This window comes from Acidisoma sp. 7E03 (assembly GCF_054665075.1).
On the sequence record NZ_BAAFHE010000006.1, the window covers coordinates 1 to 54,670 of the forward strand.

56 protein-coding genes and 1 pseudogene (1 of these 57 cut by a window edge) are annotated in these 54,670 nt (G+C 66.5%); 34 read left to right on the top strand and 23 right to left on the bottom strand.

Translation table 11 applies throughout. The features are described 5' to 3' along the window. Positions 1-83 precede the first annotated feature (83 nt). Together ACYQ6W_RS10475 and ACYQ6W_RS10480 are read left to right on the top strand one after the other, a co-directional pair. Positions 84-422 carry a cupin domain-containing protein gene (locus ACYQ6W_RS10475; RefSeq protein WP_459675190.1) on the top strand — a complete coding sequence of 113 codons (339 nt, stop codon included), beginning with the start codon at positions 84-86 and terminating at the stop codon, positions 420-422. A 148-nt stretch (positions 423-570) separates the two neighbouring features. After that, positions 571-1,527, top strand: coding sequence for an NAD-dependent epimerase/dehydratase family protein (locus ACYQ6W_RS10480; RefSeq protein ID WP_459675191.1), 957 nt, complete (start codon positions 571-573; stop codon positions 1,525-1,527). Between the two features lie 325 nt (positions 1,528-1,852). On the opposite strand, the gene ACYQ6W_RS10485 is transcribed toward ACYQ6W_RS10480, so the two are convergent. Together ACYQ6W_RS10485 and ACYQ6W_RS10490 are read right to left on the bottom strand one after the other, a co-directional pair. Beyond that, complete coding sequence (locus ACYQ6W_RS10485) at positions 1,853-2,161, bottom strand: hypothetical protein (RefSeq protein WP_459675192.1); 309 nt, start codon at positions 2,159-2,161, stop codon at positions 1,853-1,855. 40 nt (positions 2,162-2,201) lie between these two features. Beyond that, the gene (locus ACYQ6W_RS10490) at positions 2,202-2,978 is read right to left on the bottom strand and encodes an SDR family NAD(P)-dependent oxidoreductase (RefSeq protein ID WP_459675194.1); all 777 of its coding nucleotides are present in this window, start codon (positions 2,976-2,978) and stop codon (positions 2,202-2,204) included. Between the two features lie 142 nt (positions 2,979-3,120). Here ACYQ6W_RS10490 and ACYQ6W_RS10495 point away from each other — a divergent pair, with 142 nt between their 5' ends. After that, a complete protein-coding gene (locus tag ACYQ6W_RS10495) occupies positions 3,121-4,071 on the top strand; it encodes a carbohydrate kinase family protein (RefSeq protein WP_459675197.1) in 951 nt (316 codons plus the stop codon). A gap of 13 nt (positions 4,072-4,084) precedes the next feature. On the opposite strand, the gene ACYQ6W_RS10500 is transcribed toward ACYQ6W_RS10495, so the two are convergent. Next, positions 4,085-4,489 (bottom strand): winged helix-turn-helix transcriptional regulator, encoded by a 405-nt coding sequence (locus tag ACYQ6W_RS10500; protein WP_459675199.1) that lies wholly within the window; start codon positions 4,487-4,489, stop codon positions 4,085-4,087. A gap of 93 nt (positions 4,490-4,582) precedes the next feature. Between ACYQ6W_RS10500 and ACYQ6W_RS10505 the strand changes: the two genes are divergently transcribed. The 11 genes from ACYQ6W_RS10505 (at position 4,583) to nanR (ending at position 17,744) form a co-directional block, all read left to right on the top strand. After that, positions 4,583-5,644, top strand: a complete 1,062-nt coding sequence (locus ACYQ6W_RS10505) for an SDR family oxidoreductase (RefSeq protein WP_459675200.1) — start codon at positions 4,583-4,585, stop codon at positions 5,642-5,644. Positions 5,645-5,939: 295 nt separating this feature from the next. After that, positions 5,940-6,248, top strand: a complete 309-nt coding sequence (locus ACYQ6W_RS10510) for a putative quinol monooxygenase (RefSeq protein ID WP_459675201.1) — start codon at positions 5,940-5,942, stop codon at positions 6,246-6,248. An 88-nt stretch (positions 6,249-6,336) separates the two neighbouring features. Further along, positions 6,337-7,602: an NRAMP family divalent metal transporter gene (locus ACYQ6W_RS10515; protein ID WP_459675202.1), complete on the top strand. Its 1,266-nt coding sequence runs from the start codon at positions 6,337-6,339 to the stop codon at positions 7,600-7,602. A 136-nt stretch (positions 7,603-7,738) separates the two neighbouring features. Continuing rightward, positions 7,739-8,770 (top strand): substrate-binding domain-containing protein, encoded by a 1,032-nt coding sequence (locus tag ACYQ6W_RS10520; protein WP_459675203.1) that lies wholly within the window; start codon positions 7,739-7,741, stop codon positions 8,768-8,770. Between the two features lie 28 nt (positions 8,771-8,798). Then, positions 8,799-11,285, top strand: a complete 2,487-nt coding sequence (locus ACYQ6W_RS10525; RefSeq protein WP_459675204.1) for an ATP-binding cassette domain-containing protein — start codon at positions 8,799-8,801, stop codon at positions 11,283-11,285. Next, a complete protein-coding gene (locus ACYQ6W_RS10530; protein WP_459675205.1) occupies positions 11,282-12,286 on the top strand; it encodes an ABC transporter permease in 1,005 nt (334 codons plus the stop codon). The genes ACYQ6W_RS10525 and ACYQ6W_RS10530 overlap by 4 nt, the downstream gene beginning before the upstream one ends. Further along, complete coding sequence (gene oiaX, locus ACYQ6W_RS10535) at positions 12,286-13,557, top strand: 3-oxo-isoapionate-4-phosphate decarboxylase OiaX (protein ID WP_459675206.1); 1,272 nt, start codon at positions 12,286-12,288, stop codon at positions 13,555-13,557. Before ACYQ6W_RS10530 ends, oiaX begins: the two co-directional genes overlap by 1 nt. Further along, positions 13,554-14,939 (top strand): four-carbon acid sugar kinase family protein, encoded by a 1,386-nt coding sequence (locus tag ACYQ6W_RS10540; RefSeq protein ID WP_459675208.1) that lies wholly within the window; start codon positions 13,554-13,556, stop codon positions 14,937-14,939. Before oiaX ends, ACYQ6W_RS10540 begins: the two co-directional genes overlap by 4 nt. A 15-nt stretch (positions 14,940-14,954) precedes the next feature. Then, positions 14,955-15,794: a phosphogluconate dehydrogenase C-terminal domain-containing protein gene (locus tag ACYQ6W_RS10545; protein WP_459675209.1), complete on the top strand. Its 840-nt coding sequence runs from the start codon at positions 14,955-14,957 to the stop codon at positions 15,792-15,794. A gap of 7 nt (positions 15,795-15,801) precedes the next feature. Next, positions 15,802-16,836, top strand: a complete 1,035-nt coding sequence (locus ACYQ6W_RS10550; protein WP_459675211.1) for a Gfo/Idh/MocA family protein — start codon at positions 15,802-15,804, stop codon at positions 16,834-16,836. 89 nt (positions 16,837-16,925) lie between these two features. Next, positions 16,926-17,744, top strand: a complete 819-nt coding sequence (gene nanR / locus ACYQ6W_RS10555) for a transcriptional regulator NanR (protein ID WP_459675213.1) — start codon at positions 16,926-16,928, stop codon at positions 17,742-17,744. Positions 17,745-17,747: 3 nt separating this feature from the next. Here the strand turns inward: nanR and ACYQ6W_RS10560 are convergent, their stop codons facing one another. Then, positions 17,748-18,941, bottom strand: a complete 1,194-nt coding sequence (locus tag ACYQ6W_RS10560) for a phytanoyl-CoA dioxygenase family protein (RefSeq protein WP_459675214.1) — start codon at positions 18,939-18,941, stop codon at positions 17,748-17,750. A gap of 132 nt (positions 18,942-19,073) precedes the next feature. On the opposite strand from ACYQ6W_RS10560, the gene ACYQ6W_RS10565 reads away from it, so the two are divergent. After that, entirely contained in the window at positions 19,074-20,102 is a 1,029-nt protein-coding gene (locus tag ACYQ6W_RS10565) for a LacI family DNA-binding transcriptional regulator (RefSeq protein ID WP_459675216.1), read from the top strand. A 9-nt stretch (positions 20,103-20,111) separates the two neighbouring features. Here ACYQ6W_RS10565 and ACYQ6W_RS10570 read toward each other — a convergent pair whose 3' ends face one another. The 3 genes and pseudogenes from ACYQ6W_RS10570 to ACYQ6W_RS10580 all read right to left on the bottom strand — a co-directional run bounded on the left by ACYQ6W_RS10570 (position 20,112) and on the right by ACYQ6W_RS10580 (position 23,022). Further along, positions 20,112-21,002 carry a CDP-alcohol phosphatidyltransferase family protein gene (locus ACYQ6W_RS10570; protein ID WP_459675218.1) on the bottom strand — a complete coding sequence of 297 codons (891 nt, stop codon included), beginning with the start codon at positions 21,000-21,002 and terminating at the stop codon, positions 20,112-20,114. A 167-nt stretch (positions 21,003-21,169) separates the two neighbouring features. Beyond that, positions 21,170-21,832, bottom strand: a pseudogene (locus ACYQ6W_RS10575) (phosphatidylserine decarboxylase); the annotation flags it as partial. 17 nt (positions 21,833-21,849) lie between these two features. Beyond that, a complete protein-coding gene (locus ACYQ6W_RS10580) occupies positions 21,850-23,022 on the bottom strand; it encodes a LysM peptidoglycan-binding domain-containing protein (protein ID WP_459675219.1) in 1,173 nt (390 codons plus the stop codon). 177 nt (positions 23,023-23,199) lie between these two features. On the opposite strand from ACYQ6W_RS10580, the gene ACYQ6W_RS10585 reads away from it, so the two are divergent. The 3 genes from ACYQ6W_RS10585 (at position 23,200) to ACYQ6W_RS10595 (ending at position 25,662) form a co-directional block, all read left to right on the top strand. Beyond that, the gene (locus ACYQ6W_RS10585) at positions 23,200-23,784 is read left to right on the top strand and encodes an LOG family protein (protein ID WP_459675221.1); all 585 of its coding nucleotides are present in this window, start codon (positions 23,200-23,202) and stop codon (positions 23,782-23,784) included. 13 nt (positions 23,785-23,797) lie between these two features. Beyond that, positions 23,798-24,619, top strand: a complete 822-nt coding sequence (locus ACYQ6W_RS10590) for a 23S rRNA (adenine(2030)-N(6))-methyltransferase RlmJ (protein ID WP_459675222.1) — start codon at positions 23,798-23,800, stop codon at positions 24,617-24,619. 134 nt (positions 24,620-24,753) lie between these two features. Further along, positions 24,754-25,662: a GGDEF domain-containing protein gene (locus ACYQ6W_RS10595; RefSeq protein ID WP_459675223.1), complete on the top strand. Its 909-nt coding sequence runs from the start codon at positions 24,754-24,756 to the stop codon at positions 25,660-25,662. A 6-nt stretch (positions 25,663-25,668) separates the two neighbouring features. On the opposite strand, the gene ACYQ6W_RS10600 is transcribed toward ACYQ6W_RS10595, so the two are convergent. From ACYQ6W_RS10600 to ACYQ6W_RS10610, 3 genes are all read right to left on the bottom strand, one after another. Further along, complete coding sequence (locus ACYQ6W_RS10600) at positions 25,669-26,217, bottom strand: lipocalin family protein (protein WP_459675225.1); 549 nt, start codon at positions 26,215-26,217, stop codon at positions 25,669-25,671. Between the two features lie 20 nt (positions 26,218-26,237). Further along, positions 26,238-26,873 (bottom strand): 2OG-Fe(II) oxygenase family protein, encoded by a 636-nt coding sequence (locus tag ACYQ6W_RS10605; RefSeq protein WP_459675226.1) that lies wholly within the window; start codon positions 26,871-26,873, stop codon positions 26,238-26,240. 69 nt (positions 26,874-26,942) lie between these two features. Beyond that, entirely contained in the window at positions 26,943-27,602 is a 660-nt protein-coding gene (locus ACYQ6W_RS10610; protein WP_459675548.1) for a ribonuclease D, read from the bottom strand. Positions 27,603-27,729: 127 nt separating this feature from the next. Between ACYQ6W_RS10610 and ACYQ6W_RS10615 the strand changes: the two genes are divergently transcribed. The 11 genes from ACYQ6W_RS10615 (at position 27,730) to ACYQ6W_RS10665 (ending at position 36,833) form a co-directional block, all read left to right on the top strand. Beyond that, a complete protein-coding gene (locus ACYQ6W_RS10615; RefSeq protein ID WP_459675228.1) occupies positions 27,730-28,644 on the top strand; it encodes an ROK family protein in 915 nt (304 codons plus the stop codon). Between the two features lie 20 nt (positions 28,645-28,664). After that, positions 28,665-29,471, top strand: a complete 807-nt coding sequence (locus tag ACYQ6W_RS10620) for an inositol monophosphatase family protein (protein ID WP_459675230.1) — start codon at positions 28,665-28,667, stop codon at positions 29,469-29,471. Between the two features lie 53 nt (positions 29,472-29,524). Beyond that, positions 29,525-29,806 carry a type II toxin-antitoxin system RelE/ParE family toxin gene (locus ACYQ6W_RS10625; protein ID WP_459675231.1) on the top strand — a complete coding sequence of 94 codons (282 nt, stop codon included), beginning with the start codon at positions 29,525-29,527 and terminating at the stop codon, positions 29,804-29,806. Positions 29,807-29,816: 10 nt separating this feature from the next. Beyond that, entirely contained in the window at positions 29,817-30,122 is a 306-nt protein-coding gene (locus ACYQ6W_RS10630; RefSeq protein WP_459675232.1) for a HigA family addiction module antitoxin, read from the top strand. Positions 30,123-30,206: 84 nt separating this feature from the next. Continuing rightward, entirely contained in the window at positions 30,207-31,382 is a 1,176-nt protein-coding gene (locus ACYQ6W_RS10635) for a permease (protein ID WP_459675233.1), read from the top strand. 122 nt (positions 31,383-31,504) lie between these two features. Continuing rightward, the gene (gene panS / locus ACYQ6W_RS10640; protein WP_459675234.1) at positions 31,505-32,443 is read left to right on the top strand and encodes a ketopantoate/pantoate/pantothenate transporter PanS; all 939 of its coding nucleotides are present in this window, start codon (positions 31,505-31,507) and stop codon (positions 32,441-32,443) included. Between the two features lie 64 nt (positions 32,444-32,507). Then, positions 32,508-32,747 (top strand): biotin/lipoyl-containing protein, encoded by a 240-nt coding sequence (locus ACYQ6W_RS10645; RefSeq protein WP_459675235.1) that lies wholly within the window; start codon positions 32,508-32,510, stop codon positions 32,745-32,747. A 63-nt stretch (positions 32,748-32,810) separates the two neighbouring features. Then, a complete protein-coding gene (locus ACYQ6W_RS10650; RefSeq protein WP_459675236.1) occupies positions 32,811-34,289 on the top strand; it encodes an AlkA N-terminal domain-containing protein in 1,479 nt (492 codons plus the stop codon). After that, positions 34,273-34,821, top strand: a complete 549-nt coding sequence (locus ACYQ6W_RS10655; protein ID WP_459675237.1) for a methylated-DNA--[protein]-cysteine S-methyltransferase — start codon at positions 34,273-34,275, stop codon at positions 34,819-34,821. Before ACYQ6W_RS10650 ends, ACYQ6W_RS10655 begins: the two co-directional genes overlap by 17 nt. Before the next feature lie 37 nt (positions 34,822-34,858). Further along, positions 34,859-35,350: a YbhB/YbcL family Raf kinase inhibitor-like protein gene (locus ACYQ6W_RS10660; RefSeq protein WP_459675238.1), complete on the top strand. Its 492-nt coding sequence runs from the start codon at positions 34,859-34,861 to the stop codon at positions 35,348-35,350. 19 nt (positions 35,351-35,369) lie between these two features. Beyond that, positions 35,370-36,833, top strand: coding sequence for a M81 family metallopeptidase (locus tag ACYQ6W_RS10665; RefSeq protein ID WP_459675239.1), 1,464 nt, complete (start codon positions 35,370-35,372; stop codon positions 36,831-36,833). A gap of 21 nt (positions 36,834-36,854) precedes the next feature. On the opposite strand, the gene ACYQ6W_RS10670 is transcribed toward ACYQ6W_RS10665, so the two are convergent. Beyond that, entirely contained in the window at positions 36,855-37,577 is a 723-nt protein-coding gene (locus tag ACYQ6W_RS10670; RefSeq protein ID WP_459675240.1) for an SDR family oxidoreductase, read from the bottom strand. Positions 37,578-37,680: 103 nt separating this feature from the next. Here ACYQ6W_RS10670 and ACYQ6W_RS10675 point away from each other — a divergent pair, with 103 nt between their 5' ends. After that, positions 37,681-38,619 (top strand): LysR family transcriptional regulator, encoded by a 939-nt coding sequence (locus tag ACYQ6W_RS10675; RefSeq protein ID WP_459675241.1) that lies wholly within the window; start codon positions 37,681-37,683, stop codon positions 38,617-38,619. 16 nt (positions 38,620-38,635) lie between these two features. Here the strand turns inward: ACYQ6W_RS10675 and ACYQ6W_RS10680 are convergent, their stop codons facing one another. Continuing rightward, positions 38,636-39,325 (bottom strand): GntR family transcriptional regulator, encoded by a 690-nt coding sequence (locus tag ACYQ6W_RS10680; protein WP_459675242.1) that lies wholly within the window; start codon positions 39,323-39,325, stop codon positions 38,636-38,638. A gap of 54 nt (positions 39,326-39,379) precedes the next feature. Between ACYQ6W_RS10680 and uxaC the strand changes: the two genes are divergently transcribed. Then, positions 39,380-40,780 carry a glucuronate isomerase gene (gene uxaC, locus ACYQ6W_RS10685; protein ID WP_459675243.1) on the top strand — a complete coding sequence of 467 codons (1,401 nt, stop codon included), beginning with the start codon at positions 39,380-39,382 and terminating at the stop codon, positions 40,778-40,780. A 16-nt stretch (positions 40,781-40,796) separates the two neighbouring features. Here uxaC and ACYQ6W_RS10690 read toward each other — a convergent pair whose 3' ends face one another. Both ACYQ6W_RS10690 and ACYQ6W_RS10695 read right to left on the bottom strand, forming a co-directional pair. Continuing rightward, entirely contained in the window at positions 40,797-42,200 is a 1,404-nt protein-coding gene (locus tag ACYQ6W_RS10690; RefSeq protein ID WP_459675244.1) for a bifunctional enoyl-CoA hydratase/phosphate acetyltransferase, read from the bottom strand. Between the two features lie 3 nt (positions 42,201-42,203). Then, positions 42,204-43,919, bottom strand: a complete 1,716-nt coding sequence (locus ACYQ6W_RS10695) for a PHA/PHB synthase family protein (protein WP_459675245.1) — start codon at positions 43,917-43,919, stop codon at positions 42,204-42,206. 322 nt (positions 43,920-44,241) lie between these two features. Here ACYQ6W_RS10695 and ACYQ6W_RS10700 point away from each other — a divergent pair, with 322 nt between their 5' ends. Beyond that, positions 44,242-44,631 (top strand): hypothetical protein, encoded by a 390-nt coding sequence (locus ACYQ6W_RS10700; RefSeq protein ID WP_459675246.1) that lies wholly within the window; start codon positions 44,242-44,244, stop codon positions 44,629-44,631. 72 nt (positions 44,632-44,703) lie between these two features. On the opposite strand, the gene fumC is transcribed toward ACYQ6W_RS10700, so the two are convergent. Then, positions 44,704-46,128 carry a class II fumarate hydratase gene (fumC, locus tag ACYQ6W_RS10705; RefSeq protein ID WP_459675247.1) on the bottom strand — a complete coding sequence of 475 codons (1,425 nt, stop codon included), beginning with the start codon at positions 46,126-46,128 and terminating at the stop codon, positions 44,704-44,706. Positions 46,129-46,165: 37 nt separating this feature from the next. Then, on the bottom strand, positions 46,166-47,086 hold the full coding sequence (locus ACYQ6W_RS10710; RefSeq protein ID WP_459675248.1) for an N-acetylmuramic acid 6-phosphate etherase: 921 nt from the start codon (positions 47,084-47,086) through the stop codon (positions 46,166-46,168). Between the two features lie 147 nt (positions 47,087-47,233). Between ACYQ6W_RS10710 and zwf the strand changes: the two genes are divergently transcribed. Then, positions 47,234-48,706, top strand: coding sequence for a glucose-6-phosphate dehydrogenase (gene zwf, locus ACYQ6W_RS10715; RefSeq protein ID WP_459675249.1), 1,473 nt, complete (start codon positions 47,234-47,236; stop codon positions 48,704-48,706). 50 nt (positions 48,707-48,756) lie between these two features. Here zwf and ACYQ6W_RS10720 read toward each other — a convergent pair whose 3' ends face one another. After that, a complete protein-coding gene (locus tag ACYQ6W_RS10720; protein ID WP_459675250.1) occupies positions 48,757-49,041 on the bottom strand; it encodes a hypothetical protein in 285 nt (94 codons plus the stop codon). 67 nt (positions 49,042-49,108) lie between these two features. After that, entirely contained in the window at positions 49,109-50,329 is a 1,221-nt protein-coding gene (locus tag ACYQ6W_RS10725; RefSeq protein WP_459675251.1) for an NADP-dependent isocitrate dehydrogenase, read from the bottom strand. A 224-nt stretch (positions 50,330-50,553) separates the two neighbouring features. On the opposite strand from ACYQ6W_RS10725, the gene fdhA reads away from it, so the two are divergent. Then, positions 50,554-51,744 carry a formaldehyde dehydrogenase, glutathione-independent gene (fdhA, locus tag ACYQ6W_RS10730; RefSeq protein ID WP_459675252.1) on the top strand — a complete coding sequence of 397 codons (1,191 nt, stop codon included), beginning with the start codon at positions 50,554-50,556 and terminating at the stop codon, positions 51,742-51,744. Positions 51,745-51,785: 41 nt separating this feature from the next. Here fdhA and ACYQ6W_RS10735 read toward each other — a convergent pair whose 3' ends face one another. The 5 genes in view from ACYQ6W_RS10735 to ACYQ6W_RS10755 are tightly spaced (at most 59 nt apart) and all read right to left on the bottom strand, a layout consistent with a single transcriptional unit that may run on beyond the window. After that, positions 51,786-52,040, bottom strand: a complete 255-nt coding sequence (locus tag ACYQ6W_RS10735; protein WP_459675253.1) for an Lrp/AsnC ligand binding domain-containing protein — start codon at positions 52,038-52,040, stop codon at positions 51,786-51,788. Between the two features lie 56 nt (positions 52,041-52,096). Continuing rightward, complete coding sequence (locus ACYQ6W_RS10740; RefSeq protein WP_459675254.1) at positions 52,097-53,011, bottom strand: sulfotransferase family protein; 915 nt, start codon at positions 53,009-53,011, stop codon at positions 52,097-52,099. 51 nt (positions 53,012-53,062) lie between these two features. Then, positions 53,063-53,635, bottom strand: a complete 573-nt coding sequence (locus tag ACYQ6W_RS10745) for a phage tail protein (protein WP_459675255.1) — start codon at positions 53,633-53,635, stop codon at positions 53,063-53,065. Between the two features lie 59 nt (positions 53,636-53,694). Continuing rightward, the gene (locus ACYQ6W_RS10750; RefSeq protein ID WP_459675256.1) at positions 53,695-54,237 is read right to left on the bottom strand and encodes a phage tail protein; all 543 of its coding nucleotides are present in this window, start codon (positions 54,235-54,237) and stop codon (positions 53,695-53,697) included. Between the two features lie 37 nt (positions 54,238-54,274). After that, positions 54,275-54,670 carry the 3' portion of a phage tail protein gene (locus ACYQ6W_RS10755; RefSeq protein WP_459675257.1) on the bottom strand. It continues 123 nt past the right edge of the window, so 396 of the gene's 519 nt are visible here — the last part of the coding sequence; the start codon falls outside the window, past its right edge; its stop codon occupies positions 54,275-54,277.

The window sequence follows — 54,670 nt, forward strand, 5'->3', positions numbered from 1 at the left end:
GAGGCCGAAGCACGCTACTATGCCAGCCTTGAGGCCATGTCCTTAGCCGCGTAACTTAAACCAAATGGCCTCCGGGAAACCCGGTGCGGTTCAAAGAGTTTCTTGCGCATGGTGCCGGCCGCATGGGCGAAGCCTTTGCGGAGATCGGCGATCGCCATGCTTCGACTGTGACGAAAACCTCGCCACATCCGCTGATGCACCGGACGGAGTCCGTCGATTACGGTATCGTCATAGACGGGGAGATGACGCTAGTCCTTGATGACGGCGAGGTCCATCTCAAGCCGGGCTCGGTCGTCGTGCAGCGTGGGACCAATCACGCTTGGGCAAACCGATCCGGCAGACCGTGCCGCATGCTCTTCGTCTTGATTGCAGGCGTCTATGCGCCGGAGATCGCGGCAGCTCTCGCGGCCCGACAAGACTGAAACGGAGGGTGCGAGACATGAGACGCGCCGGCTGTGACGCTGGGAGTGCGGATGGTCAGTCGTGGGGCGTTGCGCGCGATATCGAAGCGCGGCTGCCGGATCAGTCTGTCCCCTTGGGCGTGATCGACCGGCGCGTGACGACAGCCTGATGCGAGTGCTCGTCACCGGCGCCGCCGGATTCCTCGGTCGCGGCCTCATCGACCGGCTCGCGCAAGAGATGCCAAGCCTCAGCAGGCTCGTCGCCACCGACCGTGCCTTCACTGGATCCTTACCGGGCGGCGTGGAAGCTCTTGTCGGAGATCTCGCTGACCCGCGCTTTGTTGCCGGATTGATCGAGCCGGGCTTCGATCTCATTTTTCATCTGGCCAGCCTTCCGGGTTCACTCGCCGAGCGAGAAGCCGAGGCCGGTTTCACCGCTAATGTCATGGCGCCGCTCGCGCTCGCGCGATTGGTTGCAGAACGACGGACCCGTGCGCGCTTCATCTTCGCTTCGTCGATCGCCGTGTATGGTAACCTGACTGATGACATGGTCCGCCCGCAGACGCCCTGCCGCCCGGCGCTCAGTTACGGCGCACATAAGTGGATGATGGAGATATTTCTCGCCGATCTCGCTCGTCGGGGTAATCTCGCGGCCGTCAGTCTCCGGCTGCCGGGCATCGTCGCGCGCCCGCCCGCCGAGACCGGACACGGGTCGGCATTTATGAGCCAGATCTTTCACAAGATCGCTGCCGGTGCGTCTTTCGCCTGCCCGGTTCCGGCCTCCGCACGCTGCTGGTGGATGTCGCGCGAGGCGGCGATCACGGCGCTCATTCATGCGGCCACGGTGGCCGAGACGACCTCGGCCGTCATCCAGTTGCCGGTGCTGCACGCACGGATCGATGAGATTGCTGTCGCGATCGGGCGTGTAACGGGTCGGACGCCCGATGTCGCCTGGGGGGATGACGCCAACATCACTCGACTGTTTGGGTCGCTGCCCGCGCTTGACGCATCACCGGCGCTTCGTCTCGGATTTGCCGCTGATGCAGATGCCGAAGCGCTCACCCGCGCCGCTCTGTCCGAGAAATATCACGAAAGTCATCGATCTGTCTGGTCCCATCGAGAATGACGTGACGGTCGATCCGCAGGGTGTCGGTCCGAACACCACCCTCGCTGAACATGCTGCGTTGGTGGAAGAGATGCGGCAGTTCTTTCCCCCCCGTGCCGCCATGAACGGCACATCCCGGGCGGCTTCTCCAAGGCCCCGATCGGGATCTCGAGATAGCGCCGGCTATTGCTGATAATCCCACGATCTGGGTCTTTACTTTCCAGATCGCACCATCGGCACCCGGGTGATGAGCTTCGGGCGCTACCGGGCTTCAGTAGGAAGCCACTTTAGCTATCGACGATCGGCAGGTGCCTTCTGCGTGCAAGAGGTCGAGACCGCGCCACCCCTAGGGGCTGCCATTGGCCGATTGCGTGTGCAGCCCCTGCACTTCCACCCGCACGCCGTTGCCCAGGCCCCAGCCGGCGCTGCCGCTTTGCGCAGTGCCGAAACCCTCGTTGATCTGGGCATTGGCCGAGGCGGCGGTATTCGCGCCGTCGGGCGCGTCGGACCCGGCCACGCCGCGCCCGACGCTGATGTCACTCGAGCCAGGCAGCGTGGTGCCGGCTGCGCCGGAGACGTAGAAGCCCTGAACCGGCTGGGCATGAGCGGCGGCTGCGCTGCAACCCAGCATCACGAGTGCGATCCCCACTTTCATCACCACCTCTCCGTCGCTCGGCTCAATGCCAGGGGCACCGTCACCAGCAGCAATAGCCGCCATCCACCAGAAGGATCGAGCCCGTCATATAGCTCGCCGCATCGGAAGCGAGGAACAGCATGACGTTCGCCACTTCCTCTGGCGTGCCCAAGCGCCCAATCGGTGTCGAGTCTACCCAGATCGGCAGCCATTCGGGATTGGACATGCCGCGCTTCGTCAACTCCGTCATGACGTAGCCCGGCGCCACTGCGTTCACGCGAATCTTCTTTGGCGCGAGTTCGACGGCGAGCGATTTGATCATCTGATGAACTGCCGCCTTGGAGGTGTTGTAATGCGCTTGGGGCTGCGGCCGGTCGACGATGCAGCCGGAATTGGAGCCGATGGCGACGATGGCGCCGCCGCCGCGCTCCGCCATGTGACGGGCCACCGCCTGGGCGATGAAGAACTGCCCATTGACGTTGACGTCGATCACCCGGCGCCATTCCTCGGGCGGGATGTCCAACACGTCAGTATTCGGATTGATGCCGATACAGTTGAACAGCACGTCAATCCGTCCGAAGGCGGCAACGGCCTCCGCCGTCACCCGCGCCGCAGTCTCGGGCTCGGTCAGATCGCCGGGGAAAGCCTGCACCCGCCGTCCGGTGCGGGCGGCGATCGCTTGAGCCGTCTCCTGCGCCAGGGGTTCCAGCATGTCGACGATCGCGATGTCCGCCCCGGTCGCGGCCGCGAGTTCTGCCACCGCCTGCCCGATCCCCCGGGCGCCCCCGGTCACCATGGCCACACGGCCCGCAAGGCCGAAACGGTTCAATGCTTCCACGGAAGCCCCCTCATTTGATTGTTGACCCAGGCTACCATGAGCCGCGCGTGCTGCGCCATCGGCCCTGCCAGCCTCTTGAAGCATCGGCTCGGCCATAAGATGCTCGGTCTCGTCCGTCTCCGCCTGCTCGAAAGCGAAGCCAATGCCCCAGTATGATGTGAGCGTCTCCGGCCTCTATATCCTCGACGTTCTCGGCGTCCCGGTGCAGGAGATTCCGCCGGGCGGGCAGGTCACTTTCATCGAGGAGATCCGCCTCACCGTCGCCGGCACTGCCGGTGGTACGGCCGTGCCCTGCGCGCGCATGGGGCTGAAGACGCTCGCGGTCGGCGCCGTCGGCGCGGACGAGAAGGCGGACTGGCTGCTGGATGCCCTGGCCAAAGCCCAGATCGACACCAGCGTCATGCAGCGGGTCGAGAATTGCCTCACGGCGTCGACCATCCTCGCCATCCGTCCCGACGGGTCGCGCCCCGCCTTGCACGTGCGCGGCGCGTCGGACCACTTCGTGATCTCGCCGGAGATGCAGGCGCGGGCGCTTGATGCGCGCATCGTCCATTTTGGCGGCACCGGGCTGCTCGCGCAGATGGATGGCACGCCGACCGCGGCCTTCCTCAAGGCCGCCAAGGCGGCAGGCCGGCGCACAACCTTCGACCTCATCGCGGCCCAGCCGGAAACCCTCTCTCTGGTCGAACCCCTGATGCCGCATGTCGACGTCTTCATGCCGAGCATTGATGAGGCGAGCGTCATGGCCGGCACCGAGGATCCGGCGGCCTGCGCCCGCTTCTTCATCGACAAGGGCGCCGAGGTCTGCGCGATTTCGCTCGGCGCCCAGGGCTCCTGGGTCGCGGCGCGTGACGGCCGGGCCTTCCACATGCCGGCGTTCGAGGTCGCGGTGCGCGATACGACCGGCTGCGGGGATGCCTATTCGGCCGGTTTCATTATGGGTCTCGTCAAAGGGTGGGAGCTCGAGGCCTGCGCCCGCTTCGCGACCGCGACGGCAGCGCTGGTCGCGACCGGCCTCGGCTCCGGCGCCAATGTTCACTCCTTCGCGCAGACAGTGCAGGCCATGAACAGCCTCACGCCGCGCAGCGGGTGAAGCCGCCGCTTCCTCATGCGTCGTCCTTCGTCCCGCCAGAGGGGCGAGTTCGCCGCCTGCCTCCGAGCTGGTCGAGCGCATCGGCATTCTCGCGCCCCCAGCCATAGAGAAGTTCCACCGGCTCGACGAAGCGCTGCCCGAGCGCGGTCAGCCGATACTCCACGGCAGGCGGGATGGTCCCCCGCACATCGCGGCTGACGAGACCTCTCGTTTCCATCTCGCGCAGAGTCTGCGTCATCATCTTCTTGGAAATCCCCGGCAGGCTGCGCTGCAGCACCCCGGTACGCGCCGCGCCGCCGTGGCGCGCGTGCAGCGTGTGCAGGACCATGCTGGTCCATTTCGTCGCGAAGAGTGCGAGAACGCGGCGGGGCGCGCAGTCCTCCCGCCACTCCTCTTCCATCGGGTCTGGCTCGGTCACTGGGTACCTTATGGTGTCTATGTCCCCTTTGGGTGCCGTCTGGACGCTGCCATGGCAAGCCCTTAGCTACATGCCACCAACAAGGAGGCGACAATGGCAGGCACGGCTTTGGTGGTGGGCGCAAGCGGAATCATCGGGAGCGCGACGGCATCTCTTCTCGCCCGGCAAGGCTGGGCGGTCCACGGCCTCGCGCGGCGGCCGGAGGCGCAGCCCGGAGTATTGCCCCTCGCCGCCGATCTGCAGGACGCGGCAGCAACCGCCGCCGCCTTGCGTGACATCCGGCCGCAGGCGGTCTTCATCACGACTTGGCTGAGGCAGGACAGCGAGGCCGAGAACATTCGCGTCAACAGCGCCATGGTGCGGAACCTGCTCGCAGGGCTGCGCCCGGCCGAAGGTCCTCGGCACGTCGCGCTGGTCACGGGCTTGAAGCACTATCTCGGGCCCTTCGAAAGCTATGGCAAAGGCCGCCTGCCGCAGACCCCCTTCCGCGAGGAACAAGGCCGGCTCGAGATCGAGAATTTCTACTATGCGCAGGAGGACGAGGTGTTCGCGGCCGCCGCGCGAGATGGCTTCACCTGGAGCGTCCATCGGCCACACACCGTCATCGGCAAGGCCGTGGGCAATGCCATGAACATGGGCACCACGCTCGCGGTCTACGCCACGCTCTGCCGTGAAATCGGCCGGCCCTTCTATTTCCCAGGGTCACCGGCGCAATGGGCGGGGCTGACGGATATGACCGACGCCCGACTGCTCGCTCAGCATCTGCTCTGGGCGGCAGAAACACCGGCGGCCGCCAACCAAGCCTTCAACGTCGTCAATGGCGACATTTTCCGCTGGAACTGGATGTGGGGCCGGATCGCCAGCTGGTTCGCCCTCGAGCCGGCGGCCTTCACCGGTGAGGTCCGCCCGCTGGAACAGCAGATGGCGGAGGACGCGCCCCTCTGGCGGCGCATTGCGGAGCGGGAGGGCCTTGCCGAGCCGGACCTCGGGCGCCTGGCGTCCCCCTGGCACACGGATGCCGATCTCGGCCGGCCGCTCGAAGTCGTCACCGACATGTCGAAGAGCCGGCGGCTCGGCTTCACCGGCTATCAGCCGACGGACGACGCCTTCTTCGATCTCTTCGCTCAGCTGCGGGCGGATCGGCTGATTCCCTGATCGACGTCGGGATCAGATATGTTCGTTATAGCGAGCATAAATCGCAATAACGCTTGATCAAGGCGCATCTTGTGCTATGTTGCGCCGCAGCAAAGGGGCGGGAGTTCCCGCCACCGCAGCGAGGAGAAGCATGATGCATAAGAGAAACCCCCACCTTCATCGTCTGCTCGGCCAGACGGGTTCCGCCATCCAGAAATACATGGTCGCCCCGATCGTCGAGTTCCTGCGTCTGCGTGAGGGCCGGAGCTGAGCCCCCGGCCTTTGCCGCGACGTCAAGCTATGGTTGTGTGCAGGCATGATCGCCCACACCGCCATCCTCCGCGCTCGGCCGGGCTATGACCGCGCCATTCGTGAAGCCTTGCTCGATCTCGCCGAAAGCGTGCGGGACGGGGAAGCGGGCACGGTCGAATTTCGCATCGTGCAAGATCGCGACGAGCCGACCGTCTTCAGCCTGATCAGCCGCTGCATCGATCAGGCTGCCCTCGATGCGCATGTCGAATCCGGCCCGATGACGCACTTCCTCTGGGCCGCGCGGTCCATGATGGACGGGCCCATCACCCTCTCGATCGGCGAAGAGATCTTCGTCAAGCCTGCCGCGGCTTAGGGCGGTCGCGGCGCGGATTTTACAGCCTGCGCGCCGCTCTCTAAAGGTGCGTCTCACTCGCAACTGCCGATAAGAGGCGCGGCCGCCGATGTCGATCCCTTCGAGCCAGCCTGACGCCAAGCCTCAGGGCAGGTGGCACAGCCGCATTCCGCTGCTCGCGGTTTTCGGGCCAGGGCTGGTCGTAATGCTGGCGGATACCGATGTCGGGTCCATCATCACGGCGGGGCAGAGCGGGGTGCAGTGGGGCTACAAGCTGCTGCTGCCGCAGATCATCCTGATCCCCGTGCTCTATATCGTGCAGGAGCTGACCGTCCGGCTCGGCATCTTTACGGGCAAAGGCCATGGCGAACTGATCCGCGAGGCCTTCGGGCCTGCTTGGGCCTGGGTGTCCGCGGCCGGCCTCGGCATTGCCACGATCGGTGCCCTGCTCACGGAATTTTCTGGCGTCGCCGGGGTCGGGGATCTCTTCGGCGTCCCGCATTGGTGTTCGCTGTCTCTCGCGGCCGCTGCCCTGCTCGCGATCGTCGTCACCGGTTCCTACAAGCGCGTGGAACGCCTCGCCCTCATCATCGGGCTGTTCGAGCTGGCCTTCTTCTTCGTCGCCTGGGCGGCGAAGCCTGACCCTGCGCTCATGCTGCGCGAATCGCTCCGCATGCCGCTCTTCGATCCTCAATACGAGTATTTGGTCGCCGCCAATATCGGCGCCGTGATCATGCCGTGGATGGTCTTCTATCAGCAGTCGGCAGTGGCCGATAAACGGCTCAAGCCGGGCCACTTCCGCGCGGCGCGGCTGGATACGGCGGTGGGCGCGGTGATTACCCAGCTGGTGATGGCGGCGGTGCTGGTGGCGGCCGCCGCGTCCATCCGCCCGCACGCCCCGACGGCCTCTCTCGCGACGGTCGGCGACATGAGCCAGGCGATGACGCCCTATCTCGGTGCCGAGATGGGGCGGATCATCTTCGCCCTCGGCGTTCTGGGCGCGGCGCTCATCGCCGCTATCGTCGCCTCCCTCGCGCTCGCCTGGGGCCTCGGTGAAGTGTCCGGCTATCGCCGCTCGCTCGAATACCACCCGTTGAAGGCGCGCTGGTTCTACGGGGTCTATGCCCTCTGCGTTGTCGGCGGGGCCCTTGGCGTCGGTCTCGCCCCCAATCTCGTCAGCCTGAACGTGGGCGTCCAGGTGATGAACGCCTTGCTGCTGCCGATCGTGCTGGGCTTCCTCGTGCGGCTGGCAATGGTCACCTTGCCCGAAGCTCAGCGCCTGAAGGGTGGCTACCTGTGGCTCGTCGCCATCGTCTGCACCATTACCTGCGCCTTCGGCGTGCTGGGCGGAATCGGCGGGCTGTTCCTCGGCTGAACAAAAAGGCGAGCTTCAAGGGGCTTTTCGTTCTCCTCGAACTGGTATAATGAGCTGCTGACCTGATCGCCTTGGGCGATGGGCACAAGATCAGACCCGGACGGAAAACCGGGCATCATCCAGGAGGATCTGCTTCATGAGGCTGAAGACCTTGATCGCGTCCGGTGTGGCGCTGCTGGCTGGCCTCGCGGCCGCGGCTGCACCGGCCATGGCCTCCCCCGACAAGCCGGTCATCGCGCTGGCCAACGCCTTCTACGGCAATATCTGGCGCCACCAGATGGTCGACGCCTTTGAAGCGGCCGCCAAGCAAGCCAAGGCGGATGGCCAGATCGCCGATTACGTCATCCTCAATGGCGATGGCAGCGTCAGCCAGCAGAACAGCCAGATTGCGGAACTGATCCTCAAGGGCGTGGATGCCATCGCCATCGACGCGGCGTCCGAAACCGCCGAGAACGGCGTCATCCAGAAGGCCTGCCGCGCCGGCATCAAGGTGGTGTCCTTCGATTCCATCGCCTCCGCCCCCTGCAACACGCAGCTGAACTTCGACTTCACCGGCTACAAGACAACGCAGGCCGAGAAGGTGATGGATATGATCCATCACAAGGGCAACATCATCCTCGTCCGCGGCGTGAAAGGCTCGGCGCCGGACGTGGCGATGTACAACGCCCAACTCGCGGTGCTGAAGCAGAACCCCGACGTGAAGGTCGTTGCCACCGTCTTCGGCCAGTGCAGCGCATCGGTCGCGCAATCCGCCATTGCCAATGTCCTGCCCAGCCTGCCGAAGGTGGATGCCGTGCTCGGCCAGGGGGGTGACGACTATGGCGATGCCCAGGCTTTCGTGCAGGCCGGCGGTCAGTACACCGGCCATATGCCCGTGATCGAGGGCGGCGGCAGCTCCAACTTCATCCGCTGGTGGGCGGCCGAAAACAAGGCCAATGGCTATCAGACGATTTCGATGAACACGACGCCGGGAATCGGCGGTGCAGCCTTCTGGCTGACGCTCGACATCGTCAAGGGTGCCCATGTGCCCAAGACGCTCATCATGCCCGTGGCGACCGTTGATGCCGCCAATCTCGCGCAATATGCCGACCTGCCGCCGAACATCATCGTCAGCCCGAGCTATTCGCAGGATTGGGTGAAGACGCATCTGCTCAGCCAGAAGAACTGATCCGCAGCGGCGGGAGCGGAAGGGACGCATGAGAGCCAATCCCGCGGAGACGGTGGCACCCGCTGCCACCGTACCGACGACCGAGGTGCGCGGCGGCGCACCCATCGTCGCCCTCTACGACGTCAGCAAGGGCTTCGGGTCGACCCTCGCCAATGACCGCGTGTCCCTCGTCGTCGTCGCCGGAGACGTGGTCGGGCTGGTTGGTGGCAATGGCGCCGGCAAGAGCACCTTGATGCGTCAGCTCTGCGGCGTCATGCAGCCCGATTCCGGCCGGCTCGAATTGGACGGGGTGCCTGCGCGCTTCGACGGCTGGGACCCATCCGCCGCCCAGGCGCACGGCATCCGCATCGTCCATCAGGAGCTGTCGCTCTGCGGCAATCTGACGGTTGCGGAGAATTTCTTCCTGGAGGCGCCGGATCTCGCGAGGCCGGTGCCGGGATGGCGGCGCGGCTACCGCGCCCGGGCGCGGCGCGCGCTCGATCTCGTCTTCCCCGGCAATGGCATCGACGTCGACCGCAGGATTGAAGATTTGTCCATCGGTCATCGGCAGATGGTAGAAATCGCCCGCGCCGCAACCGCGCCCGAGGTGCGGGTGCTGATCCTCGACGAGCCGACCTCCTCGCTTGACCTCGAACGCAGCCGGCAACTGCGCGCCTTCATCCACAGCCGAGCAGAGGAAGGGCTCGCCACCATCTTCATCAGCCACAAGCTGCACGAGGTCGTGGACGTTGCAACGCAGGTGATGGTGCTGCGCAACGGTCGTGTGGCACGCACGGGGACGCGCGCGGAGATCACGATCGAGGCGATGGTCGAGGCCATGGGCGGCAGCGCCCATGCCGCCCTGCGCCGCGCCCATGGTGAGGTGGCAGCCGCCGGGCCGGCACGCCTGCGCATCACCGGTCCCGCGGTCGCGGCGCTGGGCGAGGCGCTGGTGCTGCATGCCGGTGAGATCGTCGGCCTTGCCGGTCTCGAAGGCGCGGGCCAGAAGGAATTTCTGCACGCGCTCTTTTCGGGCCGCACCACCGATGGCAGCCGCATCGAGCGCATGGGCGAGGTCAGCTTCGTCTCCGGAGACCGGCAGCGCGAGGGCGTCTTCTCCTTCTGGAACGTCTTCGCCAATATCGATATCGGCCGGGTAGGGCAGCGCTTCGCCCTCGCGCCCTTCGCCCGCGCGGAGGACGAGAGCGCCATTCGCGATGCCGCCGAGCAGCTGCGACTGGACCGCGGACGCTTCACCTCCAACATCCTCGATCTCTCGGGTGGCAATCAGCAGAAGGCGCTGGTCGGGCGCGCCCTCGTCAGCGATTCCCCCACCATCCTCCTCGACGATCCGACGCGCGGCGTCGATGTCGCCGCGAAGGCGGATTTCTATCGGCTCTTCGCCCAGGCGGCCGGGCATGGCCGCCTCGTCGTCTGGCTATCCACCGAAGATCTCGAATTTCTTGAATGCGACCGCGTGCTCGTCTTCAGTCAGGGCCGCATCCTGCGTGAATTGCGCCGCGAGGAAATCACCGAGGATGCGATCATCGGTGCCTCCTTCGCGGATCAGATGGGCCAGGGCACGCAACGGGACCGGTCAACCGAACGCCGGCGAGATTGGGGTCGCACTCTCGTGCGCGCCGCTCCTTTCGCGAGCCTCATCGTCATGCTCGCCGTCATGATGCTCGTGAACCACCGCACCGCGAGCGTCTTCGGCCTGGATCTGCTGCTCAGCTCATCCATCGCCCTCGTGCTGGTCGCGCTCGGCCAGATGTTCGTGGTAGGCGGCAGCGAGATCGATCTCGGCATCGGCGCCTTTGCCGGCCTCGTCAACGTGCTGAGTGCCACGCTTCTCGTGGACCAGCCGCTGCTCGGCATCGGCGCCATCCTGCTCGCTTTCATCGTCTACAGCCTGCTCGGTGCACTGATCCGCCTGCGCCACATCCCCGCAATCGTGGTGACGCTCGGGGCCTCCTTCGTCTGGATGGGAACCGGCTATTCGCTGCAGCCATCACCGGGGGGCAGCAGCCCGGATTGGCTGACGGCGCTTTTCGCCTGGACGGTGCCCGGCATCCCGACCTCGCTCATCATCATCCTGGTCTTCGCGTTGCTCGCCGTCGCGGTCGATCGAGCGCCGCTCGGCGTGGTTCTGCGCGGTTTCGGCAACAACGCACCGGCACTCGTGCGCAGCGGCTGGTCGACGCTCCGCTACGGCATGATCCGCTACGCGCTCGCCTCCCTCTTCGCGACCGTCGCCGGCCTCGTGTTGACTGCCGTCAATACCGCGAGCGACATCAACGTGGGCGGCCCCTTTACCCTCTCGAGCGTCGCGGCTGTCGTGATCGGCGGCTGCACCCTGCTGGGCGGTGTACTGGCACCCTGGGGCGTGGTGGCGGGCGCGGTGCTGCTCTCCCTCATCGGTGCGCTGCTCGGCGCGCTCAACGTGAGTACCGACTACAACGGCGCGGTGCAGGGGCTGCTGCTGCTCGGCGTGCTTGCGCTGCGCACGCTTCTGGCGCGACGGGAGGAAGCATGATGGAGCCGGGTCACGGACGCACCCTCGACTGGATACAGCGCAACCGCTGGATCTGGTCGCTGCTGGGCGTGGTGCTGCTCTGGCTCGTGCTCTCGGTCATTACCAGCCGCTTTTCGTTGCAAAGCCTCTCGGGCGTGGCCATCTCGGCCTCCTTCCTGGCGCTCGCAGGCCTGGGCCAGATGTTCGTCATCACCGCGGGGCGCGGCAACATCGATCTGTCCATACCGAACGTGCTGACGCTCAGCGCCTATCTCAGCGCCATTCTCATCAAAGGGAATGACGGGAACCTCTGGATGGGCGTGCTGGTTGCGATCGCTATCGGGCTCTCCGTCGGGGTCGTCAACGCCGTGCTGGTGCTGGCCTTCCGCATTCCGGCCATCATCGCGACCCTCGCCACCGGCTATATTCTCGCCACCGCCAATCTCTTCGCCAACCGTGCACTGGTGAGCTACGGCGTGAGCCCGACCCTGAAGTGGCTGACGACCGCGAAGCTCGGCGCTCTGCCGGTGGTCGCGATCGTTGCGGTCATCGCCGTCCTCGGGGCCAGCCTGGTGCTGGGCAAGCTCGTTTACGGCCGCACGCTGTCGGCGGTCGGCCAGAACAGCCGCGCCGCCTATCTCGCCGGCCTCAGGGTCACGCGCATCGTCGCCGCCACCTTCGTGATCAGCGCGATGCTCGCCGCGATCGATGGGCTGCTGCTGCAGGCCTATGTCGGCGGTGCCTTCCTCGGCATGGGCTCGCCCTATCTCCTACAGTCCCTGGGCGCCGTCGTCCTGGGAGGATCGCTCATCATGGGCGGCGCCTCCACCGCCCTCGGCACGCTCTTCGGCTGCCTGCTGCTGGTGCTGATCGTCGCCACCATGCAGGTGGCGGGATTGCCCTCCGGCATGCAGGATATCGTGCAGGGTGTCGTCGTCATCCTGGTGCTGTCCCTCGCCGGTGGTGTGAAGGGGCGAAGGGTCAGGAAGGCGGCGCCCAAGCCCGCGCAGGAGAGTGCCTGATGGCGTTCATTCGTCTCACCTACCGCATCGAAACGCCGGGCGATCTCCACCGCATGGCGGAGAAGATCGCGAGCGACCAGACCACGGGCACCTTCGTGCCGGTGCCGGGTGAAACACCCGACCTCAAGGCACGCTGTGCGGCGCGGGTGGTGGCGCTGCGTGTGCTCGACTCTTATGAGCGGCCGAGCTTCCCGCAGGATCGCGTCACGTCGGACGATCCGCGCCCCTACAAGCGCGCCGATGTCGACATCGATTTCCCGCTCGATGTTATTGGCACCGACATCGCAGCGCTCACGACGATCGCCTTCGGCGGCGTTTTCTCCGTGCGCGGCCTCTCGGGCGTGCGCATCGTGGGCATGACGCTGCCGCCGGACTTCATCCGCGCGCATCCTGGTCCGCAATTCGGCATCGAGGGCTCGCGCCGGCTCTCCAACGTCTATGGCCGCCCGTTGATCGGCAGCATCATCAAGCCGGCGCTGGGGCTCTCACCCGAGGATACCGCCGCAGTCACCAAGGAGCTGGTGGAGGCGGGTGTCGACTTCATCAAGGACGATGAGAAAATGATGAACCCAGGCTATGCGCCGTTGGAGGCGCGGGTCCGGGCGGTGATGCCGGTGCTGAAAGACCATGAGCAGAAGACCGGCAAGCGAGTGCTCTATGCCTTCGGCATCTCCTCGGCCGATCCCGACACCATGATGCGGCATCACGACATTGTGGCGGAAGCCGGCGGCACTGCGGCCGTCATCAACATCAACGCGCTCGGCTATGGCGCCATGATGTATCTGCGGAAGCGTTCACGCCTGATCCTGCATGCCCATCGCAGCCAGTGGGACATGCTGACGCGTCATCCCGATCTTGGTCTCTCCTTCGGCGTCTATCAGCAGCTGTGGCGTCTGCTCGGCGTCGATCAGTTTCAGATCAACGGCATCGGTGCCAAATACTGGGAGCCGGATGAGAGCTTCCTGCAATCCTTCCAGGACTGCATGACACCACTGGTCGACCCCTCCGACCGGCCTTTGCCCGTCGTCGGCTCCGGCCAATGGGGTGGCCAAGCGCCCGAGACTTATGCGCGCAACGGCGGTTCGGTCGATCTCCTATATCTTGGCGGCGGCGGCATCATGGGCCATCCGGGCGGCCCGGGCGCCGGCGTGCGTGCGATCACCCAGGCCTGGGAGGCCGCGGTGCAAGGTGTTCCGCTTGAAATCTATGCCCGCGCGCATCGGGAACTCGCTCAGTCCATCGAGGCCTTCGGCAAGACGGGGGTGTCGTGAGCACGACAGCACTGCCCGAAGGTCCGCTCGTCGCCTTCTATGGCGACGATTTCACGGGTGCTGCGGCAACGATGGAAGCGATGACCTTCGCGGGCTTGCCGGCCGTGCTGTTCTTCGCCCCGCCGACGGCCGCACAGCTGGCCCGCTTCCCCGGTATTCGTGGCATCGGGATCGCCGGCATCGCGCGCTCCCAGTCACCTGCCTGGATGCAGGATCATCTGCCTGCACTCTATCACGCCTTGCGCGAGACCGGGGCGCCCATCCTGCATTACAAGATCTGCTCGACCTTTGATTCCGCGCCGCATGTGGGCTCGATTGGCAGGGCGATCGACATTGGCCAGGAGATCTTCGGCTGTGCCTGGGTGCCGCTCGTGACCGCGGCGCCCGCCATCCACCGCTATCAGGCCTTCGGCAATCTCTTCGCGACCGTCGCGGGTCGTGGCTTCCGGCTCGACCGGCATCCGACGATGAGCCGGCATCCGGTGACGCCGATGCACGAGGCGGATCTCGGCCTGCATCTGGCAGAACAGACGGCGCGCCGCATCGCGGTGGTCGATTTCGTCGCCATGAAGCAGGGCAGGACGGATCAGGTGCTTGCGGATGGGCGCGCCGCCGGTGCCGAGATCCTATCTCTCGACATCGTTGATGATGAAACTCTTGCCGAAACCGGACGTCTCGTCTGGCAGCATCGCGCACCACTGCAATTTGCGGTCGGCAGCCAGGGGCTGGAATATGCCCTGATCGCCCATTTCCAGGCCTGCGGCCTTCTCGCGCCCGTCGAGAAGCCGCCCGTCACCACGCCGGTCGATCAGGTTGTGGGGGTTTCAGGCTCGTGTTCCCCGGTGACGGCAGAGCAGCTCGATTGGGCAGAGGCGCATGGCTTCCGCACCCTTCCGCTGGACGCGACACGCGCGGTGGACGACGCCGCCTGGAATGGGGAGGTGGCGCGCGGCATCGCTGCCGCACTCGCCGTGCTGGGGGAGGGGCAAAGCCCCATCCTCTACACCGCCCGCGGGCCGGACGACCCCGCCGTGCAGGGTCTGCGTCCCGCGGCGGAGGCGGCCGGTGTTGACCTAGAAACAGTGAACGACCGTATTGGGGCGGGCCTCGGGCGCATCCTGAAGGCGACGCTCGCCGAGGCTGCTCTGCGTCGCGGCATTATCGCGGGTGGCGATACGTCGAGCCATGCGGCGCTCGCCATGGGCGTCTACGCGCTGACGGCTCTGGCCGCCACCGTGCCCGGCGCTGCCCTCAACAAAGCGCATTCCGACGACCCTGCCCAAAACGAACTGGAACTGGCCCTCAAGGGCGGCCAGATGGGGCAGCCGGACTACTTCGGACGCATCCGGGCCGGCGGCCAGGATAGCACTCTCCCTGTCTGATTGAAGGATCAAGCCATGACCAAGATTGCACTCCTCGGTGCCGGCGGAAAGATGGGGGTTCGCCTCTCCACCAACCTGCAGGGCTCCCGCTTCCAGGTCGATCACGTCGAGGTGTCGGAAGCCGGGCGCGAGCGGCTGAAGGCGGCGATCGGGGTGGACTGCGTCGACATGGATACCGCCCTCGGCCAGGCGGATGTCGTGCTGATGGCGGTGCCGGATCGGATGATCGGCAAGATCGCCCATACGATCATCGACAAGGTGCGTCCCGGAACGGCCTTCATCGTGCTCGATGCCGCGGCTCCCTATGCCGGTGAGATGCCGGAGCGCGCAGACGTGACCTATTTCGTGACCCATCCCTGCCATCCCCCGATCTTCAACGACGAGGTCGAGGAAAAGGCGAAGAACGACTTTTTCGGTGGTGTCCATGCCAAGCAGCACATCGTCTGCGCATTGATGCAGGGGCCGGAGGAGCACTACGCTCTCTGCGAGGAAGTGGCCCGCACCATCTACAAGCCGGTGATGCGTGCCCATCGCTGCACGGTCGAGAATATCGCCTTCCTCGAGCCCGCGCTGTCCGAGACGGTCGGCATCACCCTGTGCCTTGCGATGAAGGAAGCGGTGGACGCGGTGGTGAAGCGGGGTGTTCCCCGGGAAGCGGCGACCGATTTCATGCTCGGCCATATCAACATCGGCCTCTCCATCGCCTTCGGCGTCTTCCCCGAGGGCAAGTTCTCCGACGGCGCGATCCATGCGATCAACCAGGCCAAGCCGGAAATCTTCCGGGAGGGCTGGATCGAGCGGGTCTTCAACAAGGAGGCTGTTCTGAAATCCGTCCGCGACATCTGCAACGCCTGAGAACGTCATGACGACGGAACCCAAGCGGCGCATGGCGCTGATCGGCTGCGGCTTCTTCGCGCAAAACCATCTCCACGCTTGGTCTTCGATCCCGGAGGTCGAGATCGTGGCCGTCTGCGACCGGGATGTGGAGAAGGCCGAGGCCGCGCGCCAACGCTTCAGCGCCGGTCGTGCCTATACCGATGCGGCCGAAATGTTCGCGGCCGAGCGGCTCGACTTCGTCGATATCGCGACGACGATGCAGACGCATCGTGCGCTCGTGGATCTCGCGGCTGCGCATGGGGTGCATGTCATCGTACAGAAGCCCTTGGCGCCCAGTCTCGAAGACTGCCGCGCGATCGTGGAGACCTGCGACGGGGCGGGCCTGCGCCTCATGGTGCACGAGAATTTTCGTTTCCAGTCGCCCATCCTGGCGGCGCGCCAGGTGCTGGCCGAAGGACGCATCGGCCGGCCGCATTTTCTGCAGGCGTCCTTCCGCAGCGGCTATGACGTCTTTTCCGGCCAGCCTTATCTCGCGACCGAGAAGCGTTTCATCCTCATCGACCTCGGCATCCATATTTTCGACGTCTGCCGCTCCATCATGGGCGAGGCGGAGACGCTCTATTGCCAGACCCAGCATATCAATCCGCAGATCGCCGGCGAGGACGTCGCAACCACCCTGATCCGTCACAAGAGCGGTGGCGTCAGCATCGTCGACTGTTCCTATGCCAGCCGGCGTCTGCCGGAACCCTTCCCGCAGACGGTGCTCCGCATCGAGGGCGAGCACGGCACCATCGAATTGCTGGAAGGGTATCGGCTGCGCGTCACCTCGCACGGCTCAGTGTCGGAGTGGGACGTCGAGCCGGTAACACCCGCCTGGACGCAGAAGCCATGGCACGTCCTGCAGGAGAGCGTGCTCAACCTGCAGCGGCATTGGGTCGATGCCTGGCGCGCTGGCCGGGCGCCCGAAACCTCGGGCGCTGACAACCTTCGCACCTATGCCTTGGTGATGGCGGCCTATGCCTCGGCCGAGACTGGCAGCATCGTGCGGCCCACCGTCTGAGCCCGCTGCGTGCCATGGTTGCAGCGCATCCGCCCAGCCGCTAGGCAAGGATGCGAAAGCGAGACGGGAATGAGGCGGGCGCGCGCGGCATGGCGAAAAGCGTGACAGGAGAGGGTCAGGCGGCGACCGAGGGTTCCCCGGCGTCCCGGCGGGAGCCGCTGCCCGTGCGCAAGATCGTCCGCCGCAAGCTGTCCGACGAAGTCTTCGACCGTCTGCTCAAGGATATCGAGGCCCGCGTCTATGCACCCGGCGCCCATATCCCCTCCGAGCGGGAGTTGATGGCGGCCTATGGCGTCGGCCGACCTGCTATCCGCGAGGCGATGCAGCGGCTGGAGAAGCTCGGCCTCATCGTCATCACCCATGGCGAGCGGGCGCGGGTCTCGGAACCTACCGTCGCCGATGTCATCGGCCAGATCGAACATGCTGCCCGGCATATTCTGGCGACGCAGCCGCAAAGCCTGTCCCAGTTGCAGGATGCCCGCATCTTCTTCGAGATTGGCATGGTGCGGGAAGCGGCGCGGCTCGCCACGGCCGAGGACATCCAGCGCCTGGAAGCCGCCCTCGCGCGGCAGGCCGCCTACCTCGACAAGGACTCCGCCCGCTTCGTCGCGGCCGACATGGAGTTCCACACCGTCATCGCCAGCATCTCCGGCAATGGCGTGCTGGAGGCGGTGAGCCGCGCCATGTTGCATTGGCTGAGCATGTTCCATGCGAGCCTGCTGCTCTGGAAAGGGCATGAGACGGTCACGCTCGAGGAGCATCGGATGATCCTCGACGCCATCACCGCGCATGATCAGGATGCGGCGGCCGCCGCAATGCGCACCCATCTCATGCGCAGCCGCGGCCTCTTCCTCTCCGGAAACGGCACCGTTCAGGCGCCCTCTCCCTTGGCCGAACCCCTCGGCTGAGTCTCAGCTCAGCCGCTTCTCGGCCTGGGCCTTGAGCGCTGCGATGAAGGCATCCGCCGGCTGGCCGGCGAGGAAGGCTTCCCGCATCAGGGCTTGCTGGCTTTGCGGTGCGAGGCCGCCGAGCGGCGGGTCACGGTCGAGATTGGTCGGGAAGGGATAGCCTTCCGCACAGGCGGCGATTGCGTCCAAGGCACGCGCGTCCGACATCCGGCCCGCGGCCCGCAGGCTCAACAGCGCGGGATAGAGCGTCGCGCTCATGCGCGTGCGGTCCATGCTCTCCATGGCGCGCCCGAAGGCCGAAGACACCTGCAGCAGATTGGCCATGCGCCGGATCTCGGCCGAGCGGTTATGGCCCGCCGCATGGAACAGGGCCGGGTTGAAGAAGGCGGCATCCCCCTTCGCCAGCGGCAACTGCACGTGATGCGCCTCGAAATGGTCGCGGAAGGCGGGGGTGGTAATGGCGAGATAGCCGGCGTCGTATTTCTGCGAATACGGCAGGTAGAGCGTCGGCCCGCTCTCCAGCGGCATGTCGCAATGGGCGACCGCGCCCTGCAGCGTCAGCACGGGCGACAGGCGGTGCACATGGGCGGGATACCGCGCCATATGCTCCGGCGTCATGAAGCCGAGGTGATAGTCCCGATGGGGCGATTGTGCCGCGCCCCCGGGATTGACCACGTTGATCTGAGAGGTGAACTGGTAGGCGGGGCCGAGCCAGGATTCGGCTATCAGCGCCAGAATCTCGTTGCCGTAGTATGTGGCGAAGACGTCGGGCGCGCGCAGGCAGAGCTTTTCCAACGCATTCCAGATGCGGTCATTGGCGCCGGGCTTGGCGAAATGGTCGCCACCCCCTGTGTTGGTCGCGTGCTGCTCCGCGATGATCTGCTGGAAGATTGCCGTCGCATCGTCGAGCGGTGCATGGTCGAGAAAGGCGCGGCGCAGCACGATGATGCCGGGGCCGTCCATCAGCGCTTCCGCCCATTCGGCGAGGACCGCGCGCCGCCCTTGCGGTGTTGCCGCTTCGGTGCGAATGCGGTCGCAGTCATAGATCAGCACTTGCCGTGCGACCTCGGTGGCCAGCGGATAGTCCGCAAGGCGCGTCTCCGTCGCAGTGAGGGCGGTGAGGTCATCGAGCCAGACGCGCTCGGGCGAGAGATAGACGCGGTCGGCGCGCAGCTGGGCCAGGTTGTCGCTCTTCATGGCGGGTCTCCGTGGGGACTGTTTCCGCCGCTGAGATTAGGTCTTCCTGCGGTGTCATGGCACTCACAGACCCCTCAGAAAAACCTCAGAAATCCCTTGGCCACCACGGCCGCTCTGGGGCAGCATGGCCGCATGTCTCGCACCTTTCTCGTCAAGGAAATCGCGGCCCAGGCAGGCCTCAGCCTCGCAACCGTCGACCGCGTGCTGAACGAGCGGCCCGGGGTGCGGGCGCTGACCCGGGCGCGCGTCACCGAAGCCATCCGCGATCTCGAAGCGCAGAGCCGCCAGCGCGCGTTGACCGGCCGGAAATTCACGATCGACCTTGTGATGGAGACGCCCCTACGCTTCTCCACGGCCGTCCGCCGCGCGCTGGAAGCGGAATTGCCGACGCTGCAGCCCGCCGTCTTCCGGGCGCGCTTCCATCTCTGGGAGATGATCGCGGCCGAAGCCCTGGTGCAGGCGCTGGAGGGCATCCGCGCCCGCGGCAGCCATGGCGTCGTCCTCAAGGCGCCGGACGTGCCGGAAGTGGCGGCGGCGGTCGACCGGCTGGCTGCTGCCGGCATTCCCGTCGTCACGATTGTGACCGACCTGCCGCATAGCCGCCGCCATGCCTATGTCGGCATCGACAACCGGGCAGCCGGTGAGACGGCGGCCTTCCTCATCGGCGCCTGGCTCAAACCGCATCCGGCGCGTGTGCTCGTGACGCTCAGCAGCAACCGGTTTCGCGGCGAGGAGGAACGGGAGCAGGGGTTCCGCCAGGCCCTGCGTCGCTTCCACCCCGATATCGGGATCGTCGAAGTCAGCGAGGGCTACGGCATGGACCGCGAGACGGTGGCGCTCGCCCGGCGCGCGTTGGTGGGAGACCGGATGATCGCCGGGGCCTATTCCATTGGCGGCGGCAACAAGGCGGTGCTCGCCGCCTTCGCGGAAGCGCAGCGACAGTGCACGGTCTTCGTCGCGCATGATCTGGATGACGAGAACACCCAGTTGCTGCGCGAGCGACGGATTAGCGCCGTGCTGCATCACGATCTGAACCAGGACATGCGCATCGCCTGCCGGCACATCATGCAGGCGCATGGCGCGCTGCGCGAGGTGCCGCGGGCGGCATTGTCTCCAGTTCAGGTGATCACGCCCTTCAACCTGCCGGCGCAGAGCCGCTAGAGCGGTGGGTCAGGCGACCTCGCCGTCGTCCTCCTCTTCCACCCGCATGGCCTCGGCTTCTTCGCGCAGACGGCGGAAGCTGCGGATGCTGAAGGGCAGCATGGCGATGTAGATGACACCGGCCGCGGCCAATGCGGCCCAAGGCTCGGCCAGCAGGATGGCAGCATAGACCCCGGTGCCGAGCAGCAGCGGCAGTACGGCCGGGGCCGGCACCTTGAAGTTCTTGAAGCTCCAGACTGGCAGGGTCGAAATCAGCAGGAGGGCAGTGCCGATCAGCACCAGGGCCACGACCAGAGGTGATTGGGCGAGGGCGACCAGCCAGGGCAGGCCCGTAGAGCTGCCTTCGAGTCCGACGAAGATCGGGAAAAGGGCGAGGAGAGCCCCGGCCGGCGCCGGCACGCCGGTGAAGAAGCCGGCGGTGTGCTTGGGCGCGGGTGCGGCGTCCAGCGAGGCGTTGAAGCGCGCGAGACGCAGCGCCATGCACACCGCGAACATGAGCGAGGGAATGAAGCCGACCCCACCGAGATGGTGCAGGGACCAGACGTAGAGCAGGAAGGAGGGCGCCACGCCGAAGCAGAGGAAATCGGCCAGGCTGTCGAACTCCGCGCCGAAGCGCGAGGTGCCCTTGAGCAGCCGGGCGATCCGCCCGTCCAGCCCATCGATCACCGCAGCCACCGCGATCGCGATCACGGCCGCGTCGAAATGCCCGTCGAGGCCGAAGCGCATCCCGGTAAGCCCGGCGCAGAGGCCGAGCATGGTCAGTAGGTTGGGCAGCACCCGGTTGAAGGAGGGGCCCTTGAAGCGGGGGCGGTGGGCCGGGCGCCGTAGGCGCAGACGCTTGCGGCGTACCGGCCAGATGCGCGGTTCGGAGCCCGGGCCGAGGCCGGGGGCGCCGCTCATGGCACCTCCGGCGCCGGCCTGTCGGCAGGCGGGGAAGGCAAGATGTCCTCCACCGGCGCTTCCGGATCGGTGAGGATGGCGTCGGTCTCGCTTGCCACGGCTTCCGCCTGTGCGGCGGCCTCCATGGCGGGTCCCACCGGAACCTCGACCGGTTCCACGAGTTCGCCGATTTCGGCGATCACCGTCTCGCCGCCGATCATCGTCTGCCCCTCGGCCACCAGCGGCAGCACGCCTACCGGCAGATAGAGGTCGGTCCGGCTACCGAAGCGGATGATGCCGAAGCGGCTGCCGGCCTGGACGTAATCCCCTTCCTTGACGTCGCAGAGAATGCGGCGGGCGATGAGACCCGCGATCTGCACCACGGCGATCTCACGCCCGTCGGGCAGGCGAATGGCGAGCGCGTTGCGCTCGTTCTCGTCGGAGGCCTTGTCCATGTTCGCGCTGAGGAACTTGCCGTGGTGATAGGCGATGCGCGTCACCGTGCCGTCGGCCGGCATGCGGTTTACATGGACGTCGAGCACGGAGAGGAAGGTCGCGACGCGCCAGCGGGGCATGGTGCCGAGGCCGAGTTCGGGCGGGGGCGGCACCAGCGCCACGCTCACCACATGGCCGTCGGCCGGCGCCAGCATCGCGCCGGGGCGGGTCGGCGGATAGCGTTCCGGATCGCGGAAGAAATAGAGGCAGAAGAGCGTGAAGGCGACGCCGATCCAGGCGATCCAGCTCGCGAAGATGAGCCCGAGCAACACCAGCGCGGCGCCGATCGCCAGAAAGGGCCGCGCCGCCGGATGCGGGGGAGAGAATACGTATTTGAAAGCGCTGGGATGGGCCATGGGGCCTCTTTACAGCGCTACCCCCCGCTTGTCTCGCCCCGCGGCGATTTGCGGATCACCGAGACCGGCGGCGCATGGGCCGCTTCGTCGGTGGTCGGCATATGGAAGACCTGGCCCGGATAAATCAGATCCGGGTTGCGGATCTGGTCCCGGTTCTTCACCACGATCGCCGTGTATTTCACGCCGTGGCCATAGGTGTCGTGCGCGATGGTCCACAGGCAATCGCCCGGCTGCACCACGGCCTGACCGTCCTTCAGCGCGTGGGACAGGTCGGCCCGCGCGAAGGGCACTTCGGCGCGCGCCACCACCTTGCTGCCGTCAGTGCCGAGTTCGTCGGTGCGCAGGGAATAGAGGCCGGGCGGCAGATCTTGCGCGGGGATGAGGGACCAGCGGCCGCTCGCATCGGCCGTCGCGTCGCCCACGGGCTTGTTGTTCACGTAGAGCCGCACGCTGTGGCCTGGTTCGGCATGGCCGGTGAAGCGGATGCGGCCCTGATCGTCATACTGCACGATGTCGAGACCGACGGGACCGGTGCCCTTGGCGCTGGGTCCGGCCAGCAGGCGCGGCGCGGCATTGCCCTCGGACAGCACCACGAGGGGACCAGATTTCAGGGTCTGTCCGGGCGCCTGCGCAGTCGCCGGGCCGTTGGCGGGCAGGCCGAGCAGAACCTGGGCCTGATGCGCGGTATCCGTGGCGCCCACGCCGGGGCCCGAAACCGTCAGCTGATGTGCGCCCGGCTGCAGTGGCGCATCGGGCAGGAAGACCCATTGCCCATCATCACCCGCCGTGGCCGTACCGATGTCTGCGCCCCCGTTGCGGATGGTCAGGGTCTCGCCCGGGGCCGCCCGCCCGGCCATGACCAGATTTCCCCCCTTGTCGACGCGGACGACGTCCACGCTTGGTGCAGCGGTGGCGGGCCCTGGGGCGGCGGGCGCAGCCGTCGGCGCAGTGGCGACGGAAACCGGCTTGGCGGGGACTGCGGCAGGGGGTGTCGCGGATGACGCGGCGGCGGTTGTCGTGCCCGCGGTCGGCGCCACGGCGGAGGGTGCGACCGAGGGGGAGCGGCCATGCATCTCGTAGAAATAGAGGCCGGCTGCACCGACCAGACAGAGGGCGGCAAGGGTCGCGATGCCGAAGGGGCTGCCCCGTCGCGTCGGCCGTGTGATCCCCTGCTGCGTTACCTCGGTCATGAAGACAATCCTGCCGCCCTATCGGGCTTGTTTGCGAATCGTCATCTTTCTAGCACGGCTTTGTGAACGGTGCGCGCGGTTTCACGCGGACGGGGGGCTTCCTCGCTCGCTCGAGGGTTGCATCGGGCGGGTCTGCCTGCCACCAAGGGGACAGGTTTCTTGCAAAGGACGGACGGGATGCCGGCAATCAAGGCAGTGACGGTTTTCGGTGGTGCGGCATCGGGCAGCGATCCGATCTTCCGGGAAACGGCGACTGCTTTGGGCCGTGGACTGGCGCAGGCCGGCATCACCGTCATCTTCGGCGGCGGGTCGATCGGCATGATGGGCGCGGTCGCCGACGGCGCGCTCGGTGTGGGCGGGACCGTGATCGGCATCATCCCGGATTTCCTCGCCCGCCGCGAAGTCGCCCATACGAAGGTGACCGAGATGATCGTCACCGACAGCATGCACAGCCGCAAGCGCCGCATGTTCGAGATGTCGGATGGCTTCGTCACCCTTCCGGGCGGCCTCGGCACCTTGGATGAAACCTTCGAGATGGTCACCTGGCGGCAGCTCGATCTGCATGCGAAGCCGATCCTGATCTGCGACGTGATGGGCTGGGGCACGCATTTCCGCCGCCTGGTGGATGGCTATGTCGCCATGGGGTTCGTGCCGGCCCGCGCCCATGAGTGGTTCGAGATTCTGGAAACCCCCGAGGCGATCGTGGAGCGCCTCGCCGAACTGCCGGCGATCGAGACGGCCACACCGGTCTCTCGCCTCTGAGCGCTCGCGTGCCGTGAACTACCGCCACGCCTTCCACGCCGGCAATTTCGCCGACTGCATGAAGCATGCGCTGCTGTTGTGGCTGGTCCGGGCGATGCAGCGCAAGGCGGCGGGATTCCTGAGTCTCGACACCCATGCGGGACTCGGCCGCTACGATCTCTCGGGTGAGGAGGCGCGGCGGACGGGCGAGTGGCAGGGGGGCATCGGGCGGCTGCTTGCCGCTCCACCGGATCCAGCGCTCGCCGATTACCTGGGGCTCGTCGGCCAGCTCGGCCTCTATCCCGGTTCCCCCGCCTTCATCGCCGCCTGTCTCCGGCCCCAGGACCGGCTGGTCTGTTGCGAACTGCATCCCGAGGATCATGCCGTGCTTCGGGCCACCTTCCGCGGCAACCGGCAGGTCGCGGTCCATCTGCGGGACGGCTACGAAGCCATCGGGGCCTTTCTGCCGCCGCCGGAGAAGCGGGCTTTCGTTCTCATCGACCCGCCCTTCGAGCAGGGGAACGAGTTCGGCCGCCTCGTATCGGTGCTGCAGCAAGCCTGCGCCAAATTCCCTTCGGCCGTGATCGCCGTCTGGTATCCAATCAAGCATCGGGCGCCGGTGCGGGCCTTCCACCAGGCGGTGGCGGACGGTGACATTCGGGACGTCGTGGCGGCGGAACTGCTGCTGCGCGAGCCCGTGGCGCCCGATCGCCTCAACGGCAGCGGTCTGCTGGTCGTCAACCCACCCTGGCGTTTCGAAGAGGAGGCGCCGGCCCTGCTGGCCGCGCTGGTGGCGCAACTGGCACAGGGCGCACCGGGCAGCGGCTTCCATCTCCACCGGCTCGCGGCCGAGTAGCCGCCATTCCACCCCGGGTTGATGTCGACTTGGTTTGAGGTGCGGCTGGCTTCATGGCATCGTGAATCGGCGCTTACTCATTCTGTACTGAATGTGTAACGGAGGCGGAGGCGTCTTCGGATCATGATTCTCTGATGGACCGTCACATTCAGGCCAAGCTTGCCGCGCTTCAGGGCGAGAGCCCGGTGTTGATCGCGCTCTATGACCGGACGGACCGATTGCGCTATGCCAACCCCGCCTTTCGTGCGGCATTCGCGCTGGCGGCGACGGATGGGCCGCTGTGGGAAGAGATCATGCGCCGCAACCTGGGCAGCGCGGGCGGAACCGTCGTCCAGTCCCCCGATTTCGAGGCTTGGCTGGCCTCCACCAAGTCGCGCCGCGGAAAGCAGCCCTATCGCGCCTTCGAGATGGACCAGGCCGACGGCCGCTGGTTCTGGATGACGGAAACGGTCGATGCCGATGGCTGGATGCTGTGTCTTGCCACCGACATCACGCATCTGCGGGTGGGTGACCGGGAGTTGCGGCAAGCGCGGGACGTCGCCGTGCGGGCCTCTCAGACGGATGATCTGACCGGGGTCGCGAGCCGAAGTGCCATGATGCGCGCGCTCGAAGATATCAGCGAGGCTATGACCCGGGGCGCTGTCGGGCGCGCCTGCGTCTGCCTCTTCGATCTCGACCTCTTCAAACGCGTCAACGACAGTTTCGGCCATCAGGTAGGGGATCGCATTCTCGTCGCCTTTGCACGCTTGGTGCAGCAGGCGATACGGCGGCATGACCGCTTTGGGCGGGTCGGGGGCGAGGAGTTCATGTTGATCCTACCGGAGACGGAACTGGCGGCCGCACTTCGGGTGGTGAACAGCATTCTGGCCGATGTCCGGCAGGCGCGGCTCATCGCGGAATTGCCCGGCCTCGTTTGCACGTCGTCCGCCGGTGTCGCGGCTATCTTGCCGGGGCAGACCGCTAAGGAAATCTATGCCCGCGCCGATCGTGCGCTGTATCACGCCAAGGACGCGGGGCGTGACCGGCTGGAAAGCGCTGCCTGACCCGGGTCAGGGCTGCTGGGTTCGCCGCAGCATCGAGACGTCGTAGCCGAGCGCTGCCGCGCGCGCGATGAGCGCGTCCGTCTCCGCCGCACTCGGCACCGGCTTGCGGTCGAGCAGCCAGAGGTAACGGCCAGTGGGATCTCCAACGATCGCCCAGGCGTAATCGTCCGCGTGATCGAGGATCCAATAGTTCCCGATGTAGAAAGGGCCGAAGAAGCTGACCTTGAGCTTGGTATTCGCGGTATCGGGCAGAACATAGGCCAGGGCGCGGGCCTGCCGCGTCTTGCCGTCCGGATCGCGGCAGGTGTTGACGATGGCGAGCTTGCCGCTGGGCTTTAGGCTGTAGTCGGCGGTCACCCCGTCGCAGCCGGCCTGGAAGCTCTGGTCATACCGGGCGATCTCGTACCAACGGCCGAGATAGGCGGAGATCGACACTGGCTTCACCGGCTGTGGCACGTGCGGATTGCCGACGGCGTGTTGCTGGATGAAGACCCCGCAGCCGACGAGCATCAGCAGAGGGCAGGCGAGCAGCGCCGCCCGAATCCATCCTCTCATCGCGTGCACCGCCCCCGGTCTCAGGCGGCCGAGGAGGTGAGGCGCTTGATGAAAGCGGATACCTTGTGGCGGCGCATTTCCGACCGTGCCGTCGAATCCGTCGTCATGTAATTGAGCTGGATGACGTAGCGGGTGCCGACGAACTGCTTATGGCCGTGCCAGGTGGTGGGGCCATTCGGGAAGATCAGCAGGGTGCCGTTCACGGGTGGCACCTCCACCACGTAATCCTCGATGTCATCGGGCCCGCGCAGGAGGCGCAGGCAGCCCTCGCGCCGCGCCCAGGCTTCGGTCTCAGGATTGAGGTAGAGCAGGATCGTCACGCGCTTGGTCGTGCTGTCACAATGGATGCGACCATCTTTCTCCCGCGAGGCGCCGCGCAGCGTCACCATGGTGGGCGCGCCATCGAGATCGAGGCCGAACTTGCGGGCGACGGCCTCGCGGAAGCGCGGACCTTCCAGCTCCTTCATCAGCGCTTTGGCGTGCGGCCCCAGGCGCAGGGAATCGATCGGGAAGGAACCGCCCTTCGACAGCTTTGGCAGTTCCGCCACCACGGCGGCCAAGCTTTCGGGCTTTACGAAGTTTTCGACGACGATGTGGGTGTAGGGGTCGCTCGCCACAGGGGTCGCATCGAGGGCCGGGTAGTCGAGGTCGATCATGGCCGTTTTCCGGTTCTGACAATCTGCAATGTCTAGCACAGCGGCGGCGTGTTGCGAGCCGCTCTCAGCTCAGCCCCGATGGGCGAAGATGTCGGGCTCGTCGTAGCCGAGAAGATCGAGCCTGCACCGCGCGGGCAGGAAGTCGAAGCAGGCCTGCGCCAGATCCCGCCGGCCTTCCCGCAGCAGCAGGGCTTCCAGTCGGGCCCAAAGGGCATGCAGATGCAGCACGTCCGACGCCGCATAGGCGAGCTGTTCAGGAGACAACTCGGGCGCGCCCCAATCGCTCGTCTGCTGCTGCTTGGAAATGTCGATGCCCAGCAACTCGCGGCAGAGATCCCGCAGGCCGTGCCGCTCGGTGAAGGTGCGCACCAGCTTCGCCGCGATCTTGGTGCAGACCACGGGCGCCGCCTCGACGCCGAGCGCGTGGTAGAGGATGGCGACGTCGAAGCGGGCGAAGTGCATGAGCTTGAGGCGCGCGCGGTCGGCGAGCAACGCCTTCAGGTTGGGGCAGTCGGTGCCGCGGCCGCCCAGGTTCTCGGGAATGAGCTGGACGAGATGCGCCTGGCCGTCTCCGGCCGACAGCTGGATCAGGCAGAGCCGGTCCCGCCGGGGGTCGAGCCCCATGGTCTCTGTATCCACCGCGACCACGGGCCCGAGGTCGAGATCGGGTGGCAGGTCGTGCTGGTGCAGATGCAGGGTGGCGTGCGGCAGGAACTGGGTGATGGCCATGACGGCTCCATAGGCCGCGATGGCCGTGGCCTCAAGCATCCAAGCCTCCGTGACAAATTTATATGCTCATCGCATAAGTTCACGGAGAGGCGCGCGGCAGACGCGCCGCGGTCAGGTAGGAGAGGCCATGCTCATCGGCATCGACTGGGGCGGCACCAAGATCGAAGGAATTGCCATGACGGCGGAGGGCGAGCAGCGCGCCCGCCTGCGGGTCGACACGCCGCGCGGCGACTATGATGCTTGCCTGAGCCTGGTCGCCGATCTCGTCGGGCGACTGGAAGCAGAGGCAGGCGAGAGCGGCAGTATTGGCATCGGCATTCCCGGCTCGCTCGAGCCGCGCAGCCGGCGCGGCAAGGGGGCAAGCTCCACCTGGCTGCTGGGGCGCCCGGTGGAGGCCGATCTCCGCCGCGTGCTGGGCCGCGAGATCCGGGTGGAGAACGATGCCGATTGCCTTGCGGCCTCCGAGGCGGTGGATGGCGCCGGCGCCGGCTACAATGTCGTCTTCGCGGTCATCCTGGGATCGGGAGCGGGAGCGGGAATTGCCGTGGGTGGCCGGGCGCATCACGGGCCGAATAACAGCGCCGGCGAATGGGGCCACAACCCTCTGCCCATGCCCGATCTCACGGAGATTCCCGGCACCCCCTGCTACTGCGGCAAGCATGGCTGCCTCGAAACCTGGGTCTCCGGCCGCGCCTTCCGCGCCGACTACCTGCGCCATGCGCCGCCCGACATGGACCCGGGCGCCATCACTTCGCCCGGCATCATCCAGAAGATGCGCGAGGGGGACCGTCTCGCCGGGCTCATCTGGCACCGCTATGTCGACCGCGTGGCCCGCGGCCTCTCCCTCGTCGTCAATGCCCTCGATCCCGATGTCTTCGTCATGGGTGGGGGCATGTCGAACGTCGAGGAACTGTATCGTGACCTGCCGCCGGTTCTCGCGCGCTATACCTTTTCGACCGTCTTCGAGACCCCCATCCTTCCAGCGCGCCATGGCGACAGCAGCGGCGTGCGCGGCGCCGCCTGGCTGTGGCGCGACGCCTGACCTTCGACGAAAGAGAGACAATGGCTGATTTCGACCTCGACTCCCGCTTCGCCTTCGGCAGCCGCCTGGTGGAGGAGGCCGGCGCTCTGGCCATGGGCTATTTCCAGAGCCTCGGCAGCCTCACCATCAAGTCCAAGGGCCCACAAGACATGGCGAGCGAGGCCGATCTCAATACCGAGATTCTGATCCGTGACCGTCTGGCCGAGGCCTTCCCCGAGGATGCTTTCCTCGGTGAGGAGACGGGACGGAGCGATGCGGTGTCCGGCGCCCGCGGCATCTGGGTGGTGGACCCCATCGACGGCACGCAGCCCTTCGTCAGCAACATGCCGAACTGGTGCGTCTCCATCGCCTTCGTGCTCGACGGGCGCGTGGAACTGGGCTTCGTTGCCGCACCCGCGCGGGGGGAACTCTTCATCGGTCGGCGCGGGCAGGGGGCGACGCTGAACGGCGCGCCGATCCGCGTGCGGCCGGAAGCCCGCCTCACCAACGGCCTGACGGGCCTGGGCTATTCCTCCCGCGTGGGCGCCGCGACGCTGCTGCCGCTGCTGGAAAAGCTGCTCGAAGCCGGTGGCATGTTCTTCCGCAACGGCTCTGGCGCGCTGATGCTGTGCGACGTCGCTTGCGGCCGCCTGCTCGGCTATGTCGAGCCCCACATCAATTCCTGGGATTGCCTGGCCGGCCTCTGCCTCATCGAGGCTGCAGGCGGCACGGTGAGTGATTTCCTCGCCGAGGACGGCATGTGGACCGGCCATCCCCTCGCGGCTGGCGCGCCCGAGGTGTTTCCGTTCTTGGGCAGTCTCGTGGGGGTGGAGGCGCTTTCTGGCTAGTGCCGAGGCGCGTATCTGGCTATTATGCGAGACGTAAAGCGTAACGGCGCTTGATGATTAGGCACTTCCGCTCGAAGCAGACGCAGCGGCTCTTCGCAGGGGAGGCGGGCGATCCAGCCTGGCGTTCCTTCATGCGGGTCGCGCGGCGCAAGCTCTTGATGATCGATGCGGCGCGGTCGCTGGACGATTTGCGGTCGCCCCCGGGCAATCGGCTCGAGGCATTGAAGGGTGATCGCGCTGGGCATCATGCGATCCGGATTAATGATCAGTACCGGGTATGTTTCCGGTGGACCGGTTCGGATGCGGAAGACGTCGAAATCGTCGATTATCATTGAGGGGCGACGCATGGACCCGAACCTGCTCATCCATCCCGGAGAGATCCTCAAGGAGGAGTTTCTGAAGCCGCATGGCATCAGCGCGAATCGCCTGGCGCAATCGCTCGGCGTCCCGACCAACCGGATCACCGCCATCATCAACGGCACGCGTCGCATTACCGGAGAGACGGCGATCCTGCTGGGCCATGCCTTCTCAACCAGCCCGGAGTTCTGGCTGACTCTGCAACTGCGCTTTGATCTCGATTACGCGCGCCAGAATTTGTCCGCAGAAGCGGTGGGCCGAGCCGACGACTTCGCGCGCGGCATGGCTGCCTGACGCAGAGAGGGCGTCCGCACCCTGGACCTTCCCATAATGGGAAGCACTATCTCTTAGCCTGAACCGCAGTGCGGAGGGCGAGGGATGGATGTTTTCGCGAGAGAGCTGCAACAGGCGGCGTTGATGATCCTCGGCATGGCTTGGCAGGTGGGGTGGAGCCTCGTGCTCGGCTTCGCCATCTCGGCCCTGCTGCAGACCATCGTTTCCAAGGCGCATATGCAGAAGGCGCTGGGCCGCAACGGCCTGCGGGAGATCGCGTTGGCGACGGTGGCAGGCGCTGCGAGTTCCAGCTGCTCCTATGCCTCAGCCTCGGTCAGCCGCACCCTCTTCAAGCGCGGGGCCGCGCTGGTCCCGAGCCTCGCCTTCCTCTTCGCCTCGACCAACCTGGTACTGGAACTCGGCATCGTGCTGCTGCTGCTCATGGGCTGGCCCTTCATGGCCGGCGAATGGATCGGCGGCGTGGTGCTGATCATCGTCCTCGCCCTGCTGGTGAAGCTCACCTATCCGAAGCGGCTGGTGGAAGAGGCACGGCATCACGATGAAGGGCAGGGCGGCCACGCCCATCACCACGGCGATGCCGCCGAACAGCCCGGCACGGTCTGGCACAAGCTCGGGCAGCGAGAAACCTGGGTCAAAGCCTCCCACGCCTTCGTCATGGATTGGCAGATGCTGTGGAAGGACATCGTGCTCGGCTTCGTCATCGCCGGGGGGCTGGCCGCCTTCGTGCCGCAGGGGTGGTGGCAGACGCTCTTCGTCCATGGCGCGAGCCCCTGGGTCCAGGTGCCGCTCAACGCCCTGCTCGGGCCGCTGGTCGCCATGCTCTCCTTCGTCTGCTCCATCGGCAACGTGCCGATGGCAGCCGTCCTCTGGGGCTCTGGCGTCAGCTTCGGCGGTGTCCTCGCCTTCCTCTTCGCCGATCTGATCGTCCTGCCGCTGCTCGACGTCTACCGCCGCTACTACGGCTGGAAGATGGCCGCCTACATCTTTGGCCTCTTCTACGCGACCATGGTGATCGCAGCTCTGATCATGGAACTCGCCTTCGGCGGCCTTGGGCTGATCCCCGCCCATTCCGGCCAGATGCAGGCGGAGAAGACGCATTTCTCGGTCAACTACACCTTCTGGCTCAACATCCTCTTGGGCCTCGTCGCGCTGGGGGCGGTGATGCTGAAGCGCCGCAATCCGGTGACGATGGCGCCGCGGCATTGCTGTGGGCATCACGGCGCGACCAAGGGCGCGATGCACGAGCATCATCACGAATGAGACGGCGCGCAGGCGCTATGTTCCTGCGGGCGAAAACACGCTAGGCGACGGCCTCTTGCTGATCCCCTAGCCGTGCGTCGCTTCGGTCGTGACTGAGGGCCCGCGACCGAGGAGACTTGTCCATGCGCTTCGTCACGCGACTCTTCCCGCTCTGGGCACTGCTGTTCGCGGTTGGGGCGTTTTTCGCACCGGCGACCTTCAAGCCCATCCTGCCGCATGTGACGCTGCTGCTCGGTATCATCATGTTCGCCATGGGGGTCACGCTGACGCCTGCGGATTTCCGCCGCGTCGCGCGTGAGCCCGGGCCGGTCGCGGCCGGCATCCTGCTTCACTACGTCATCATGCCGCTCGCCGCCTTCGTCATCGCCAGGCTTCTCGGCCTGTCGCCGCAGCTCGCCGTCGGCATGGTGCTGGTGGGGTCGGTCGCGAGCGGCACCTCCTCCACCGTCATGGTCTATCTCGCCGGGGGAGACGTGGCACTGTCGGTGACGATCAGCGCCGTCTCCACGCTGGTTGGCGTGGTCGCCACCCCGCTGCTGGTTCGTCTCTACGTCGCCCACGGCATCGAGGTGAACACGCTGGGCCTGCTGCTCAGCATTCTCCGCATCGTGCTGCTGCCGGTGGCGCTCGGCGTCACCGTCAACGTCGTCGCGCACAAGGCGATGCGGCGGGTGGAGCCGCTTCTGCCGCTCGTCTCCATGATCTGCATCCTGCTCATCATAGCCGCCGTGGTGGCGGCGACGGCGGGTGCCATCGCGCGCGTCGGGCCCATCGTTCTGCTCGCGGTCGTTCTGCACAATGGCACGGGCTATCTCGGCGGCTATTGGGGCGGGCGCCTATTGGGATTTCCGGAGAGCATCTGCCGCACACTCGCTTTCGAGATCGGCATGCAGAATTCCGGCCTCGCCGCGGCCCTGGGCAAGCTCTACTTCTCGCCCCTCGCGGCCCTGCCGGCGGCCATTTTTTCGGTCTGGCACAACATTTCCGGCTCTCTGCTTGCCGGCTACTGGAATGGCCGTTCCGCCAAGCCGCGCAAGGCCGTGAAATCTGCACGGGCTTGATGTCGGTCAAGGCGTCCGATGCCGCAATGACGCAAGCCTTTCCTCGACGAAAGGGGAGGCTTCCATGACCGAGATCAGACTGGGTGAAGAACTCTGGCAGAACGGCATGCTGCCGGAGGGCATTCTGGAACGCTGGTTCGTGGCGGATGGCGAACGGGTGGCGGCCGGTGCCAAGATCGCGGAAATCCGCATCGAGAGTGCGCGGCACGAGATCATGGCGCCAGCGGCGGGAGCTTTGACGATCCTCGCGGCCGCGAATGCGGTGGTCGAACCCGGCACGGTGGTGGGTCGCCTCGTTTCCTGAGCGTCTCACGGTCTTGTCCGAAAACGGCGAGCGAAGGCGTAGCCGGCATGCCATGATCGGGTCATGTCGCAAGCTCTACCCCTCGTTCCTGCCGCGCTCGACCCTGCGCTTTGTTATCAGGCGCTGCTGACGCGCGACGCCCGCTTCGACGGACGGTTCTTCACGGCGGTGCGGACGACCGGAATCTATTGCCGGCCCGTGTGCCCGGCGCAGACGCCGAAGCCCGAAAACTGCACCTTCTATCCTTCGGCGGCGGCGGCGGAGGTCGCGGGGTATCGCTCCTGTCTGCGCTGCCGGCCGGAACGCGCCCCGAGCCTGGCGCCAGCGCACCGCCACGTCGCCCGTGCGATGGCACTGATCGCCACAGGGCTCGGCCCGGATCAGCTGCCCGCGCGCCTCGGCATCGGCGAGCGGCAGTTGCGGCGGCTCTTCGCCGCCCATCTCGGGGCGAGCCCGGCGCAGGTTGCACAGACGCGCCGCAACCTGCTGGCACGTCAATTGGTGGAGGAGACGGACCTGCCGCTGACCGAAGTGGCGCTCGCCTCCGGCTTCGAAAGCCTCCGTCGCTTCAACCACGTCTTCCGCACGCTCTATGGCCGGCCGCCCAGCGCCATGCGGCGGGCCGGCGCGGGGCGCGCCGACGGTCAAGCCGGGCTCACGCTGAGCCTGCCGTTTCGTCCACCCTATGATTGGCCGAGCATGCTGCGGCTCTTTGCCGCCCATGCGATCCCCGGCGTGGAGATGGTGGTCGAGGGCCGGTATCACCGCCTCATTCGTCTGGGCGAGCACTACGGCCACGTCGCGGTGAAACCCGGCGGGGCGGACCATCTCCGTCTGCTGGTGGTCTTTCCCGCCCTCCGCGCCTTGCCGGAAATCGTCGCCCGTCTGCGCGGCCTGCTCGATCTCGGTGCCGATCCGGGACCGATCGACGCGCTGCTGGCGCGCGACCCGCGTCTCGCCCCGAGCATCGCGGCCTGGCCAGGCCTGCGCCTGCCCGGCAGTTGGGAGCCGCTCGAGACCGCTGTCCGCATCATCCTGGCCCAGCAGGTGAGCCTCGCGGCAGCGCGTGGGCTCGCCGGCCGGCTCGTCGCCCTGTTGGGCCAGCCGGTCGAGAGTGGCGTGCCCGGCCTGACGGCGCTCTTTCCCACGCCGGCACGCCTGGTCGCGGCGCGCGAGACCCTCAGCCTCGATCTCAACATGCCCCGCGCCCGCGCCTCCGCCATCGTCAATCTGGCGGAAGCGCTGCTGGCCGCGCCCGATCTGCTCGATCGCGGTCAGGGGCTGGAGGCCGCCACGGCGCGGCTGACCGCCATTCCCGGCATCGGACCGTGGACGGCGCAATGCATCGCCCTGATGGCGCTGGGCGAACCCGATGCCTTTCCTGCCCAGGATGTCGGGCTGCAGCGCGCGGCGGGGCTGGACGGCCGCGCCCTCGCGGCCGCTGCCGAGGCCTGGCGCCCGTGGCGGGCCTATGCCGCCATTCACCTCTGGCTTCATGCCATCGCGACCAAGGGAGAAAACGCCCATGCACTTGTCGCTTGACCGGATCGCCTCGCCCATTGGCGAGATCCTGCTCGTCTTCGAGGGCACGGTGCTGCGCGCCCTCGACTTTCACGACTACGAGCCGCGCATGCAGCGGCTGCTGCGCTTGCACTACGGCAGAGTGTCACTGGCACCGGCTGCGGCGCCGCCTGCGCTGCGCGCGCCGCTCGACCGGTATTTCGCCGGCGATTTCGCGGCCCTCGACGGGATCGAGACTGCGACGGGCGGCACCGCCTTCCAGCGCAGCGTCTGGGCGGCGCTCCGCCGTATTCCGCCCGGGAGGACCAGTGGCTATGGGCAGCTCGCGGCGATGATCGGGCGGCCTGCCGCCAGCCGGGCCGTGGGGGCGGCCAATGGCGCCAATCCCATCGCCGTCGTGGTGCCCTGCCACCGGGTGATCGGCGCCGACGCGACCCTCACCGGCTATGGCGGCGGGCTGTCCCGCAAGGCATGGCTGCTCGCCCATGAAAAGCCCGCGAGCCCTTTGCAGACGCTTTTGCCGGGCCTTGACGCTGGCCCGGCAGCCGCATGACATCGGGCGCTGACCAATCCGAAGGAGACGCCCCGCCATGACCTTGAGCTTGACGAGCCCCAACTTCACCGACGGCGGATCCATCGCGATGCGCCATGTCTTCGGCGGCTTCGGCTGCACGGGTGCCAATATCTCTCCCGGCTTCTCCTGGTCTGGCGCGCCGGCGGGTACGAAGAGCTTCGCGCTCACCTGCTACGACCCGGATGCGCCGACTGGCAGTGGCTGGTGGCATTGGACCGTCTTCAACATTCCGGCCGACGCGACCGAGATTGCCGAAGGGGCGAGCCATCCCGGCAAATCCGGCCTTCCGGCGGGCGCGGTAGAAGGGCGGACGGATTTCGGGGTAGCCGGCTACGGCGGACCCTGCCCGCCCGAGGGCGACAAGCCGCACCGCTACATCTTCACGCTGCATGCGCTGAAGGAGGAGAGCCTGCCGCTGAACGCCGACAGCCCGGGCGCTCAGGTCGGCTACTACCTGCATTTTGCCACGATCGAGAAGGTGAGCCTCACCGCCCATTACGGCCGCTGATCCGGCGCGGCGCGAAGGAATGAAGCTCTTCATCGCGGCGCTCGACACCGAGACCAACACCTTCGCGCCTCTGCCGACCGGAGCCCAGGCTTTCGCCGAGGGCTTCGTCGCCCATGGCGATGCGACGCGGCGGCCGGAGAACTATTGCTCGGCCCAGCTCTACGTATGGCGCCGCAGGGCCGAGGCGCTGGGCTGGCAGGTGGCGGAGAGCCTATGCGCCTATGCCGAGCCCGGCGGTGTCACGGCGCGTGCGGTCTACGAAGGTTTCCGCAACGAAATTCTCGCCGATCTGCAAGCAGCACGGCCGGACGTCGTGCTGCTCGCGCTGCACGGCGCGATGGTCGCGGAGGGCTACGAGGATTGCGAGGGCGACCTGCTGACCGCAGTGCGTGCGGCCGTCGGTCCAGCGGTGACGATTGGCGTGGAACTCGATCTCCACTGCCACCTGACGGACGCAATGCTGCGCGCCGCGACCATCCTCCTCACCTACAAGGACTATCCGCATACCGACATCCCAGAGCGGGCGGAGGAGCTGTTCACCCTCGCCGCCGACGCGGCGTCCGGCCGCACGCGGCCGGTGATGGCCGTCTATGACTGCCGGATGATCGGCCTGTTCCGGCCGACCGCCCAGCCCCTGCGCGATTTCGTGGATCACTTGCGCCGGCACGAGGGGCGGGAGGGCATTCTGTCCCTCTCTCTGGTCCATGGCTTTCCCTGGGGCGACGTGCCCGATGTCGGCGCCAAGCTCCTGGCGGTCGTCGATGGAGACGTGGACTGTGCGACGGCCACCGCACGCCATTACGGCGAGGCCTTTTTCGCGATGCGCAAGGAGCTGTCTCCGCCCTCCCTGACCATCGCGGCAGCACTCGCAGTGGCCGACGAGCTGCGCGCCGAGAAGCCCGGACGCCCGGTCGTCATCGCCGATGTGGCGGACAATCCCGGCGGCGGCGCCCCGGGGGACTCGACCTTCTTCCTGCAGGCGGTCCGCGCCAAGGGGCTCACCGGGGTGATGCTCGGTTATCTATGGGACCCGATCGCCGTGCGCTTCTGCCGCGAGGCAGGCTTGGGCGCCGAGCTCGATCTCCGCATCGGCGGCAAATGCGGCCCGGCTTCGGGCATGCCCGTCGACATGCGGGTGACGGTGATGGGTCTGGCAGAGGAGGTGACGCAGCGCTTCGGGGCGGCGCCAGTCTCCCTCGGCCCCTCCGCCTGGGTGCGGGGCGAGGGGATCGACCTCGTCCTCTGCACGCTCCGCACCCAGACCTTTCATCCCGAGGCGATGGCGGCGCTCGGCCTCGACCCCGCCTCGCTCGGCATCATCATCGTCAAGTCCATGCAGCATTTCCACGCGGGCTTCGCACCCATCGCGAGCGACGTGCTGTATGCGACCTCGCCCGGCGCGCTCAGCCAGGATTTCGCCGCCATCCCCTATGCGCGGAAGACTGGCCCCTTCTGGCCGAAGGACGAGGATCCTTTCGCCTGACGAGCGCCTTTTAGCGCCCGATCAGACGAGGCGGCCGCCACCGTCGAGCACCAGCGTCTCGCCGGTCGTGAAGCCGGACTGCATCAGGAAGAGGTAGGCTTGCGCAATCTCTTCCGGCACGCCGATGCGGCCCACGGGCAGCTTGGCTCCGGCGGTGGCGAAGAGCGCTTCCCGCGCCTCGCTCTCGATCTCGCGCCACAGCGGCGTGCGCACGAAGCCGGGCGAGACGAGGTTGACGCGCATGGGCGCGAGTTCCAGGGCCAGCGCCCGGGTCAGGCCGTCCATGGCGGCGCAGATGCTGGCGCCGAGCGCCCATCCGGCACCGGGCGGCCGCACCCCGGCGATGCCGGAGGTGAAGGTGATGGACCCGCCCGGGCGCAAAGTCCCCGCCGCGTGTTTCGCCGCGGTGAGTGCGCCCCAAAACCGTGTTTCCAGAAAGCGGTGGGCTGCCGCCAGATCCAACTCGGCGAGCGGCTGCAACAGCAAGGGCTCGCCGGCGGTGAAGGCCAGGTGATCGAAGGCGCCGATGCGGTTGAAGAGGTCCGCGATCTCCCGCTCCGAGGCGAGATCGGCCGTGAAACCCTGCGCCGCCGGTCCGAGCCTGCGGCAGGTCTCGGTGACGCTGTCCGCGGTGCGGGAGACGACGATCGGAATGCCGCCTTCGGCGAGAACGGCGGCGGCAAGCGCCTGCCCGATGCCGGATGTGCCGCCGAGAATGGCGACGCGTTTGTTCTGCATGGTCATGAACTCTCCTGTGCCGGCCGGGTGCCGGTGGCGGCAGGATGGGCTTCCCAAGAAGCATGACGTGAGCGCAGTTTTGTCATCCTATGGATGACGGAGAATCACGATGGATGCCGATGCGCGGCTGCTGAGCGGGGTTAGCACCCTGATCGCCGTGGCAGAAACCGGCAGCTTCGCCCGCGCCGCCCTTGTACTTGGTTTAACGCCATCCGGCGTCAGCCGCGCCATCGGCCGTCTGGAAGCCCGGCTGGGTCTTCGGCTCTTTGACCGCAACCCGCGCGCGACGCAGCTGACGGAGGCGGGCGCGCGGCTCGTCGCCGACCTGTCGCCCCTGATGGCGGCCATGGTGGAGGCGGCGCGCGGCGCGGCCGGTGAGGGGCGCACGGTCACCGGGCGGCTCCGCATCAATTGCGACGCATGGTTCGCCCAACTCTTCCTCGCCCCGCATCTGCAGGGCTTTCTCGCGGCCCATCCCGGCCTGACGCTCGACATCGTGGTGCGCGACCGGCTGGGCGACCTGGTGTCCGAAGGCTTCGACGCCGCCGTGCGTTTCGGCGAGCCGGAGCCTTCGGGGCTAGTGACGCGCAAGCTGTTGGAGACGCGGATCCTGACGTGCGCCGCGCCCGCCTATCTCGTGCGCCATGGCAGGCCGGCGCATCCGAGCGCGCTGGCGGCGGATGGCCATGAGTGCCTGCTGTTCCGCGATCCCGTCACCGGCCAGCCCTTCGCCTGGGAGTTCTGGCAGGATGGGCGAATTCTTCCTGTGAACGTCCGCGGCAGGGTCATCGTCAATGACGTCGCAACCGCCCTGGCCGCCTGCGCTGCCGGGCTGGGCATCGCGCAACCCATGGCGCTCGGCCTCGATGCGATGCTCGCCGCGGGCACGCTCGTCGAGTTGTTTCCGGAGTGGAACGGGGAGCGCTTCCCTCTGCACGTCTACCATCCCAGCCGTCATCTGCCGCCGGCCAAGGTGCGCGCCTTCCTCGACTTCGTCGTCGACGCCGCGGCGAGCATGGGCCGCCCGCCCGTCATGCCGGGCGGATGACCAAGGTTGAGCCGTTTCAGGCGAAGTAGCTGGGGTGGTCCTGGCGCAGCCGGGCGATGTCAGGCAGCAGAACCGAGAGATGGGACGTCATCGCGCGGACCGCGGCTGAGGCATCTTGATCCGCGATCGCGGCATGGATCGCCTGATGCTCGGCGATCACCTGCGCCATCCGCCCGGGCACTGGCAAAGTGAGGCGTCGGGCGCGGTCGATCTGCAATTTCACGCTGCGGATAAGGCGCCAGGTCGTCGGCCTGCCCGCGATCTCGCCGATGGCTTCGTGGAAGGCTTCATCCGCCTCGTGGAAGCCCGTCGTGTCCTCGTCCGCCGCGCATTGTGCCTGGCGCGCGAGAAGACGGTCGAGCTTCGCCAGACCCTCGGCATCGCAACTGCGGGCCGCGCGCTTCACCGTCATGGTCTCGAGGGCGAGGCGGATGTCCTGCGCTTCGGGGATCGCTGCGGCGCGGATGCGTGAGACGAAGGTGCCGGATTGCGGACGGATCTCCACCAGCCCTTCCTCGGCGAGGCGGATCAGCGCTTCGCGCACGGGGGTGCGGCTGACGGCGAACTGGACCGACAGCAGCTTGTCCTGCAGGGCGGTGCCGGGCGGCAGCTCCAGCGCAAGGATGGCCGCTTGCAGCTGGCGGTGGATGGCGGCGGCCGAGGTGACGCGCACCAGGGGCTGCCCTGCGGCGAGAGGAATTGACATGCTAATATATCAATTCCAGTGTCGGGAGAAATCAAGCCCGAAGGAGAGGCTGTCATGGCATTGCACCCCGACCGGCTTCTGCCCGTCGATCCCACGACCCGCGGCATCGCCCGCCGCCTCTACCAGTCCGTGGCCGGCTTGCCGATCGTCTCCCCGCACGGTCATACCGACCCGGCCTGGTATGCGACGGACGCTGCGTTTCCCGACCCCGCGACGCTCTTCGTCAAGCCTGATCATTACATCTTCCGCCTGCTCTACTCCCAGGGCGTCTCGCTCGACGCGCTCGGCATCCCGCGGCGGGACGGGCAGGCTGTGGAGACCGACAGTCGCGCGATCTGGCGCCTTTTCGCAGCCCATTTCCATCTCTTCCGTGCCACGCCCACGCGCCTCTGGTTCGAGCATTCGCTCGAGACCTTGTTCGATATCACGGAGCGTCTGACGCCGGCGAATGCCGATCGGCTCTTCGACCAGATCGCGGCGCAGCTGGCAACGCCCGCTTTCCGACCGCGTGCGCTTTATGAGCGGTTCAACATCGAGGTCATTTCGACAACGGACAGTCCCTTGAGCGATCTCGCGCATCACCAGGTGCTCCGCGACAGCGGCTGGCAGGGGCGTGTGCTGCCGGCCTATCGGCCAGATTTCGTCGTCGATCCCGACCGGGAAGGCTTTACTCAGAACGTCGCGCAGTTCACCGCGCTCGGCGGTGCGGCGATGACTTGGCAAGGCTATCTCGACGTCCACCGTATCCGCCGCGCCTTCTTCAAATCACTCGGTGCGACGGCGACCGACCACGGCCACCCGACAGCGCGCACGGCCGATCTTCCGGCCGCCGAGGCGGCCGCCCTCTTCAAGACGGTGATCTCGGGCGAGGCGACGGCGAAGGAGCGGGAGACCTTCCGCGCCCAGATGCTCACCGAAATGGCGCGGATGAGCCTGGAGGATGGGCTCGTGATGCAGCTGCATCCGGGCAGTTTCCGCAACCACAATCCCATGCTCTTCGCCGCGCGCGGGCCGGACATGGGCGCGGACATTCCGACGGCGACCGACTATGTGCATGCGCTCAAGCCACTGCTCGATGCCATGGGTAACGATCCGCGACTGACCCTCATCCTCTTCACCCTGGACGAGACGACCTACAGCCGCGAACTCGCGCCGCTGGCCGGGCACTATCCAGCGCTGCGTCTCGGGCCCGCCTGGTGGTTCTTCGACAGCCCCGAGGGCATGCGCCGTTTCCGCGAGACGACGACCGAGACGGCAGGCTTCGCCAATACCGTCGGCTTCAACGACGATACGCGCGCCTATCTCTCTATTCCGGCGCGGCACGACATGGCCCGGCGCATCGATTGCGGCTATCTCGCCGGCCTCGTCGCCGAGCATCGGCTGGACGAGGACGAGGCCTTTGAACTCGCGCAGGACCTCGCCTACAATCTGGCCCGGCGCGCCTACAAGCTCTAGGGCAGCGCGCTGCGGCTCAGGTCGTCGCGCGACTCGCGGCGATCAGCCGGCCGAGCGCCGCCGAGATCAACCGGGTGCGTCGGGTATCGGCGCGGCTCGTCAGCACGATCGGGGCCGCCGCCCCCAGCACGATGCCGCCAGCCTCGGCGCCGGACAGGAAAATCATCTGCTTGACGAGGATGTTGCCGGCTTCGAGGTCCGGCACCAGAAGGATGTCGGGCGCGCCGGCGACGGGCGAGACGATGCCCTTTTCGGCCGCTGCGGCCGTGTTGATCGCATTGTCGAAGGCGAGCGGCCCATCCAGAACGCCACCCGTGATCTGCCCACGATCTGCCATCTTGCAGAGCGCCGCGGCATCCAGCGTCGCCGGCATGCGCTCGCTCAGCGTCTCGACCGCGGCAAGAACGGCGACGCGGGGCACCGCGATGCCAAGCACGCGCGCCAGGTCGATCGCGTTCTGGGCGATGCCGGCCTTTTCTTCCAGCGTCGGGCGGATGGCGATCGCCGCATCGGTCACGATGAGCAGGCGAGGGAACTCGGCGACGTCCAGCACATAGGCGTGGCTGATCTGCCGGCCGCGGCGCAGCCCCGTCGTGCCGTCCATCACAGGATGCATCAGCACGTCGGTGTGCAGGTCGCCCTTCATCAGCAGGGTGGCGGCACCCGAGCGGATCATCGCGACGCCGGCCGCCGCCGCTTCGCCCGGCTCGGCAGCCGGGTGGAAGCGGCAGCCCGAGAGATCGAGCCCGGCAGCCTCCGCCGCCGCCCGGATCTCCCGCTCGGGGCCGATCAGGATCGGTGCGATCAGTCCGGCTTCGGCAGCGTCCACGGCGCCGGCGAGAGACAGGGCATCGACAGGATAAACCACCGCCGCAGGCACCGGGCCATGGGCCCGCGCCTGCGTGAGGATCGCCTCCGTCCCCGGATGGCGACCGACCCGCACCTCGGGCAGCACCACCCGCGGCCGCCGCACCTTCTCGCGCGGCGCGCGGATCAGGGCGGTACCGGTGATGACGGCCTGCCCCGCCTGATTGGTGCAGAGACAGTCGAAGACCACGTCCTTCTTCTCGGGTTTCATCTCCTTCACCGTGACGGTGGCGGTGATGATGTCCCCGATCGAGATCGGTTTACGGAACTGCAGGTCCTGGCCGAGATAGATGGCGCCCGGTCCAGGCAGCCGTGTGCCGAGTACGGCCGAGATCAACCCCGCGCCCCACATCCCGTGGATGATGACGTGGTGGAACATATCGCCTGCCGCATAGTCCGGGTCGACATGCGCCGGATTGACGTCGCCGCTGACGGCGGCGAAGAGGTCGATGTCCCGCTGGGTGACGCAGTGGGTGAGGCTCGCGGCATCACCGAGCGCCATCTCCTCATAGGTGCGGTTTTCGAGCAGCGCCGGAGCGGAAGGGGCGTCCATGACTCAAGCCTTTTCAAACACGTAGCGGCCTGGCGCGGCACCGAGGTCGGGTTTTGCCAAAGCAGGCGGGCTCACATCGGCACCGGAATGGGCCGCCAGGAAGGCATTCCATTCCAGCCACCAGGATCCCTCCCGCGGTGCCTGCGCCGCCTGCCAGTCCTCCGGCCCGAGCGTATGGCCGCCCGCAGGTCGTGTCGCGACGCGGAAGTGCCGGTTCGGATGGCCGGGCTCGCTCACGATCCCTGCGTTGTGGCCACCCGAGGTCAGCACGAAGGTGATGGCGCCGTCGTTGAGGAAGTGCAGCTTGTAGACCGAGCGCCATGGCGCGATGTGGTCGTTCTCGGTGCCCACGACGAAGAGTGGCAGGCGGATGTCTTCGAGCGCGATGGTGCGGCCCGCCACCTTGAAGCGGCCCTCTGAGAGATCGTTCTGGAGATAGAGCGAGCGAAGGTATTCCGCGTGCATGCGCGCCGGCAGGTGGGTGCCGTCCGCGTTCCAGGCCATGAGATCGAACCGCGCCGGTGCCTCGCCCAGATAGTAGTCCCGGATGAGACGCGACCAGATCAGTTCGTTTGGCCGCAGCATCTGGAAGGCGCTGCTCATCTGCCGGCTGGAGAGATAGCCTTCGGTCTGCATCACGTCGTCCAGGAAAGCGAGCTGGTCTTCCGAAATGAAGAGCTGCAACTCGCCGGCCTCACTGAAATCGGTCTGGGCCGCGAAGAGCGTGAGGCTGGCAAACCGTGCATCACCCGTCACGGCGCAGGCGGCGGCGGTGATGGCCGCGAGCGTGCCGCCGAGGCAGTAGCCGGCGAGGTGGATCTTCTGACCGCCACAGATCTCGGACACACGGTTCAGCGCTGCCATGACGCCTTCGGCACGATAGTCGTCGAAGGCGACGTCGCGCATCCGAGCGTCCGGATTGCGCCAGGACATCATGAAGACGGTGCGGCCCTGCGCGACCAGCCAGCGCACGAGCGAGTTCTCGGGCGACAGATCGAGAATGTAATATTTCATGATCCAGGCGGGGACGATGAGCACGGGCTCGGCCGAGACCGTGGGTGTCGTGGGCGCATATTGGATCAACTCGAACAGATCGTTGCGGAGGATGACACGGCCGGGCGTGGCCGCCAGATCCCGGCCCAGCCGGAAGTCCGGTCCGGTGTCCGCGCCAGACTGCTCGCGCAGGAAGTTGACGAACCCGGCGCGAAGATTGGCGCCCTGGCTGGACCAGGTGGCGGAGAGAATCTCGGGATTGAGCCAAGGCAGATTCGAGGGTGAAATCATATCGAGCCACTGCTGCACCTGGAAGGCGAGCAGTGCGCGATTGTGCTGGGCTACGCCCGGGGGGGCCGCGATCAGCTGCTGCCACCAGGCCTCGTTCAACAGCACGGCTTGGACGAGCGCGGCATAGGGCGCCTCTCCCCACGCCGGATGGGCGAAGCGATGATCGTTGGGCGGGGGAGAGACCGGCGGCTCCGCGCCGATCAGGATGCGGATGAGACGGAGCCACTGGTCGAAGCCTGCGCGCCGGCGTTCCGCCATCCGGAAGGGATGGCTCGCCGCATGGATGGCCCAGTCGGCCCAGGCGGTGGGGAGGCTGGTTGGAGCTGCACCCCCGGTGAAGTGGCGTTGCCAGGCGTGGAGCAGGCGGTCCAATGGGTCGTGATCGGCATGCGATGCCGGCGCCATGGGCGGCCGTGGCAGGAAGCCATCAGGCATGAAGCGTATCCTCTCGCAGATCGACAGCCGTGCTGCTGTTGCATCTGCGAACAATCCGGTGCCTGTCAGCCATGATGCAGATCAAGGAATTGGATGGATGCGCGGGCGCCATGCGAGTGTCGCCGTCGGAAAGGCCTTATTTGGGGCTAGGCTATTCCTGTGAGGTGGCGCGACAATTGCGATGGGAGAAAAGATATTTTTTTCTCGCGCAACAACAATTGTTTCGTTCGTCTGTTAATGTTTTATAAATACAATGAGATGCGAGGGGCGCTTTGCCGATCCGGCCGGTCCCTACGCCGTCTGAATTCCATCGGAGCGCCTCATGCTTAGGAATTCTTCGCTCGGCTTGATGCTGTTCGTCGTCACCGGCTTGATCATCACGGCCATTCTGGCGGGGGATCGGACCGCGGTGCCGAGTTCCGGCATGCTCGCCTATTTCCTCAACGGGGACAGTTTGGTCGCCCATCGCTCGATCGACCTCTCGAAGCCGATCTTCGTCAGCGGGGCGACACCCGTCTGCGGCAGTGAGGAGGCGCTCGAGAACTACACGCCTGCCAACCCGGGTGACTGCAAGGTGATCGACAGCGCCGCCCGCGCCGGGCTTATCGCCATCCAGACGGATGGCATGCGCCAGCCTTCCTTCCAGATGCAGATGCAGACCGATGCCGGGACGGTCCGCGGCTGGGTCGATTACAACAGCCTGCACAACTGAGGGGCTGACCCAAAAGGAAAGGCCGCGCCGGTGAGACCGGCGCGGCCTTTTTTATCCCTGAACGGTGCGGGTTTACTTGCTCGCGGCGCTCGGCCCAAGCATGTCTTCGGGCTTCACCCAGGCATCGAACTGCTCTTCCGTCAGGAAGCCGAGGGCGAGCGCCGATTCCTTGAGGCTGAGGTTCTCACGGTGCGCCTTCAGCGCGATCTGGGCGGACTTCTCGTAGCCAATGTGGCGGTTCAGCGCCGTCACCAGCATCAGCGAGCTTTCCAGATTGTGCTTGAGCTTCTCGTAGTTCGGTTCGATTCCGCGGGCGCAATGCTCCTCGAAGGCCAGCATGCTCTCGCTGAGGATCGTTGCCGATTCCAGCAGGTTGTGCAGCATCACCGGCTTGTAGACATTCAGCTGGAAGTTGCCCTGGGAAGCGGCGAAGGCAACGGCGGCGTCATTCCCGTAAACCTGCACCGCCACCATCGTCATCGATTCGCACTGGGTCGGGTTGATCTTGCCCGGCATGATGGAGGAGCCGGGTTCGTTCTCGGGAATGTGGATCTCGGCAAGGCCGGCACGCGGCCCGCAGGCGTGCCAGCGCACGTCGTTGGCGATCTTCATCAGCGCGCCCGCCAGCGTCCGCAGCGTGCCGCTGGCATGGGCGATGGCATCATGGGCGGAGAGCGCCGCGAACTTGTTCGGGGCGGAGACGAAGGGGTGGCCGGTCTGTTCCCCGATGTGCCGCGCCGCCGTCTCGCCGAACTTCGGATGGGCATTCAGCCCCGTGCCGACCGCCGTGCCGCCGATCGCGAGTTCGTAGAGCCAGGGCAGGCTCTCCTTGATGGCGCGGGCCGCTTCGTCCAACTGTGCCACCCAGCCGCCGATCGCCTGGCCGAGGGTAATCGGCGTCGCATCCTGCAGATGGGTGCGTCCGATCATGATGACATGCGCGAACGCATCCGCCTTCGTGTGCAGCGTGTCGCGCAGCACCTGGATCGCCGGCAGCAGCTTGCCCGCGATCACCTCGACGGCGGCGATGTACATCGCGGTCGGGAAAGTGTCGTTGGAGGACTGGCCGCGATTCACGTCGTCATTCGGATTGATCGGCTTCTTGGAGCCGAGCACGCCGCCCGCGATCTGAATGGCGCGGTTGGCGATCACCTCGTTCGCATTCATGTTGCTCTGGGTGCCCGAGCCGGTCTGGAAGACGACCAGCGGAAATTCGTCGTCCCACTTGCCGTCGATCACCTCCTGCGCCGCCTGGACGATGAGGTCGACCTTCTCCTTCGGCAATTCGCCGAGTTCGCCATTGGCCAGCGCCGCAGACTTCTTGAGGATGCCGAGCGCGCGAATGACCGGGCGCTGCCACTTGAAGGTCGCGCGGCCGATCGGGAAGTTGTGGATCGAGCGCTCGGTCTGTGCGCCCCAGAGGCGGTTGCTGGGGACGGGCACGTCGCCCAGGGCGTCGTGCTCGATGCGGACATCCGCAGCTGTGGTCTCGGTCATCCTCGGCTCCTCGAAAGGGGGACAGGGTTGGAAGAGGCTATAACGAAGGCGGCGGCACGTCCGCCAAGGCGCGGCGAAGGATGCCGCCATGGCGGGCCAGAAGGTCCCGTGCGGCCGCTGCGTCCAATCGGCCGCGCAGCATGACGACGGCGGTCTTGATCTCACCCTCCGCCGCATCCAGCGCGGTCGCGGCATCCGGCGCGGCGGTGCCCGCCAGCTCCGCCACCATCCGCTCCGCCCGGGCCCGGAGCTTGGCGTTGGTCGGCCGCATCTCCACCATCCGTCCATCATGCACACGGCCGAGCCGGATCATGATCTGCGTCGACAGCAGGGTGAGCAGCGCCTTCTGCGCGGTGCCCGCCTTCATGCGGGTGGAGCCTGCGATGGCCTCGGCGCCGGTCGCGGCCAGAATGGCGTGTTCGGCCTCCGCCAGAAGCGGCGCCTCCGGGCTATTGGCGATGCCGATGGTCAGCGCGCCCGCCGACCGCCCGGCCCGTATCGCGGCGCGCGTGAAGGGCGTGCCGCCGCTGGCGGCGAGCCCGATGAGGACATCTGCGGGACCGAGCCCAAGGCCATCGGCGGCGGCGCTGGCGGCCGCTTCGTCGTCCTCCGCGCCTTCCACGGCGCGGCTGAGCGCCGCCATGCCACCGGCAAGCATCAGGGCCGTCCGCTCGGCGGGCCAGGCGAAGGTGGGGGGCAGTTCCGTGGCATCGACGGCCGCCAGCCGGCCGGAGGTGCCGGCGCCGGCATAGACGAGGCGACCGCGTTCGTCGGCAAGGCGCAGGGCCGCGGCGTCGGCGGCAGCGGCGAGCGCGGGGAGGGCCGGACGCAGCGCGGCTATCGCCGCCATCTGCCCTTCCCACAAGGCGTCCAGCACGCTCGTGCTATCCCACGCGTCGAGCCCCTGGTAGCGTGGGCTCATCTCCTCCGTCCGGGGCAGGGCGTTCGCGGCGCACATAGGCGTGGTTGACGCCAGGCCGGTCTCGCAGTCAAGACGGAGCCCAATCGAATTGAACCCTGAGCGTTTGATCACAAAAGATGGCAGTTTGGACAATTGGCCAGGCTGCCTTATTTTGTCGTCTCGCCCGGAGAGGAGCCCTTACGCATGGTCGCACGCATCATCGCTGTCGATCCGTTTGATTTTGTCATTTTCGGCGGCTCGGGGGATCTCTCGCGCCGCAAGCTTTTGCCCGCGCTCTACCAGCGTGACCGCGCCGGCCAGCTGCCGCAGGAGGCCCGCATCATCGGCACCTCCCGCCGCAAGGTGTCCGACAAGGAATTTCAGAAGGTTGCGCGCGAGGCGATCGAGAGCTTCGTGCCCAAGGCGGATATCGACTCCGAGGTGCTCGAACGTTTCGTCGCCCGCGTCGGCTACGTGTCGATGGACGCCACCGGCTCCGACGGATGGAGCGAACTCGCGGAACGCCTCAACGCCCACCCGGAACGCATCCGCGTCTTCTATCTCTCGACCGCGCCCGACATCTTCGGTCCCATCTCGGAACAAATCGCGGCGCATGACCTGATCACCGAACAGAGCCGCGTCGTCATCGAAAAGCCGCTCGGCAAGGATCTCGAATCCGCCCAGGCGCTGAACGCCTCGGTCGGCAAGATCTTCCCGGAATCCAGCATCTACCGGATCGACCACTATCTCGGAAAGGAAACGGTGCAGAACCTCATGGCTCTGCGCTTCGCCAATTCCCTGTTCGAGCCCGTGTGGAACGCGCGCTACATCGACCACGTCCAGATCACCGTCGCTGAGGAAGTCGGCCTCGAAAGCCGCGCCGGCTATTACGACACTGCGGGCGCGATGCGGGACATGATCCAGAACCACATCCTGCAGCTGCTCTGCCTGACGGCGATGGAGGTGCCGACCTCGCTCGACGCCGACCGGGTGCGCGACGAGAAGCTGAAGGTGCTGAATTCGCTGGAGCGGATGAGCCCGGCGCAGGTGGCACAGAACACGGTGCGCGGCCAGTACACCGCCGGCGCCTCGGTCACCGGCCCGGTGCGCGGCTATCTCGAGGAACTCGGCCATCCGGAGAGCATGACGGAGACCTTCGTTGCGGTGAAGGCCGAAGTCGGCAACTGGCGCTGGGCGGGCGTGCCCTTCTATCTGCGCACCGGCAAGCGCCTGCCTTCCCGCGTCTCCGAAATCGTCGTGCAGTTCCGCCCCATCCCGCACACGGTCTTTGAGGAGACGGCCGGCCAGCTCAAGGCCAACCGCCTCGTCATCCGCGTGCAGCCGGATGAGGGCGTGAAGCTGTGGCTGATGATCAAGGATCCGGGCCCGGGCGGCATGCGGCTCCAATACGTGCCGCTGGACATGACCTTCGCCAAGGCCTTCTCGGTGCGCAATCCGGATGCCTATGAACGGCTGATCATGGACGTGGTGCGCGGCAACCAGACGCTGTTCATGCGCGGTGACGAGGTGGAGGCCGCCTGGCGCTGGGTCGATCCGATCATGGAGGCCTGGATGTCCTCGGGCGAATTCCCGAAGCCCTATCGCGCGGGCACCTGGGGGCCTTCCGCTTCCGTTGCCCTGCTGGAGCGCGACGGCCGCACCTGGCACGAGGAATAGGCTTCCAGCCGAGCCTGGTGAAAAGCCCGCCCCGCGAGGAGGCGGGCTTTTTATTTGGAGAGGCGCCTCCGATTGGCTGCCACCTTGCGGGCATAGAGGCGGACCACCTGGTCCGCGCCCCGCTCTGGCTTGCCATCCAGCATCGCCCGCACGAGCACGCCTTGAGCCTCCACGGCGGCGGCGATCTTCTCCGTCACCATGCGCTGAGATTCGGTCTGGCCGCGCTGGCCGCCGCGGCCGATCTTGGCGAGCCGCAGGCCCATCACCACCGGCACGTTCATCATCAGGGTCATCCCGGCCAGTGCCGCCGCCGCCCTGCGCTTGCGTCTCGCCATGAAAAACTCCCCTTCCGGTCGCCCGGAAGGGGAGTTGGGCAAGCGTCGGTCCGAAAACCAGAGACGATCAGGCCTTGGCCATCGCCTTCTGCAGGTTTTCGTCGATCTTGGAGAGGAAGTCCTGCGTCGTCAGGAAGGGCTGGTCCTTCGCGATGAGGATCGCGAGGTCCTTCGTCATGAAGCCGCTCTCCACCGTCTCGACGCAGACCCGCTCCAGCGTCTCGGCGAAGGTCGTGACGTCAGGGGTATTGTCGAAGCGGCCGCGATAGATCAGCCCGCGCGTCCAGGCGAAGATGCTGGCGATCGGGTTGGTGCTGGTCGGGCGGCCCTTCTGGTGCTCGCGGTAATGGCGCGTCACCGTGCCGTGCGCCGCCTCGCTCTCCACCACCGAGCCCGAGGGGTCGAGCAGCACCGAGGTCATCAGGCCGAGCGAGCCGAAGCCCTGCGCGACGATGTCGCTCTCCACGTCGCCGTCGTAGTTCTTGCAGGCCCAGACGTAGCCGCCTTCCCACTTCAGGGCGCAGGCCACCATGTCGTCGATCAGCCGGTGCTCGTAGGTCAGGCCCTGCTTGTCGAACTCGGCCTTGAACTCGGCGTCGAAGATCTCCTGGAACACGTCCTTGAACATGCCGTCATAGGCCTTGAGGATCGTGTTCTTGGTGGAGAGATAGACCGGGTACTTGCGGGCCAGGCCGTAGTTGAAGCTCGCGCGGGCAAAGCCTTCGATCGACTTGCGGGTGTTGTGGATGCCGAGCGTGACGCCCGGGCCCTTGAAGTCATGCACTTCGAGTTCGATCGGCGCCGAGCCGTCGGCCGGCACATAGTTCAGGGTGACGCGGCCGGGGCCGGGAATCTTGGTCTCGGCGGCGCGATAGATGTCGCCATAGGCATGGCGGCCGACGACGATCGGCTGGTTCCAGTGCGGCACCAGGCGGGGCACGTTCTTGCAGATGATCGGCTCGCGGAAGATCGTGCCGTCCAGGATGTTGCGGATCGTGCCGTTCGGGCTGCGCCACATCTTCTTCAGCTTGAATTCCTCGACGCGTGCCTCGTCCGGCGTGATCGTCGCGCATTTCACGCCGACGCCGTATTGCTTGATGGCGTTGGCGGCATCGACCGTCACCTGATCGTCCGTCTGGTCGCGATACTCGATGCCCAGATCGTAATACTTCAGGTCGATGTCGAGATAGGGGAGGATCAGCTTCTCCTTGATGAAGCCCCAGATGATCCGGGTCATCTCGTCGCCGTCGAGCTCCACGACGGGAGTCTTCACCGGGATTTTTGCCATGAGGTCCTCGCCAGATGCGTTGAAGATGTGAACTGGCCGGGAAACTCGCACCTCACCCGGCCCGGGGCAAGCCTGAGGGCCTGCGAGTGACGCATGTCTTCTGGTTTTGTGACGGGTAGGTACTGCGCCCCGCCATTGAACTGGGCGCCCGAAAGCGGCAGCCTGAAGGGCAGGCCGCCCCGCCGGTGCTTCGGCTGAGAAGGCGGCTTTCAAGGGAGACACAGATGAGCGGAAACCGCGGCGTCGTCTATCTCGGCCCCAAGCACGTCGAAGTGCAGGACATCCCCGATCCCAAGCTCGAGGCGCCGGACGGCCGGCGTATCGAGCATGCAGCCATCCTCAAGATTGTCGCCACCAACATCTGCGGCTCCGACCAGCACATGGTGCGCGGGCGGACGACGGCACCGGCCGGCCTCGTCCTCGGCCACGAGATCACCGGGGAGATCATCGAAACCGGCAAGGACGTCGAGATGCTGGCCAAGGGTGATCTCGTCTCCGTCCCCTTCAACGTTGCCTGTGGGCGCTGCCGCTGTTGCCGGGCGGGGGATACGGGCGTCTGCCTCACGGTGAATGACGCGCGGCCCGGCGGCGCCTATGGCTATGTCGACATGGGCGGCTGGATCGGCGGTCAGGCGCGCTACGTCATGGTGCCCTATGCCGACTTCAACCTGCTGAAATTCCCCGACAAAGCCCGCGCCATGGCGAAAATCCGCGATCTCACCATGCTGACGGACATCTTCCCCACCGGCTTCCATGGTGCCGTCACGGCCAAGGTGGGCGTGGGCTCCACGGTCTATGTCGCGGGTGCCGGCCCGGTCGGCATGGCCGCTGCCGCCTCCGCCCGTCTGCTGGGCGCCGCCGTCACGATGGTGGGAGACTTCAACGAGGAACGTCTGGCGCATGCCGAGAAGATGGGCTTCGTGCCCATCAATCTCGGCAAGCATGACCGGCTGGGCGAGATGATCGCCGAGGTCGTGGGCGCGCCCGAGGTGGATGCGGCGATCGACGCCGTGGGCTTCGAGGCGCGCGGCCATGCCGGCGGCGAGCAGCCGGCCATCGTCCTCAACCAGATGATGGAAATCACCCGCGTCGCCGGCAGCATCGGCATCCCGGGCCTGTATGTGACGGACGATCCGGGCGCGGTGGACGAGGCTGCGAAGGTCGGCAGCCTCAGCTTGCGCTTCGGCAAGGGCTGGTCGAAGGCGCAGTCCTTCCACACCGGGCAGACCCCGGTGATCCGCTACAACCGCATGCTGATGCAGGCGATCCTCTATGACCGGGTGAATATCGCCGAGATCGTCAACGCGACGGTCATCGGGCTCGAAGATGCGCCCCAGGGCTATGAGGCCTTCGACGCGGGGGCGGCGAAGAAATTCGTCATCGACCCGCATGGGCTGATCGCCCGCGCCGCGTAAGCGGGTGGCTGGTCCCCCGGCGTCAGGCCGGGGACCGGCGATCAGGCGCCGCCCGGGGTGAAGGCGTCGAAGACCATGATCGTATAGGTGTCGCGAATGCCAGGTACACGGTGCAGGTGCTCGGTCACGAAAACGCCCGGATCTTGCCCCTCCTCCAGGCGGAACTGCACCAAGAGGTCCCAGCGGCCGGAGGTCGAATAGATCTGGGAGGCGTTCTCGAACTCGTCGGCGAGTTTCGCCGCCACCTCGTAGGCGCGGCCCAGCTCGCATTTGATCTGCACGAAAATCGCGTTCATCGCCCGTCTCCTGTCGCGGCGCCAGTCTAGCCCAGGCCGGGCCGAAGGGGAGGGGGTCAGTCTGCCGCCTTGAGACGGTCGAGCTCGACTTGGAGCGGGGAGAGGATTTCCTCGAACCCGGCGCAGAGGCGCGCGGCGAGGCGGAGTTCCGGCAGAAGGGGGCCCGGATCCCTGTGGCGCGCCAGCATGCCGTAGAGCTGGGCGCAGACGCCGGGTCGTTCGGCTTCTTCTGCGGGCAAGTGATGGCGCAGCAGCGGGTCGAACCCTTCCGCGAGAATCCGTCTGAGGGCCGTGGCATCGAGATCGCGCCGCTGCGCGACCTGCGCGAGACGCGCCATCGTCCCATCCGGCTCCGTGGCCCAGCCGTCATAGGGGATGACGGTCACCGGTTGCTCGCCGAGCCCGAGGATGATGTCGGTATTGTAGACCAGCCAGCGCAACAGCCCCTCGCTCGGGGCGAAGCCATCGCGCCTGGCGAGGGAGGCAGCCACCGCCTCCGGCCGCCGGATGCAGTAGACGAAGCGCGGGCGCAGGCCGAGGCGCGCGAAGATCTCCGCCCACATGGGGAAGAGCCGGCCGATGCGCGGCTCCTTGAGGCCGAAGGCCGCGGGAGAGACGGCCGTCATCTTCGCCTCGAGCCAAGCAGCGATCCGGTCGCGGACGGCCTGGACATGAGGATCGGTCCACCAGCGGGGCGGCAGCGGCCGCGCATGGGTGGGGTCGTAGAAGCCCTGGCCGAAGAAGTGCAGCACCTCGTCGTTCATGCGAACGATTTCCCACCGCTCCCAATGACCGCGCGGGTTGTTCGCATCCGGCGTGATCTCGTCCGCCATGTCGAGGCCGAGAAGAGTGAGGAGATGCGAGGTCAAGGACGTACCGCTGCGATGCATGCCGAGCACGACCGTGATTGCGCGGTCATCAGGCGCGGCTGTCGAACCCGAGGTGGCGCGGCCACCCGGTGGCGCCGTCATCAATATCGCCTCCGTTCCGCTGACTGGACGCGTCGCACCTGCATGAGGTCGTCAGTCGGGTGTAGGAAACGTCCCATCGTAGCAGATGGCGAAGAAAACCGTCAGAAAGGGCTGCCGGTTCTCATGCGGGCCGCCGGTGCCGGTAGGCCCGATCGTCTGGGGGGAGAGGGTCGCGTCCGGCGGGTTTGTCGTCATGATCATTCCAGGTGTCGTCCCGTCCAGATAGAGTCCGCCAACCTGATTTGTCCCGGAAGGACTCCCTGACTTTTTGTCGGCGGTCCAATTGCTGCCGGTGCGGATCATCTGGTGCGTGTGGGAAGGAAGCTGACTGGGCGACAAGGTGGTCGTGTCAGTTCCGTCGATCGCTCCGATCGTCCAATCCTTGGCACCTCCCGGGGCCTTGCCGGTGCCACAGACAGCACGGTTCGCTGTTTTACCAAGATCCCCTGTAAGATTGGGCAAACCAAATGTTTGCAGGGGTTTGCCGCCGTATTGATTGCCGAGCAAAGCGTAGAGCGCTTGATACATGCTGACGGCTACCACTTGGCCATTGCAGTTTAGCCAGCCCTCAGGGATATAGCTGGCAGGGAAGAGCCTGATTTCGCCGACGAATGCGTCGCTCATCGTGTATCCTTTGACAGATCTCCCAGTGTGGCTACTGGCAGTCCGCGCTCATGGCCGCGTTACGAGAAAGACGGGTAGATGCCGCTCAGGGCTATCATGTAGCGGAGCGCCATCGTCGGCATGATGTTGGGATGCGGTATGCTGCTGCCGGTATTCTGGATGGCGACGGTCCCGAAATTCGCATCGGCGCCGGACTTCTTGCTCATGTCGTCATAAAGCACGGAGGGCGCTGCGAGTTTAGCAAACATAGAGCTACTCATTGATGGTGTAGAGAGATTCGCTGATTTTGATGATGCAAACATTGCATGCGTATGCGGTGGCAGCGTGGCAACTGTGAGCGTCACTTCCTCCGTACCTCCCGACGCCGCAACCGAGTAATTCGTAAGCTGCGGCCCCTGGCCTGCACCGATGGGCAGCCGGCCGGACAGATTGGGCAGGTTGAAGGTGGTCCGCCCATCGCCGCCATACGTGGTGCCGATCAGAGAGAAGAGGATCTCATTGCCTGCGACTTGCAGGGCGCGCCCGTCGCAGAGAGCCCACCTGCTGGGCAGACCGGTAAAGCCGCCAAAGATACGGATTTCACCGACGAAGGGTGTCGCCATTCTGTCTCCTTACCCGGCACCCCGGGGTTGCGGCGGATCAGGGACGGGGCGGGAAGATGCCCGAGATGCAGATGATGTAGGTGAGTGCCAGATAGGGCTGACGATTTTCATGCCCCTGCCCACCCCCCGACTGTTTCAGTTGTGGGTCCGTCTCGCCGAGCTGGATGGGATTCTCCGCATCCCCATAGACCGGAACGTTCGATGGCGCGGCGGCATAGATGTGGTTGGCGGTATTGGTTTGGTTCGCGGAATTGGTGCTGACCTGCATCAGATGGGTGTGTGCGGGCATGGTGTTGGCATCGAGAGTGACCATCTCTGTGCCGCCTCTCGTTCCGCGCGGCTGGGCATCACTCGCTGCCATCGGCACACGACCTCGCAGATCTGGCAGCGCGAAAGTGGTCCGGCCATCGCCGCCATAGGCGGTTCCGAGCAA

Bases quoted from the DNA above. Each gene is read 5' to 3' on its own strand.
- ACYQ6W_RS10480 (WP_459675191.1), top strand. From the start codon at position 571: ATGCGAGTGCTCGTCACCGGCGCCGCCGGATTCCTCGGTCGCGGCCTC.
- ACYQ6W_RS10485 (WP_459675192.1), bottom strand. From the start codon at position 2,161: ATGAAAGTGGGGATCGCACTCGTGATGCTGGGTTGCAGCGCAGCCGCC.
- ACYQ6W_RS10495 (WP_459675197.1), top strand. From the start codon at position 3,121: ATGCCCCAGTATGATGTGAGCGTCTCCGGCCTCTATATCCTCGACGTT.
- ACYQ6W_RS10505 (WP_459675200.1), top strand. From the start codon at position 4,583: ATGGCAGGCACGGCTTTGGTGGTGGGCGCAAGCGGAATCATCGGGAGC.
- ACYQ6W_RS10510 (WP_459675201.1), top strand. From the start codon at position 5,940: ATGATCGCCCACACCGCCATCCTCCGCGCTCGGCCGGGCTATGACCGC.
- ACYQ6W_RS10515 (WP_459675202.1), top strand. From the start codon at position 6,337: ATGTCGATCCCTTCGAGCCAGCCTGACGCCAAGCCTCAGGGCAGGTGG.
- ACYQ6W_RS10520 (WP_459675203.1), top strand. From the start codon at position 7,739: ATGAGGCTGAAGACCTTGATCGCGTCCGGTGTGGCGCTGCTGGCTGGC.
- ACYQ6W_RS10525 (WP_459675204.1), top strand. From the start codon at position 8,799: ATGAGAGCCAATCCCGCGGAGACGGTGGCACCCGCTGCCACCGTACCG.
- ACYQ6W_RS10530 (WP_459675205.1), top strand. From the start codon at position 11,282: ATGATGGAGCCGGGTCACGGACGCACCCTCGACTGGATACAGCGCAAC.
- oiaX (WP_459675206.1), top strand. From the start codon at position 12,286: ATGGCGTTCATTCGTCTCACCTACCGCATCGAAACGCCGGGCGATCTC.
- ACYQ6W_RS10545 (WP_459675209.1), top strand. From the start codon at position 14,955: ATGACCAAGATTGCACTCCTCGGTGCCGGCGGAAAGATGGGGGTTCGC.
- ACYQ6W_RS10550 (WP_459675211.1), top strand. From the start codon at position 15,802: ATGACGACGGAACCCAAGCGGCGCATGGCGCTGATCGGCTGCGGCTTC.
- nanR (WP_459675213.1), top strand. From the start codon at position 16,926: ATGGCGAAAAGCGTGACAGGAGAGGGTCAGGCGGCGACCGAGGGTTCC.
- ACYQ6W_RS10560 (WP_459675214.1), bottom strand. From the start codon at position 18,941: ATGAAGAGCGACAACCTGGCCCAGCTGCGCGCCGACCGCGTCTATCTC.
- ACYQ6W_RS10565 (WP_459675216.1), top strand. From the start codon at position 19,074: ATGTCTCGCACCTTTCTCGTCAAGGAAATCGCGGCCCAGGCAGGCCTC.
- ACYQ6W_RS10570 (WP_459675218.1), bottom strand. From the start codon at position 21,002: ATGAGCGGCGCCCCCGGCCTCGGCCCGGGCTCCGAACCGCGCATCTGG.
- ACYQ6W_RS10580 (WP_459675219.1), bottom strand. From the start codon at position 23,022: ATGACCGAGGTAACGCAGCAGGGGATCACACGGCCGACGCGACGGGGC.
- ACYQ6W_RS10585 (WP_459675221.1), top strand. From the start codon at position 23,200: ATGCCGGCAATCAAGGCAGTGACGGTTTTCGGTGGTGCGGCATCGGGC.
- ACYQ6W_RS10595 (WP_459675223.1), top strand. From the start codon at position 24,754: ATGGACCGTCACATTCAGGCCAAGCTTGCCGCGCTTCAGGGCGAGAGC.
- ACYQ6W_RS10600 (WP_459675225.1), bottom strand. From the start codon at position 26,217: ATGAGAGGATGGATTCGGGCGGCGCTGCTCGCCTGCCCTCTGCTGATG.
- ACYQ6W_RS10605 (WP_459675226.1), bottom strand. From the start codon at position 26,873: ATGATCGACCTCGACTACCCGGCCCTCGATGCGACCCCTGTGGCGAGC.
- ACYQ6W_RS10610 (WP_459675548.1), bottom strand. From the start codon at position 27,602: ATGGCCATCACCCAGTTCCTGCCGCACGCCACCCTGCATCTGCACCAG.
- ACYQ6W_RS10615 (WP_459675228.1), top strand. From the start codon at position 27,730: ATGCTCATCGGCATCGACTGGGGCGGCACCAAGATCGAAGGAATTGCC.
- ACYQ6W_RS10620 (WP_459675230.1), top strand. From the start codon at position 28,665: ATGGCTGATTTCGACCTCGACTCCCGCTTCGCCTTCGGCAGCCGCCTG.
- ACYQ6W_RS10625 (WP_459675231.1), top strand. From the start codon at position 29,525: ATGATTAGGCACTTCCGCTCGAAGCAGACGCAGCGGCTCTTCGCAGGG.
- ACYQ6W_RS10630 (WP_459675232.1), top strand. From the start codon at position 29,817: ATGGACCCGAACCTGCTCATCCATCCCGGAGAGATCCTCAAGGAGGAG.
- ACYQ6W_RS10635 (WP_459675233.1), top strand. From the start codon at position 30,207: ATGGATGTTTTCGCGAGAGAGCTGCAACAGGCGGCGTTGATGATCCTC.
- panS (WP_459675234.1), top strand. From the start codon at position 31,505: ATGCGCTTCGTCACGCGACTCTTCCCGCTCTGGGCACTGCTGTTCGCG.
- ACYQ6W_RS10645 (WP_459675235.1), top strand. From the start codon at position 32,508: ATGACCGAGATCAGACTGGGTGAAGAACTCTGGCAGAACGGCATGCTG.
- ACYQ6W_RS10650 (WP_459675236.1), top strand. From the start codon at position 32,811: ATGTCGCAAGCTCTACCCCTCGTTCCTGCCGCGCTCGACCCTGCGCTT.
- ACYQ6W_RS10655 (WP_459675237.1), top strand. From the start codon at position 34,273: ATGCACTTGTCGCTTGACCGGATCGCCTCGCCCATTGGCGAGATCCTG.
- ACYQ6W_RS10660 (WP_459675238.1), top strand. From the start codon at position 34,859: ATGACCTTGAGCTTGACGAGCCCCAACTTCACCGACGGCGGATCCATC.
- ACYQ6W_RS10665 (WP_459675239.1), top strand. From the start codon at position 35,370: ATGAAGCTCTTCATCGCGGCGCTCGACACCGAGACCAACACCTTCGCG.
- ACYQ6W_RS10670 (WP_459675240.1), bottom strand. From the start codon at position 37,577: ATGACCATGCAGAACAAACGCGTCGCCATTCTCGGCGGCACATCCGGC.
- ACYQ6W_RS10675 (WP_459675241.1), top strand. From the start codon at position 37,681: ATGGATGCCGATGCGCGGCTGCTGAGCGGGGTTAGCACCCTGATCGCC.
- ACYQ6W_RS10680 (WP_459675242.1), bottom strand. From the start codon at position 39,325: ATGTCAATTCCTCTCGCCGCAGGGCAGCCCCTGGTGCGCGTCACCTCG.
- uxaC (WP_459675243.1), top strand. From the start codon at position 39,380: ATGGCATTGCACCCCGACCGGCTTCTGCCCGTCGATCCCACGACCCGC.
- ACYQ6W_RS10690 (WP_459675244.1), bottom strand. From the start codon at position 42,200: ATGGACGCCCCTTCCGCTCCGGCGCTGCTCGAAAACCGCACCTATGAG.
- ACYQ6W_RS10695 (WP_459675245.1), bottom strand. From the start codon at position 43,919: ATGCCTGATGGCTTCCTGCCACGGCCGCCCATGGCGCCGGCATCGCAT.
- ACYQ6W_RS10700 (WP_459675246.1), top strand. From the start codon at position 44,242: ATGCTTAGGAATTCTTCGCTCGGCTTGATGCTGTTCGTCGTCACCGGC.
- fumC (WP_459675247.1), bottom strand. From the start codon at position 46,128: ATGACCGAGACCACAGCTGCGGATGTCCGCATCGAGCACGACGCCCTG.
- ACYQ6W_RS10710 (WP_459675248.1), bottom strand. From the start codon at position 47,086: ATGTGCGCCGCGAACGCCCTGCCCCGGACGGAGGAGATGAGCCCACGC.
- zwf (WP_459675249.1), top strand. From the start codon at position 47,234: ATGGTCGCACGCATCATCGCTGTCGATCCGTTTGATTTTGTCATTTTC.
- ACYQ6W_RS10720 (WP_459675250.1), bottom strand. From the start codon at position 49,041: ATGGCGAGACGCAAGCGCAGGGCGGCGGCGGCACTGGCCGGGATGACC.
- ACYQ6W_RS10725 (WP_459675251.1), bottom strand. From the start codon at position 50,329: ATGGCAAAAATCCCGGTGAAGACTCCCGTCGTGGAGCTCGACGGCGAC.
- fdhA (WP_459675252.1), top strand. From the start codon at position 50,554: ATGAGCGGAAACCGCGGCGTCGTCTATCTCGGCCCCAAGCACGTCGAA.
- ACYQ6W_RS10735 (WP_459675253.1), bottom strand. From the start codon at position 52,040: ATGAACGCGATTTTCGTGCAGATCAAATGCGAGCTGGGCCGCGCCTAC.
- ACYQ6W_RS10740 (WP_459675254.1), bottom strand. From the start codon at position 53,011: ATGACGGCGCCACCGGGTGGCCGCGCCACCTCGGGTTCGACAGCCGCG.
- ACYQ6W_RS10745 (WP_459675255.1), bottom strand. From the start codon at position 53,635: ATGAGCGACGCATTCGTCGGCGAAATCAGGCTCTTCCCTGCCAGCTAT.
- ACYQ6W_RS10750 (WP_459675256.1), bottom strand. From the start codon at position 54,237: ATGGCGACACCCTTCGTCGGTGAAATCCGTATCTTTGGCGGCTTTACC.